The sequence below is a fragment of the Micromonospora endophytica genome (assembly GCF_003236305.1).
In the GTDB taxonomy this organism is placed as follows: Bacteria; Actinomycetota; Actinomycetes; order Mycobacteriales; family Micromonosporaceae; genus Micromonospora; species Micromonospora endophytica.
The window spans coordinates 1-50,600 of record NZ_POTX01000013.1; the positions used below are offsets into that span (position 1 = coordinate 1).

Genomic DNA, 50,600 nt, shown 5'->3' on the forward strand with positions numbered 1-50,600 from the left:
CGCCCCCTCCCCCGCCTCGTCGATCATGCACTTCCCGTCGGGAGAAATGCCTACATAGAGGGCATCCCGGCGACCAGAAGTGCAAGATCGACGGCGCGTGGCGTGGGGCGGGGTTTCGGTTTGTCATCGGCTATTGACGTGGTCGTAACAGGTGGCCTACCTTCCAGTCGAAGCGCTTAGTCGAAGCGTTTCGACTAACCGCTGACCGGCGAGGGAGGTGCCCGATGGCCACCATGCAGGACGTCGCGCGCCTCGCCCGGGTCTCGGTCAGCACGGTGTCGTACGTGCTCACCGGCGCGCGCCCGATCTCCCAGGCCACCCGGGACAAGGTCCTCGCCGCCATGGCCGAGCTGGAGTACCAACCGAACGCACTGGCGCGCGGGTTGGCCAGCCGGCGCAGCCGCATCCTCGGGCTGCTGCTACCGATGGACGAGCGCGGCCTCGGCGCCACCGAGACCGCCTTCGTCACCGGCGCGGCGGCCGCCGCCAGCACCGCCGGCTACCACCTGGTGCTCGCCCCGATCGGCGTCGGCGACCTCGACGAGCTGCGCCGGCTGGCCAGCCAGCGGATGCTCGACGGTGCGCTGCTGATGGAGGTGCAGCTGCACGACCCCCGGGTGGACGTGCTGCGGGAACTCGGCGTGCCGCTGGTGCTGATCGGCCGCACCGCCGACACCACCGGCCTGTCGTACGTGGACATCGACTTCGACCGCACCGTCTCCGAGGCCGTCGGCCACCTGGTCGGCCTCGGCCACCGCCGGATCGTGTACGTCAACCACTCCGCCGACACCATCGCCGAGGGGTACGGTCCGGCGAGACGCACCCGGGACGCGTTCACCGCCGCGATGGTCGGGCACGGCCTGGAACCGCTGATGATCCCGGCCGAGGACAGCGCGGCCGGCGGGCGGGCGGCGCTGGTCACCGCCCTGCGCCAGGCGCCTGACCTGACCGCGATCCTGGCGATGAACGAGAGTGCCGTCTTCGGTCTGCTCGGCGAGCTGGCCGGCCACGGCCGCAGCGTCCCCCACGACGTGTCGGTGGTGTCGATGGTCACCTCGCCGCACGTCGCCGAGTTGGCCACGCCGGCGCTGACCGCGATGAACTCGCCCGGCTCGGCGCTGGGCCGGCTCGCCATCGAGACGCTGCTTCGGCACGTCGACAGTGGCGACGGCGAGATCCACCAGCAACTGCTGCCGTGCGCGCTGGAGGTCCGCGGATCCAGCGGCCCACCGCGTGGTACGGCAGGTGAGATCACGCAGAACCAGGGGCCCGCGGTCCCTGACATGGAAGCAGCCCGTCGTCGCGCTGCCACGCGACGACGGGCTTGACGGAGTACCGGCTCGATACTCATCAAGGAGACTAGCAATGCGACGATTCCGCAGAGTAGCCGTGGTGGCCATGGTGGCCGCGCTCACGGCGACCGGCCTGGTCGCCTGCGGCGGCGACGGTGACGACGCTGGTGACGCCAACGTCCTCAAGCTCTGGCACTACGAGAGCGCGAACAGCGCGATGGGGATCGCCTGGGACCGGGCGATCGAGATCTTCAAGGAAGAGCACGAGGGCGTCGAGGTGCGCTTCGAGCGCAAGGCGTTCGAGCAGATCCAGCAGAACGCCGGCATGATCATCAACTCGTCCGAGGGCCCGGACATCATGGAGTACAACAAGGGCAACGCCACCTCCGGCCTGCTCTCCTCGCAGGGGCTGCTGGCCGACCTGACCGAGGAGGCGACCAAGCGCGGCTGGGACAAGGCGCTGAGCCCCAGCCTGCAGACCACCGCGCGGTACGACAACGGCGTGATGGGTTCCGGCAACTGGTACGGCGTGCCCAACTACGGCGAGTACGTCATGGTCTACTACAACAAGGAACTCTTCGCCGAGCACGGCGTCAAGGTCCCGACGACGATGGCCGAGTTCACCGCCGCGATGGACACCTTCGTCGCCAAGGGCGTCACCCCGCTGGGCATGTCCGGCGCCGAGTACCCGGCCGGCCAGCTCTTCTACCAGCTCGCCCTCTCCAAGGCCGACCGGGCCTTCGTGAACAACTACCAGCTCTACACCAACCCGGTGGACTTCAAGGCCGACCCGGTCAAGTACGGCGCGGAGACCTTCGCCGACTGGGTGGGCAAGGGCTACATCGCCAAGAACTCGGCCAGCCTGAAGGCCGAGGACATGGGCACCGCCTTCATGTCCGGCAAGGCGCCGATGATCGTCTCGGGTAGCTGGTGGTACGGCCGGTTCAAGAGCGAGATCAAGTTCGACTGGGACAGCTTCCTCTTCCCCGGCAACACCATGCACGCCGGCTCGTCGGGCAACCTCTGGGTGGTCCCGGAGACCAGCAAGGCCAAGAACCTGGCGTACGACTTCATCGACATCACCCTGCGTCCGGAGATCCAGGCGCTGATCGGCAACAACGGTGGTGTGCCGGTCTCCGGTGACCCGGCGTCGATCAGCGACGAGAAGGACCGCAGGCTGGTCGAGAACTTCAACAACATCAGCTCCCAGGACGGTCTGGCGTTCTACCCGGACTGGCCGGTGCCCGGCTACTACGACGTCCTGGTCTCCGGTTTCCAGAGCCTGATCAACCAGTCCAAGACGCCCGACCAGGTCCTCGACGCGATCGCCAAGCCCTACCAGGACGGCGTCGCGGAGATCAAGCGCGACTGAGCGGCGGCCGGGGGCGGGCGTCGGCCCGCGTGACCGGGTCACCGGTCCGCGCCCGCCCCCGGCGCGGAAGGACCACCCCATGGCTCTGCCCGACACCGCCGCCCCGCCCCGGGCGAGCACGTCATCCTCGACACCGACGGCCGAGCGGAAACGCCGGCCCGATCGTTCCCATGCCGCGTACTGGCTGTTCCTGCTGCCCGGCGCGGTGCTCTTCCTGCTGGTCATCGGCGGCCCGCTGGTCTACACCGGCTACCTGTCGCTGACCAAGTGGTCCGGGGTCGGCGACCCCACCTTCATCGGTCTGGACAACTACCGCAACCTGCTCACCGACGACGTCTTCTGGACCTCGTTCAAGAACACCATCGCGATGATCGTCGCGATGGTGGTGGTGCCCACCCTGGTCGGGCTGGTGCTCGCCGCGGTGCTCTTCGACACCATCGGCCGTAAGTTCCGGCCGCGCACCGCCGCCGCGCTACGGGCCGCCTTCTATCTGCCGCAGGTGCTCCCGGTCGTGGTGGCCGGCATCGTCTGGGGCTGGATCCTGCGCCCGGACGGCGCGCTCAACGGGTTGCTGGAGGCGGTCGGGCTGGGCGCGCTGAGCCACGACTGGCTCGGCGACCCGACCACCGCGCTGCCCGCGGTGATGGCGGTGATGATCTGGGTGCAGATCGGCTACCCCGTGGTCGTCTTCATGGCGGCGTTGGAGCGGGTCAACCCGGAGTTGTACGAGGCGGCCGAGATCGACGGCGCCGGCTGGTGGCAACGGTTCCGGGCGATCACCCTGGCGCAGATCCGGCCGGAGACCTTCGTGGTCGGCCTGACCTGCACCATCGCCGCGATGAAGGTGTTCGGGCCGATCTACGCGCTGACCCGCGGCGGACCGGAGAACGCCACGAACGTGCCGTCCTACTTCGCGTACTTCACCTTCTTCAAGCGACTGAACGTCGGCTACGGCTCGGCCATCTCGATGGTGCTGACGCTGATCATCGTGGTGGTGGCGGTGCTCTTCATCCGGGCGCAGAACCGCGCCGAACGACGGGACGGAGTGCTCTGATGGCCGTCACTCTCACCACCGGGCCCCGGGCCGCCGCGCGGGCGAGCGACAGGCATCGTCGCGGCGTCGGGCGCTGGATCGTGCTCGTCGTGGTCGGCGTCGCCGCGCTGGCGATGCTTGTGCCGTTCGCGTTCATGCTGCTCAACGCCTTCAAGTCGCCAGGTGACTACTCGACGAACGGGCCGCTGAGCTGGCCGACGGAGTTCTACACCACCGGGCTGCGGACGTACTGGGAACAGGTCGACTTCCCGGTCAAGCTGTGGAACTCGATAGTCATCTCCGGCTCGGTCGCGGTCCTCGCCGTGGTCGTGTCACTGCTCAGCGCGTACGCCCTCGGCATCGGCCGGGTCCGCGGCCGGCTCTGGATCATCGGCCTCTTCCTGCTGGCCAACATGCTGCCGCAGGAGGCCCTGATCTACCCGCTCTACCACTTCGCCAAGGAGGCCGGGCTCTACAACACCCGGCTGGCGGTGATCATCATCTTCACCGTCATCCAGGCCGCTTTCGGCACCTATCTGCTCGCCTCGGTGCTCGGCACGTTCCCCAGGACGCTGCTGGAGGCCGCCGCGCTCGACGGCGCCGGCAAGTGGCGGATCCTGTGGCGGGTGGTGTTGCCCAACATCCGGCCCACCATCTCGGTGCTGCTCGTCTTCTTCTTCATCTGGACCTGGAACGAGTTCCTCATCCCGCTGGTCATGCTCATCGACAACCAGACCCAGACCGTGCCGGTCGCGCTCGCATCGTTGCAGGGTGACCGGTTGATGGACGCCCCCACCACGAACGCCGGGGCGCTGCTCAGCCTCCTCCCGGCGATCCTGTTCTTCCTCGTTTTCCAGCGCACCCTCGCGCGCGGCATCACGGCAGGAGCCGACAAGTGAAGTTCACCGACGGATACTGGCAACTACGTCCCGGGGTCACCGTGCTACGCCCCGGCACTGTGGAGTCGGTCGAGCCGGACGAACGCGCCTTCACCGTCTTCGCCCCGATCGGGAAGATCACCGGACGCGGTGACACGCTCAACCGCCCGGTGGTCACCGTACGGTTCTTCACTCCCGCGCCCGGGGTGGTCGGGGTGACCGTCGGCCACCACACCGGCGGGCTGCCCAAACAGCCCCGCTTCGCGCTCGCCGAGCACCCCGAGCACCCGGTGCAGGTGGAGGTCACCGGGCTCAGCGCCCGGTTGACCACCGGCGAGCTGACCGTGCGGGTCGCGCTCACCGGCCCGTGGCGGGTCGACTTCCTGCGCGGCGACCGGCTGGTCACCGCCTCCACCGAACGCAGCATCGGTGTGGTCACCGACGCCGAGGGCGGCAAGTACGTGCACGACCGGCTGGCGCTCGGCGTCGGCGAATCCATCTACGGGCTGGGCGAACGCTTCGGGGCGTACGTCAAGAACGGCCAGACCGTCGACATCTGGAACGCCGACGGCGGCACGGCCAGCGAGCAGGCGTACAAGAACGTGCCGTTCTACCTCAGCAGCGCCGGCTACGGCGTCTTCGTCGACCACCCTGAGCACGTGTCGTTCGAGGTCGGCTCGGAGGTGGTGTCGCAGACCCAGTTCAGCGTGCCGGGGCAGTCGCTCACCTACTACCTGATCGACGGCCCCACCCCGAAGGACGTGCTGCGCCGCTACACCGCGCTGACCGGCCGCCCGGCCCGGGTGCCGGCCTGGTCGTACGGGCTGTGGCTGTCCACGTCGTTCACCACCTCGTACGACGAGAAGACGGTCACCGAGTTCATCGACGGGATGGCCGAGCGCGACCTGCCCCTGTCGGTGTTCCACTTCGACTGCTTCTGGATGCGCCAGTTCCACTGGGTCGACTTCATCTGGGACCCCGCCACCTTCCCCGAGCCCGAGGCGATGCTGCGCCGGCTGCACGAGCGGGGCCTGAAGGTGTGCGTCTGGATCAACCCGTACATCGCCCAGCGGTCGTACCTGTTCGAGGAGGGCCGCCAGGCCGGCTACCTGGTCCGCAACCCGGACGGCTCGATCTGGCAGTGGGACAAGTGGCAGGCCGGCATGGCGCTTGTCGACTTCACCAACCCGGAGGCGGCCCAGTGGTTCGCCGACAAGCTCAAGGCCCTGCTCGACATGGGGGTCGACTGCTTCAAGACCGACTTCGGCGAGCGCATCCCGACCGACGTGGTCTGGCACGACGGCTCCGACCCGCAACGGATGCACAACTACTACTCGTACCTCTACAACAAGACCGTGTTCGAGCTGCTGGCGGCGGAACGCGGTGCGGGCGAGGCGGTGGTCTTCGCCCGGTCGGCGACGGCCGGCGGGCAGCAGTTCCCGGTGCACTGGGGTGGCGACTGTGAGTCCACGTTCGTGGCGATGGCCGAGTCGCTGCGCGGCGGGCTGTCGCTGGCGGCGTCGGGCTTCGGGTACTGGAGCCACGACATCGGCGGCTTCGAAGGCACCCCGGACCCGGCGGTGTTCAAGCGGTGGATCGCCTTCGGGCTGCTCTCCTCGCACTCGCGGCTGCACGGCTCCGGCTCTTACCGGGTGCCGTGGGCGTACGACGACGAGGCGGTGGAGGTGCTGCGCCGGTTCACCCGGCTCAAGCTGAGCCTGATGCCGTACCTCGCGGCGGCGGCCGAGGAGGCACACCGCGAGGGGATACCGGTGATGCGCCCGATGATCGTGGAGTTCCCGGACGACCCGGCCGCCGCCCACCTGGACCGGCAGTACATGCTCGGTCCGGACCTGCTGGTCGCACCGGTGATGAGCGCCGACGGCCAGGTGACCTACTACGTGCCGGCCGGCACCTGGACCAACCTGATGACCGGCGCGCAGGTCAGCGGGCCGGGCTGGGTGACCGAGAAGCACGGCTTCGACACCGTGCCGGTGCTGGCCCGTCCCGGTGCCGTGATCCCGTTCGGCTCGGTCACCGACCGACCCGACTACCGGTGGGCCGACGGGGTCCAGCTGCGGCTGTACGCACCGGTGGCAGGGCAGCAGACCCAGGTCCGGATTCCGTCGCCCGACGGTGGCCCGGACACCGAGTTCCATGTGCGCTATCAGGACGGGACGGCCACCGCCGAGGTGGTGGCGGGCCACTCGTCCGGCTACGACTGTGCGGTCACGGAGGTGGCGAAGTGAGTGACGTGATTTTCCCCGAGGGATTCGTGTGGGGGTCGGCGACAGCGTCGTACCAGATCGAGGGCGCGGCCAAGGAGGACGGCCGCGGTCCGTCCATCTGGGACACCTACAGCCACACCCCGGGACGGACCTTGAACGGGGACACCGGCGACGTGGCGGCCGACCACTACCACCGCTGGGCCGACGACCTCGACCAGGTGGCCGCGCTCGGGCTCGACGCGTACCGGTTCTCGATCGCCTGGCCACGGGTGCAGCCCGGCGGTTCCGGCCCGGTCAACCAGGCCGGGGTGGACTTCTACTCCCGGCTGGTGGACCGGCTGCTCGAACTCGGCATCCGGCCGGTGGCCACGCTCTACCACTGGGACCTGCCGCAGGAACTGGAGGACGCCGGCGGCTGGCCGGCCCGGGACACCGCGTCGCGCTTCGTCGACTACACCGAGAAGATCGTCGGGGCGCTCGGCGACCGGGTGCACACCTGGACCACCTTCAACGAGCCGTGGTGCTCGGCGTACCTCGGCTACGCCTCCGGGGTGCACGCGCCGGGGCGCACCGAGCCGGCCGCCGCGCTGGCCGCCGTACACCATCTGAACCTGGCGCACGGCCTGGCCGGCCGGGTGATCCGGGAGCTGGCGCCCGCCGCGCAGCTCTCGGTCACGCTGAACCTGCACGTGATCCGCCCGGCCTCGGAGTCGGCGGCCGACGCCGACGCGGCACGCCGGATCGACGCGCTGGCCAACCGGGCGTTCCTCGGCCCGATGCTGGAGGGCGCGTACCCGGCGGACCTGCTCGCCGACACCGCCGGGGTCACCGACTGGTCGTTCGTGCGCGACGGCGACGAGCAGGTCGCGGCCGTGCCGCTCGACGTGCTCGGCGTCAACTACTACTCGACCACCCTGGTCCGCGCCTGGGACGGGGTGTCTCCCAAGTCGGACTCCGACGGGCACGGCCGCTCGGCGCACTCGGCCTGGGTGGGCTCCGAGCAGGTCGAGTTCCTGCCGCAGCCCGGCCCGCACACCGCGATGGGCTGGAACATCGAGCCGGCCGGCCTGACCGAGCTGCTGCTGCGGCTGCACCGCGAATACCCGAATCAGCCGATGATGATCACCGAGAACGGCGCCGCCTTCGCCGACGAGGTCTCCCCCGACGGCGCCATCCACGACGACCGCCGCATCGACTACCTCCGCCGCCACATCGCCGCCACACACGACGCGATGACCGCCGGCGCCGACGTGCGCGGCTACTTCGTCTGGTCCCTGCTGGACAACTTCGAGTGGGGCTACGGCTACGACCGCCGCTTCGGCATCATCCGCGTCGACTACGACACCCAGCAGCGCACCTGGAAAGACTCCGCCCACTGGTACCGCACCCTCACCACCACCAACCGCCTCCCCTGATACCTCGCCCCGCCCCCGTTGATCATGAGGTTAGCGGCAGTATTCGATCTTCAGACTGCCGCTAACCTCATGATCAACGGGGGCGGTGGCGGGTCAGGCGGGGACGCGTTGTTCGGGGACGGAGAGTCCGTAGAGGGCCATCAACTCGGGGGTGTCGACGCGGCTGCCGTCGGCGATCGAGTCGCAGGCAATGTCGACGATCTGGTCCTTGTGGGCCAGCAGGTAGGGGCGGGCGCCGACGTCGGCGCTGGCCAGGGTGGCGATGCCGGGCCAGTGCCGGCGACCGAAGAGCATCGGGTAGCCGCGTAGACCGTGGTAGGTCGCGCAGACCAGCACGTCAGGGAAGGGCAGCGCGGCCACCCGGCGGACCGCGGCGGCGGTCAGTCCCGGCATGTCGACAGGCACCACCACCACCGCCTCGACCCGGTCGTCGTCGATGCCGGCCAGGCCGGCTCGGATGGACGAGCCCACGCCGGTCCCCCAGGCCCGGTTGACCACCACCGTGGCACGGTCCAGGTCGGCGGTCTCGCGGACCTGGTCGGCCGCGGCACCGAGGACGACCACGATCTGCCCGCAGCCCGCCTCCACCAGCGTGTCGATCATCTGGTCCACCAGGGACTTGTCGCCCTGGCGCAGCAGGGCCTCCGGGCCGCCGATCCGGCGGCCACCACCCGCGGCGATGATCATTCCTGCGATCCGGTTCAGAGCCCGCGCTCCCTCCAGAGTGGGACCGGCAGGCACCGAGGCGCTGTCCGTCCCGTCCGACGCACACCGTGAGCAACGATCGCGGCCGACGGAGAGTGGCGGGCAAATCACATAAATTGGACAGCCGGGTGCAAGGAGGGGCCCCCTGCTAACGCCTGCGGTAGAGGAGGGGCCCCCTATTAACAGCCGACCCAGCCGCACCGACAGCACTACGCCACCCGGCCGGCCCAGCCGAGCCGTGGAGCTGTCCCGGCCGCGCCACCGGGACCTGGCTAGGCGTTCTGGCGGAGCTGTCGTCCCAGCCGAGGGAGGAAACGACCCACGCGGGAGGCGTACGCGTTCCACGCCTCGCCGTGCACGCGGGCCAGGTACGGCTCCTCCACCGCTCGGACCTGGAGTTGAAGCGCCGCGACCAGCGTGCCGGCCGCGACGAGGCTGACCGCGTTGGGCACCATGGCGGCGAGGCCGATGCTGGTGACCGCCATGGCGGTGAAGATCGGGTTGCGGGCGACCGCGAACGCGCCGTGGGTGACCAGGCTTGTGCGTTCTGCGGGGTCGACGCCGATCCGCCAGGAGGTGCCCATCTGCCGCTGCGCGGCGAGCACGGCGGCGACCCCGGCCAGGGCCAGGACAGTCCCGGCGAGCCGGACCCCGCCCCGGTCGAGGAGACCAACCGGGGCGAGCCCGGCCAGGCCGGCGACCGGGCCGGCGGCGTTGAGCAGCAGGGCCGCGACGAAGAGCAGCTTGGCCCACCAGCGCAGCGTGCCGGGTCGCCCGGCGTCCAGGCGCAGGCCGGTGTCGCCGGTGCGGCGCCACTGCGCGAAGCTGCGCCAGCCGAAGGCCGCCGCCAGGGCGGTGAGGTAGAGCGCGAGCGCGAAGCCGGCCATCATTGAGCCTCCAGTCGGGACGGGCAGCAGCCGCCGACACACTCATCGGTGGACGGCGGTGCGGGGACTACGGAACGGGATCCGGCGGGCGGGGCACCGACCGGGGAGCAGCAGGCGTGGCCGCGCCAGGCGTCGCGGCCCTCCCGCACGGCGACGGCGGCGATCACGAGGGCGACGGTCGGATCCGCCCACCACCAGCCGAACAGTGAGTTCAGCGCCAGGCCGACCAGCAGCACCGCGGAGAGGTAGGTGCAGAGCAGGGTCCGGGGAGAACGAAGAACGACACCGCAACGACTCGCAACGCGGCGCGTTCCCGGCGCTTGTGGTCGGTGCCGGCGAACTGCCACGCGATCGCGCCGGCGGAGGGCACCTCGACCACCGAGTCGAGACCGAACCCGATCAGGGCCGTGGACGAGGCAACCCTCCCCGCGCTGATCGCGACGACCACCTCGATCACGTTGTAGGTGATCGAGGCGGCGACGAACCAGCGAACCCGGCGGGTCAAGTACCGCCCGCCGTCCGGCGGACGGCACGGCAACGCTCGGGGCCCTTCGGATCGGGGTGACCATCAGCAGCAGGCATCGGTGTCGGCGGTCGGGCACGCGGCCGGGTCGACGGCCAGGACCAGGCCGAGCAGGTCTCCGAGGGCGTGCGCGAGGCGGGGATCGGCCAGTTCGTAACGGGAGCGGCGCCCCTCCGGCGCGGCCACGACCAGGCCGCAGCCGCGTAGGCAGGCCAGGTGGTTGGAGAGGTTCTGCCGGCTGGTGCCGAGCAGTTCCGCCAGCTCAGCGGGGTAGCCGGGCCCTTCGCGCAGGGCGAGCAGCAGCCTGGCCCGGACGGGGTCGGAGAGGGCGTGCCCGAAGCGGGCCAGGACGTCTCCGTTCGTCAGCGTATCCACATCCGCAACAGTACATCATCGAGTGAATACAGAGAATGCTGAATTGAGCGGCTGGTTACCGCGGCCAGCTCGTGTCGATGGCCCGCACCGTCGGGTCGAGCCCCGGCCGGTCCGGGACCGGGGCGGAAATTCGTGCACGGCGGCGCGCCGGTGCGGTCCGATTCGCTGCTCGGGCCGCACCGTCGTACGCGGGTGGGGGATGCGGCACCGGCGCCGGACCGGACGCCGGCCGCGGGACATTCAGTAGCTCGCATGACAGTGTGAGCGATTTTGCTGGCGGGCTGGCCGTCAATGTGCGGAGGAGCGGGCGGCGAGCCAGATACCGACGGCGATCGTGACGCCGGCGAGGACGATCCCGACGACCCGCAGCGGGTCGACCGCGAGGCTCTCCTGGAAGACGGTGACCCCGAGGACGACGCTGGCGACGGGGTCGGTGAGGGTGACCGCGGTGAGCGGCGCGGCCAGGCGGCCGTGCTGGAAGGCGGTCTGGTTCAGCAGCAACCCGACGGTGACGACCACCGCCAGGGCCGGGATCCGCCAGCTCAACAGGGTGTCCAGGCCCTGGAAGCGGCCGGTGACGTCCTTCACCAGCGCCGCCGCCAGGCTGTAGGCGAGGCCGCTGGAGATGCCGAGCGCCGCGCCTCGAGCGGCACCGGTCAACCGGTACGCGGCCAGGACACCTGCCACGATGAGCAGGACCAGGCAACTCGCCGGGCCGACCCAGGCACCCGGACGAGGGCTGGCGACACCGGCGTGGGCGTCAGCGAGGACGAGGAACGCGGTCAGGCCGACCACCCCGACCGCGCTGGCGAGCAGGTCCCGCGACGCGATCCGGCGGCGGATCATGGCGCCCTCGATCAGGACCGCCATGAACAGGCCGCTGGCCAGCAGGGGCTGTACGACCGCGAGGGGCCCGAGACGTAGCGCGGCGGCCTGGAGCGTCACCGCTGCGGAGTCGGGGATCCAGCCGGACAGCCACAGCCGGCTGCGCAGCAGCCGCAACAGCAGCCGCGGATCCGCCACCCCGTGCTCGGGCTGCTGCTTGGCGGCACGTTGGTGCAGGGCGGAGGCGAGTGCGAAACAGAACGCCGACGCGAGCGCGAGGGGAATCACGATGCGATCGGCTCATCCCGCCGGTGGCCGGGTGACCCGACCGGCCTGCCGGACGGCGTCGGAGACCACGACCGCCATGTCGGTCGCGGCCACAGCCAGGGCGGTCGCCGCGGCTCCCGCGGTGGTCAACGCGGTGAGTGTGGGGCGCAGGTGGGCGGCGGTGGTGACGTACGTGGTCAGTCCGGCGTCGGCAAGCACCTCGGCGTTGGCCCGGCCGTGCCCGGGAATGGGCCGGTACGTGACGGTCGGCAGACCGGCCGCCAGTGACTGCTGGCAGGTGAGCCCGCCGGCGTTCTCCACCACGACGTCGACCGCCCGCATGAGGGTGGGCATGTCGTCCACCCAGCCCAGGACGTGTCCGGGAAAGGCATGCAGCTGGCGACGCAGGTCGTCGTTGCGCCCGCAGACGATCACCGGTGTGACGCAGCCGGTGGCGAGCACCTCGGCGGCGGTGCGGGTGACGTCGCCGACGCCCCAGGAACCGGCGACGATCAGGGCCAGCCGTTCCCGCTGCGGCAGACCGAAGCAGGCACGGGCGGCGCGTTTGCCGTCGCCGGGCAGGTCGGTGAACCGGGCGGAGACCAACGGGCGCACCACCCGCACGTCGAACGCCCCGTTGGCGGCGGCCTGCCGCCGCGCCGCATCGTGGATGACGCAGTACGTGTCGACGCCCGGCGCCATCCAGGTCGGGTGGACCACAAAGTCGGTGACGTAGGTGATCACCGGCGTGTCCAGCAGGCCCCGGTGACGCAGCGGTCCGAGCACCTGGTTGGCGAAGGGAAAGGTCGTGACGACCAGGTTGGTGCCGCGCGGCAGCCGCGACAGCATCCGACGCGCCGCCAGCCGCAGCGCCGCCCTGATCACCCGGACCGTCAACGACGAGCGGTTGGTGATGGTGAACAGGGCGTCGTAACTCCAGGGCAGCCAGCGCAGCATCGCCCGGTAGCTCTCCCGGACCACGCGGTGCAGGGGGCGGGGCAGCGCCAGGAAGAAGTTGAGCCGCTCCACCACGATCCCGTACGCGGCAAGCCGCTCGGCCAGTTCGGCGGCGGCGGCATCGTGTCCGGCGCCGATGTCCGCGGACACGACCACCACCCGCAGCCGGCCCGGCTCACCAGGCCCCGCGACCGAACCACCCCGGTCAGCCCGCCTGCCTAGGGGTTCCGCCGGCGTGACCAGCGGCAGATCGCCACTGCCGTCATCGACAGCGGCACCGGGCGCGAGGGTGAGCCTTCGCGGCTGGTTCACCGGCCGGGGTTACCCGCCCTTGAGACGGCTATGCCCACCGCTTGTCCGGTCGCCATGGTTCAGCGCGGCCCGGTCGAGTGGTTGAGCGGCCCGGTCGAGTGGTTGAGCGGCCCGGTCGAGTGGTTAATAGGGGGCCCCTGCTATACACCAGGCGTTAGCAGGGGGCCCCTCCTTAAACCTGATGCGTGGCGAGTGGGCCGATGGTCAGGTTCTGGCGCTGCGCCCAGTCGAACAACCGTGGCAGCACCGCCAGGGCGCCACGCCAGGCACCGGGGGTGGACGCGGAGTCGGAGTCGTGCAGCAGCAGAGTCCCGCCACCGGCGAGATCGCGGCTGATCGTCTGCCAGATCTGCTCCGGTGAGCGCCGGGCATCCCAGTCGCGACCCCAGGCCGTCCAGAGTCGCGGGGTCAGGTGCAGCCGCCGGCAGGCCAGCAACGCGGCAGGTGTCAGCACCCCGTACGGCGGCCGGTACCAGGTCGGTGCTTCGCCCGTCACGTCCGCGATCCGGTCCCGGGCCCGGGCGATGTCGGCGTACGTGGCAGTGGGTGAGCGCCACAGCAGGTTGCGGTGCTCCCACCCGTGCACCGCGACCTCGTGCCCGGAGGCGACCAGTTCCCGGCCGAGCCCCGGGTCCTGGTCGAGCAGCGACCCGAGCACGAAGAAGGTGGCCCGTACCCGGGCCCGAGCCAGCAGGCGCAGGAACTGCGGGGTGGAGCCGGCGTCGGGGCCGTCGTCGAAGGTCAGCGCGATCCGGCTGCCCGGACCGATCCCCGCCAGGCGCGGCCAGAGCCGGCGGCGCAGCGGCCCGTGCGCGGTCACCAGCGGCGCGGCCTGCGCCGCCGCGCCCACCGCGGTGGCCGCGACGATGCCGAGCGCCAGTGGCCGCATGTCTGCCGTCTCACCTCTGTCGATCCGAGCGGTGCCGGCAGCCGGGATACCCGCTCGCGGCCGGATCAGGCCCGCCGTTGGGCTGGGTCGGATTCGGTGACCGGTCAGTCGGTGCGCCGGGTCACCCGTCGTAGTCGATGCCGGACCCCGCCGGCCGCCCGGTTGGTCAACCGCGAGAAGGCACTGTCGGGGCGTCGTTGCGCCTGCTCGGCAAGGGAATCGGCATGGGCCAGCATGCCGACGATCGTCTCGATGGCGGCCGCCAGCAACTGCCCCTCGTCGAGATCGTCGGGGCTGCCCGTCGGCCGCATTCCGGTGGGCCGCAGTTCCGCCAGGTCGCCGACGATCTGGCACGGGTAGTCCCGCAGTTCCTTGATCTGGTGCTCGGCCAGCTCCGTGACCCACTCGGCGCGGTCCAGGCCCACACCGAACTTCAGCGGGTCGGGCCGCCGCTTGAGCACCGCGTCGACCAGGTGCCGGTGGACCACCCGCCGGTACGGCGTACGCAGCGGGTAGCGGTCACCCAGTGCCCGGTTGACCCGCCGGAGCAGCTCGATCTCGGCGGCCCCGAGCGAGGCGTTCGAGGTGGGTTTCGCCGGCGCGCACAGCCCGGCCGGAATGCCCATGATGCCGGCGAAGCGGTGCCACAGCACGTCCGGGCGGGCCCCCGGGGGCGGGACCGTCACCAGGTGCCGCCGCTGCGCCGGCACCAGGTCACCCCAGCGGCGCAGCATCCGGGGTGCGGTGTGGTTGTCCCAGAACGCCTCGCACCTGCCGCTCTCCACAGCGGCCAGGAACTCCTCGAAGCGCCAGCCGCTGCGGGCCCGGATGCTCTGCTGCCAGAACGACGGGAAGGTACGCCACAGGTCACGTCCGGCCACGACGACGTGGACCTCGGCGGGCTGCAGGCTCGCCACCGCGCGGGCCGCCTGCGCGGCGGTGGCCGCGCCCAACCCCTCGTTGCTGATGATCACGTCGCCGGGCCAGGCCCGAGCCTGCTCGGCGAGCCGATCCCAGGTCCAGTACACCTCGGCGTCGCGCCAGCGGGCCTGACGCAGGTCGGCCATCGCCTGATCGTGCGCCACCGCGCTGCCGGGCAGCAGGATGCCTGCCGTACGCAGCGCGGCCTGGTTCGCCCAGAGCACGTTCTGCACGTACGTGCTGCCCGTCTTCGGCGCGCCGATGTGCAGGTAGACACGTACGGCCATGCCATTTCCCCCGAATCTTCACCTCGTCGACCAGGTTGGTCAGGTTGGCAGACGAAGGTGAACGTTCGGGGACGGCAAGGCTCTCGGGCCCCGACGGCAGGGGCCGGTAGCGGGTCGCGCCGGTCAGGCGGTGTGGTGGTCGAGCACCGGCGCCAGGTCGATGTCGGCCGGATCCCGCTGCCGCACCCGGGCGGCGGTCAGTCGGTCTCGGGCGGCGGTCAGGTGCTGACGGAACAGCACCGCGAGGACGTCCGCGTCGCCGGTACGGATGGCGTCGATCATCTCCTGGTGTTCCCGGTTGGCGGCGTGGCGACCGCCCAGCACCTCGATGTTCTCCTGCGAGTACGGCTGGGTGAGGGCGAGCAGGTTGACGCATACCCGCCGGGCGTGTGGGCGCGCCGCCAGGTCGTAGAGCTTGAGATGGAAGTCGTAGTTGAGTCGCAGCCAGGCCGCGGCGGTCTCGGCGACGACCATCTCGTCGGCGAGCCGGGACAGCTCGGCGATGTCGCGGCCCCGCGCCTCCTCGACGATCATGGCCGTCAGTGACGGCTCCAGAACGATCCGCAGGTCGTAGATGTCCTGGAGGTCTTCCAGGGTGAGTTGGCGGACCGAGGCCCGGCCGCCCGTGCTCATCTCGACCAGCCCCTCGCTGCCGAGGATCCGCAGCGCCTCCCGCACCGGGTTACGGCTGACCTTGAACCGCCGGGCCAGGTCTTCCTGCACCAGCAGGCTGCCGGGCGGAATGACCTTTTCCCGGATAGCTCGGCGCAACGTCTCGGCCATCTGCTCTGGGGTCGCCATGGTGCTCCGTCTCCTCCGATGCCCGCCGTCTCGGCCGAACTGTTTCCAGGACGTTACTTGACAGCGCGCGTTGTGATCCGCCTTACTGTACCCGCTGTCCTCGCTGTCCTCGCCGAGGACAATACGGTGAGTCACTTGTCGAGCGCCTACCTCGCGCCCAGATGGGATGTGAACGATCGTGGTCAGGAAGTCATCCCGGGCTGCCGGCAGCGGCGGGCAGCCGTCGTCCCGGAGCCGCACCACCACACTCGTCGCCCTGCTCAGCTGCGGAGCCCTCGCTCTCAGCGCCTGCGGCGGCAGCAGTCCCACGCCCTCGTCCTCCGCCGGTCCGGATGCCCGAGGAGGCACTCCCCAGGCCGGCGGCACGCTGACGGTGGCGTTGTCCTCCATTCCGCCCGTGATCGACCCGTACGCCACCACCCTCCAGGCGAACTGGCAGACCGCCCGCTCGGTGTGCGAGCCGCTGTTCGACATCTCGACCAGGTACGAGGTCAAGCCGGTCCTGGTGGACAGCTACCAGTACGACCAGAAGCTGACCTACGTGATGAAGCTCCGCTCCGGCGTGAAGTTCCACGACGGGAAGGACCTCACGGCGGCGGACGCGGTCGCCAGCATCCAGCGTTTCCTGCTCACCCCCGGCAACGGGGCGGTGCTCGGCACCAACCTCGAGTCGGTGAAGGAAACCGGCGACCTGGAACTGACTCTCACCCTCAAGCAGCCCAGCGCGATCGTGCCGACGCTGCTGACCACCGCGTACATCATGCCCGCCTCGGTGCAGCAGGACCGGCCGATCACCGAGCCCGCCAACGACCTGATCTGCACCGGCCCGTACAAGCTCGCGTCGTACCAGGCCGACCGGGAAATCCAGTTGGTCCGCTACGACGAGTACGCCGCCCTCGACGAGCCCGGCGACGGTGCCACCGGCAAGAAGGTCGCGTACGCCGACAAGATCGTGTTGACCCCGATGCCGGAGACCTCCGCGCAGGTGCAGGCGCTACAGACCGGCAGCATCGACATGACCTCGGCGCTGCCCCTGGACACCTACCAGACCCTGGCCAGTTCCTCGACTGCCGAACCGGTGCTGCTCAGCGCGCTCAGCGGTTCGACAGTGGTGTTCAACAAGGCCAAGGGCGCGATGTCCAACGTGAAGCTGCGCCAGGCGTTCCTCGCCGCCCTGGACCAGACCCAGATCATGGGCGCCGGCTTCGGCAACGCGGACTTCTACGACCTCGACGGCAGCATCATCCCGAAGGTCAACGCGACCTTCTACACCACCGCGGGCGCCGAGGCGTACAACAAGCCGGACACCGCGAAGGTGGCGCAGCTGATCAAGGAAGCCGGCTACGACGGCAAGCCGATCGTCTGGATGACCACCAAGGCCGACCCCACCTGGTACGGCCCGGTCGAGCCGGCGGTGCAGCTGCTCAAGACCGCCGGACTCAACATCGACCTGCAGGTCATGGACCAGGCGTCGCTGATCCAGCGGCGCACCGATCCGAGCCAGTTCGACCTCTTCTCCTCCGGCATCCCGACCTACGCCGACCCGCTGCTGCTGCCGTACCTGCAGGATGGGTTCCCCGGCGCCTGGACCAACCCGGAGAAGAACAGCCTGCTGTCCAGCCTGGCCACCGAGCCGGACAACGCCAAGCGGGTCCAACTCTGGGGGCAGCTACAGGCGCTGATCTACACCGACGTGCCGTTCCTCAAGTTCGGCACCACCCGCCCGCTGCTCGCCGTCTCCCCGCGTACCCATTTCGACAACGCCGACGCGCTGATGTACGGCTACTACAACGTCTGGCTCCAGGACTCCTGATCCGATGAGCCAGGATCTGACCACCGCACCGCAGGGTGCCGGACCGGAGCCGACCGTCGGTCTGCGCCGCTCCGGCGCCCTGCGCCAGGCACTGCGCCGGCCGGCGATCATCATCGCCGGGGGCCTGTTCATCGTGATCTGTGTCGCCGCGTCGCTCGGCCCGTTCTTCGCCGGCGACCCCAACGCCTTCAACGCCCTCGAACGGCTCCAGGCGCCCAGCCTCGCCCATCCCTTCGGCACCGACAACCTCGGTCGCGACATCGCGGTGCGGGTGTTGTTCGGCGGCCGGGCGTCGCTGCTCGTCGGCTTCGCGGTCGGCCTGGTAAGCGTCGCGGTCGGCTCGCTGATCGGCATCGCCGCGGCGATGTTCCGGCCGGTCGACCTGCTGCTCATGCGGGTGGTCGACGGGATCATGTCGTTCCCGATCATCGTGCTGGCCCTGTCGATGATGGCGATCCTGGGACCTGGCCTACAGACGGTGATCATCAGCCTCAGCATCGTGCTGGTGCCGTCGGTCGCCCGGGTGGTACGTGGCCGGGCGCTTGTGGTGTCCCAACTACCGATGATCGACGCGGCCCGGATGGTCGGCGCCAGCCGCTGGCGGATCATGCGGACCTACGTGCTCGCCCACTGCGTCACCCCGGTCCTGGTGCAGGCCGCCATCGTCTTCACCACCGCCGTGCTCATCGAGTCGGCGCTCAGCTTCATCGGCGCCGGCCTACCCCCCGACACCCCGAGTTGGGGCGCGAGCCTCGCCGAATCCCGCAACTACCTCCAGACCGCCTGGTGGATGTGGTTGTTCCCGGGGCTGGCGCTACTGGCGACCGTCCTGTCGGCGAACGTCGTCATCGACGGGGTACGCGACGTACTCGACCCCCGCAGCGCAAGGAGGTGACAGGTGCTGTCCTACATCGGTAAACGCCTGCTGACCCTGCTGCCGACCGTGCTCGTGCCGGTCATCGTGGTCTTCGTCATCATCCGCCTCGCGCCGGGCGACCCGGCCGCCCAGATCCTCGGCGACCAGGCCACCCCCGAACAGGTGGCCGACCTGCGCCGTCAGCTCGGTCTCGACGCCTCGCTGCTCGCCCAGTTCGGCGCCTTCCTCAAGCGGCTGGTCACGCTGGACCTCGGCGAAAGCCTCTTCCTGCACGCACCGGTCCGCGACCTCATCCCGGGCTACGCCGCCGTCACGCTGGAGATCGGCCTGCTGAGCCTGGTGCTCTCCATCGGTCTCGGCATGGCGGTGGGCATGCTCGCCGCGTTCCGCCGGGGCCACTGGGACGGCCGGATCGGCAGCGGCATCGGCATCGTCGGCATCTCCGTACCGCAGTTCTGGATCGGACTGCTGCTGGTCGTCCTGCTGGCCGTGCAGCTGCCGCTCTTCCCGGTCAGCGGCTACCGACCCTGGTCCGAAGGGGTCGGCCCACACCTGCAGTCCATCTTCCTGCCCGCGCTGACCCTGGCGCTGGCACAACTCGGCATCGTCAGCCGGTTGGTCAGCTCCAGCATCTCCGACGTGCTGAACGAGCCGTTCGTGACCACCGCCCGGTCACTGGGCGTACGGCCCAGGCGGATCCGCGTCAGGCACGTCATGCGGGTGGTCTCGGTGGAGATCCTCACCGTGGTGGGACTGCTGCTGGCGACCGTGCTCTCCGGCAGCGTGGTGGTGGAGAACATCTTCGGCATACCCGGCATGGGACGGCTGCTCTTCGACGCGGTGGGGCGGCGTGACTACGACGTCATCCAGGGCGTGGTGCTCTTCGTGGGCCTGTTCATCATCGTCGTGAACCTGGTGGTCGACCTGCTGTACGCAGTCGTCGATCCCCGGGTCAGATACGGGAAGGGGGCACCGTGAACAGCATCGGCACGCCACCGGGCAGCGCACCGCCGCCCGCGCTGCTGGAGGTCGGCGGCCTCGGTGTCGAGGTGGTGGGACCAGAACCCTTCTCCGCCGTGCGCAACGTGGACCTGACCCTCGCCCCGGGTGAGTCGCTCGCCCTGGTCGGCGAGTCGGGATCCGGCAAGACGGTGACGGCGTCGGCGATCGCCGGGCTGCTGCCGCCCGCCTTGACCGCCACCGGGTCGATCCGCTTCGACGGCAAGGAACTCATCGGCATGCCGGCGCACCAGCGCCGGGAGATCGCCGGCCGCCAGATCGGCTTCGTCTTCCAGGAACCGATGTCGGCACTGCACCCGATCCTCACCGTCGGCAAACAGATCTCCGAGGCGCTGGACGCGCACTTCGACCTCTCCCGCGCGCAACGGCGCGACCGGATCGCCGAACTGCTCGACCTGGTCGGGCTCGGTGGCGGGCGGGACATCGCCAGGTGTCGGATCGGCCAGCTCTCCGGCGGCATGCGGCAACGCGTGATGATCGCCATGGCGATCTCCTGCCGACCCCGGCTGTTGATCGCCGACGAGCCGACCACCGCGCTCGACGTCACCCTCCAGAAGCAGGTGATGGATCTGGTCACCGGGTTGCAGCGGCAACTCGGGTTGGCGCTGATCCTGATCACCCACGATCTGGCGGTGGTCAGTGAGACCTGCGAACGAGTGGCCGTGATGTATGCCGGTGAGATCGTCGAGACCGGCCCGACGAGAGCGATCCTCCGCAACCCTCGACACGAGTACACCCAGGCGTTGATCGAGGCGATCCCCCGGATCGGGGACACCCGCCGCCGGCTGCCGACGGTCGCTGCCACCGCCCCGAACCTGCGCGACGAGCGGGCCGTGCCGGCCGACCGGCGTACCGCCAGCGGGTTGGTGCGGGAAGCGCCCGAACACTGGGTACGACGCGACAGCGCAGGGAGCCGATGATGACACCGCTCGTCGAAGTGCAGGCGCTGAACCGGGTCTTCACGTCCGGCTCGATGTTCGCCAGGCGTCGGGTGTCCGCCGTCCAGGACGTCTCCTTCACCATCGCGGCAGGAGAGACGTACGGCCTGGTCGGCGAGTCCGGTAGCGGCAAGTCGACGGTCGCCCGTCTGATCTCCCGGCTGGACACCCCCACCTCGGGGAGCATCCGGCTCGACGGTCGGGACATCGCCGGGCTGCGGGGCCGGGAACTCACCCAACTTCGCCGCGACGTACAGATGGTGTTCCAGGACCCGTACAGCGCGCTCAACCCCCGGATGAGCGTCCAGGAACTGGTGTACGAGCCGTGGCGCATCCACGGCCTGCACTCCCCGGAGCAGCGGCGAACCCGGTTGATCCGGCTGCTGGACCAGGTCGGGCTGCCCCGCTCGGCGGCGCAGCGCAAACCTGTCGAGTTTTCCGGCGGACAGCGGCAACGCATCATGATCGCCCGTGCGCTGGCGCTGGAACCCCGGCTCCTGATCGCCGACGAGCCGGTGTCCGCGCTGGACGTGTCGGTGCAGGCCCAGGTGCTCAACGTGTTCAAGGATCTCCAGGAGCAACTCGGCCTCGCCTGCCTGTTCATCTCCCATGATCTGTCGGTGGTGGAGTTCGTCAGCGACCGGATCGGGGTGATGTACCTCGGCGAGCTGATCGAGGAGGGCCGACCGGCCGAGATATACCGGGCACCGAAGACCGAGTACACCCGCCGGCTGCTGACCGCCATCCCCCGCATCGAGGCGGGCCCATGACCACCGAAGCGCGACCATGCCGGATCGCCATGGCGTACGGCGACCTGATCGGCACCGAGGTCGACGGCATCCGGGTGTTCCACGGCGTCCCGTTCGCCGAGCCGCCCGTCGGTGAGCTGCGCTGGCGGGCACCACGCCGCCCGCGGCCCTGGTCCGGCCTCCGGGACGCCACCGTGCCCGCACCGGCACCGATCCAACCGGCCTCGCCGTACCTGCCGCGGCTGCGTACCGACGAGGACTGTCTCCACCTGTCGGTGTGGACGCCGGACGAGCCGGGACCGTGGCCGGTGGTGTGCTGGCTCTACGGCGGTGGCTTCGAGGGAGGCACGGCGGTCAGCCCGGTCACCGACCCCCCGCAGCTGGTACGCGAGCAGCGGGTGGTGGTGGTCGCACCCCACTACCGGGTGGGCGCACTCGGCTTCGCCGAACTCCGTCAGCACGGTGGACCGTACGCCGAGGCGAGCAACCTCGGGCTCCGCGACGTGGTGGCCGCGCTGTCCTGGGTGTCGGCCAACATCTCGGCGTTCGGTGGGCAGCCCGGTGCGGTCACCGTCGTCGGGCAGAGTGCCGGCGCGTTTCTCGCCGGTGCGTTGCCGGCGACGCCCTCGGCCGCCGGGTTGTTCCACCGGCTCGCGCTCTTCTCCGGCGGCGCCTCCCGACTGGTACCGCTCGACCGGGCCAGGCAGATCGGCGACGACTTCCTCGCCGCCCTCGGCGGTTCGTCGACCGACGCCGTGCTCGCCGCCCAGCAGACCGCGGTGGCCCGGGACATCGGTGCCCGCAACGGCCCACGGCCGCACAGCTTCGGCGTCGTGCTCGACGGCGAGCTGGTGAACATCCATCCGATGCGGGCGGCGACCGAGACGGCCTCGGTGCCGATGCTGGTGGCGACCACCACCGAGGAGGTCGCGGCGATGCGCGGCCCCGAGCAGTTCGCCGCCGCCGGGCTCCCCGGAGTGGTCGACGAGGTGGTCTCGTGGGGCGTCGAGCGGGACCGCGCCGAGGCAGTCGTTCGGCACTACGCCACCGGACGCTCCCCGGACCAGAGCCGGGAAGCGCTGCTCACCGACTACATCTACCGGCTGCCGGCACTGCGGCTGGCCGCCGGGCGAGCGGCCAGCGGAGCCCACACCTGGGTCTGCGCGTTCGGCCGCTCGCCGAGCCTCGGCCCGGTCGCCGGCCACGGCATGGAGACTCCGCTGCTGTTCGGCACCACCGAGGCGCCGCCCGTCGCCGACCTGTTCGGCTACCCGTCCTCGGCGGCCGGCCGACGCCGCGAACTCAGCCGCCGGATCCGGGAACACCTCGGGGCGTTCGTGCACCGAGGTGACCCGGGTTGGCCGGCGGTGACCACACCACGCCGGATCGGTGGCCTGCTGGTCGCCGACGACGACCTCAGCCATCAGTCGGATCTCGACGGCGGTACGCGCGAGATCTGGGAAGGAATCGAACGGCCGTGACCCATCAAGGCGTGGCCACGGCGGACCAGACGCCGGTGACGCATGATCGTTCGACGACGTACCGGATCGCGGTCGGCGCCGGTTTCGCCGGTGACCGTTACGAACCGGCCGAGGATCTGGCCCGGCGGGGAGACCTCGACGCCCTGGTCTTCGAGTGCCTGGCCGAGCGCACCATCGCCCTGGCCCAACAGGGCCTGCGGCGGGGCACCTCTGCCGGCTACGACCCGCGGATCCTGCGCCGGCTACGCGGCAGCCTGGTGCCGGTCATCGGATCGGGTGGTCTGATCGTCACCAACGCGGGCGCCGCCAACCCGCACGGTGCCGCCCTGGCCGTGCGGGACCTGGCCCGCGAACTCGGCCTGGCCGACCTTCCGGTCGCCGCGGTGACCGGCGACGACGTGCTCGACCGACTGGTGCTCGACGACTGCCAGGTGCTCGGCACCGACCTCACCCTGGACCGGTACCGGGGACGGATCGTCTCCGCCAACGCGTACACCGGTGCGGCCGGCATCGCCGACGCCATCCGGGCCGGTGCCCGGATCGTGCTCGCCGGGCGTACCGCCGACGCCGCCCTCTTTCTCGGTCCGCTGGCGGTGCGGTTCGGCTGGGATCTCGCCGCCGGCACCGATCCGGTGGCCAACGGGCTGCTCGTCGGGCACCTGTTGGAGTGCGCCGGCCAGCTCACCGGCGGCTACTTCGCCGACGGTCCACGCAAGACCGTGCCGGACCTCGCGCGCCTCGGCTTTCCCTACGCCGATGTCGAGGCTGACGGTAGCGCCGTCTACCGCAAGCTGCCGGGCACCGGCGGCCGGCTCGACACCCTCACGGTGGTCGAGCAGCTCCTCTACGAGATCGAGGACCCGCATCGCTACGTCACCCCCGACGGCGTACTGGACCTGTCCGGGGTGACCATCGACGAGGTCGGTGCCGACGAGATCACTGCCCACGGCGCGACGATCACCAGCCAGCCGGAGCAGCTCAAGGTCAGTGTGGGCATCGATGACGGCTTCCTCGCCTCCGCCGAGATCGTCTACGCCGGCACCGGCTGCCGGGCGCGCGCCGAACTGGCCGCACGGATCATCGCCGAACGATGGGCCGAGGTGCACCACCGACCGGCCGGCGAACTCACCTTCGACCTCGTCGGACTGAGCAGTGCCCGACCGTTCTGGCAGCCCGGCGACGGACCGGAACCGCTGGAGGTGCGGCTGCGCGCCTCCGCCCGGACCTGGTCCCGCGCGGACGCGGCGATCCTGGGCGAGGAGATGGAGGCGCTGTACACCAACGGGCCGGCCGGGGGTGGCGGCGTGACCGCACAGGTCCGGGAAACGGTAGGAGTGGTCTCCACCCTCATCCCCCGGTCCCTGGTGCAGACGAAGGTCGAGGTGCTGGCATGACCGTGGTGACCAGACGCCTGTGGGACATCGCCCACGCCCGCGCCGGTGACAAGGGTGACAGCTCCATCCTGCTGCTCCGCACCTACCCGGGCGAGGACTTCGGCACCCTGGTCGCGGTGCTGACCGTGGCGCGGGTCGCCGAACACTTCCAGGTGCCCGCCGACGCCGTGTCGATCACGCCGGTGCCCCGCCTGTCGGCGTTGACCCTCGTGGTGCGGGGTGGGTTGGCCGGCGGAGTGACCCGATCACCCCGAGTCGACCCGCACGGCAAGACCCTCTCCGGCCACCTGCTCGACCTGCGGGTGCCCTGGCCTGTCTCGGATCGACACCCCGACGTGGAGGCGTCATGACCCACCTGGACATCGACCGGCTGCTGGCCGAGTTGACCCTGCCCGAGAAGGCGGCGCTGCTCAGCGGCTCCGACTTCTGGCACACCACGCCGGTCGAACGGCTCGGCATACCGGCGGTCATGCTGACCGACGGGCCGCACGGACTACGCAAGGAGGCCGGCGACGGCGAGCAGCTGGGCCTGGCAAACAGCGTGCCGGCAACCTGCTTCCCCACTGCGGCGGCTCTGGCCTCGACCTGGAATCCCGAACTCCTCACCGGGATCGGTGCCGCGCTCGGCCGGGAATGCCGCACGGAGGGCGTGGCCGTGCTGCTCGGGCCGGGTGTCAACATGAAACGGTCGCCGCTGTGCGGCCGGAACTTCGAATACTTCGCCGAGGACCCGTTGCTCGCCGGTGAACTCGGTGCCGCCCTGGTCACCGGCGTCCAGTCCCAGGGCGTCGGCACGTCGGTGAAGCACTTCGCCGTCAACAACCAGGAGACCGACCGGATGACGGTCTCGGCGGAGGTCGACGAACGCAGCCTGCGGGAGATCTACCTGGCGGCGTTCGAGCGGATCGTCACGCAGGCCCGGCCGTGGACCGTGATGTGCTCGTACAACCGGATCAACGGGGTGTACGCCTCGGAGAACCGCTGGCTCCTGACCGAGGTGCTGCGGCGTGACTGGGGATTCGACGGGCTGGTGGTGTCGGACTGGGGAGCGGTCAACGAGCGGGACGCGGCAGTATCCGCCGGCCTCGACCTGGAGATGCCCTCGTCCCAGGGCATCGGCCCCCGCAAGATCGTCGAGGCGGTTCGTTCGGGCGTACTCGACGAGGCGGACGTCGACCTCGCCGTCGTCCGGGTGCTGCACCTGGTGAACCGGGCACTGCCCGGACTCTCCGACCGGCAGCCCTACGACCCGCAGGCGCATCACCGGTTGGCACACGAGGCGGCGGTGCAGAGCGCCGTGCTGCTGCGCAACGAGGGCGGCCTGCTGCCGCTGGCACCGACCGGCGGCCCGGTCGCGGTGATCGGCGAATTCGCCCGCACCCCGCGTTACCAGGGCGCCGGCAGCTCGCAGGTGAACCCGACCCGGCTCGACGACGCGTTGAGCGCGTTGCGGACCTCGTTCGGAGCCGGACGCGAGGTCACCTTCGCGCCCGGATACCGCATCGAGTCGGAACAGGTCGACGAGACACTCCTCGCCGAGGCGGTCGCGCAGGCACGCGCCGCGGCGGTCGCCGTGGTGTTCCTCGGACTGCCGCCGGCCGCCGAATCGGAAGGCTACGACCGGGACACCATGGCACTGCCGGCGCACCAGGTGACGCTGCTCGAACGGATCGCCGAGGTCAACGACAACACCGTGGTGGTGCTCGCCAACGGCGGCGCGGTCCTGGTGGACCCGTGGCAGCAGCGGGTGCGGGCGGTGCTGGAAGGGTGGCTGCTGGGCCAGGCGGGTGGCGGGGCGATCGCCGATCTGCTGCTGGGCCGGGCCAACCCGTCCGGCCGGCTGGCCGAGACCATACCGCTGAGGTACGCGGACAACCCCACCATCGGCGCCTTCCCCGGCGAGCACGGCACCGTGCGGTACGGCGAGGGCCTGCTGATCGGCTACCGCTGGTACGACGCGCGCGAACTGCCGGTCGCCTACCCGTTCGGGCACGGGCTCTCGTACACCACCTTCGGGTACGGCGAGGCGCGCGCCACCGTGCACGGTGCGGGACCGGACGTCCGGGTCGAGGTCGGGTGCGTCATCACCAACACCGGCGACCGGGCCGGACACGAGGTCGTCCAGGTCTACGTCTCGGACCCGCACGCCTCGGTGTACCGGCCGCGGCAGGAGCTGAAGGGCTTCGCCAAGGTGTGGCTGGAACCGGGTGCCAGCACCGAGGTGACAATGACACTGGATGCGCGAGCGCTGTCCTACTGGGACACCCGCCACGGCCGCTGGGTGGTCGAGGGCGGCGATTTCGACATCCGGATCGGTGCCTCGTCACGAGACATCCGCCGCATCGTGACGGTCTCGGTGACCGGTGAGGACCTCACCCTGCCCGTCAGCGCCGAGTCGCTGGCCGCGCAGTGGTTGGCCGATCCGCGCCTCGGTCCGCGGCTGTCGGCGGCGCTGGCTACCAGGACCGACCCGTCGGGCCTGGGTGCGCTCCTGGTCGGACCGGACGCCAACGCGATGATCCTGGCCATCCCGATGCGGCGGCTCGTCCGCTTTCCGGGCTTCCCGGTGACCGAGGAGGATCTGGCCCACTGGCTGGCCGAGACCGGGCCGTAGCGCAGCGCCGCCGACGACCGCCGCTCAAGCCGCGTCGGCGTAACACTCGACTGTCGACAAATCCAGCGGGAACCGCACCGCGGTGTCGCCGAAGAGCAGGCTGGTGGCCCGCCGGCCGGCCCGCTCGACCGCCTCGGCGACCCGGGTGGCCTGCCCGGCCGGGCAGTGCACGATCACCTCGTCGTGCTGAAAGAAGACCAGCTCGGCCTCGGTGCCGGCCAGCTCGCCCCGGAGCACCGCCAGCAGGGTCGAGGCCCACTCGGCGGCGGTGGCCTGGATGACGAAGTTGCGGGTGAACCGGCCCCGGGACCGGGCCGCCCGCGCCCGGGGCGAACCCGGATCGTCGGCCGACTCCGGGGCGGCGGCGTCGTCGTCGAACCCCGCCGTGCCCGGTGGGCAGGTCCGCCCCAGCCAGGACCGCACCAGGCCACCGGTCTCGCCGGTGCGCGCCGCCGCCTCGACATAACCGAACGCCGTCGGGTAGCTGCGCCGCAGCACCGCCAGGGCCGGCACCGCCGCGCCGCCGGTCTGCCCGTACATCGCGCCGAGCAGGGCGACCTTGGCCCGGGCCCGGTCACCACCGAAGGCGTCCCGAGCCAGGGCGGCGTAGAGGTCGCCGGTCGCGCCGGCCCGGGCCAGCCGGAGATCACCGGAGACGGCGGCGAGCACCCGCGGCTCCAACTGCCCGGCGTCGGCCACCACGAAGCGCCAACCCGGGTCGGCCACCGCCGCCCGGCGGATCACCTTCGGGATCTGCAACGCGCCGCCACCACGGGTGGCCCAGCGTCCCGACACCACCGCGGCGGGCACGTACTCCGGCCGGAAGCGGCCGTCGCGCACCCAGGCGTCCCGCCACGCCCACCCGTGCGCCGTCCAGATCCGGTAGAGCTCCTTGTATTCCAGGACCAGTGGCACCGCCGGGTGGTCCACGCCACGCAGCACCCAGGCGCGGGTGTTCGGCAGCCGCACGCCGGCCCGCGCGAACGCCTTCAGCAGCTCCGCCGGGCTGTCGGTGTGCAGCTGGCGCACCCCGAAGGCGTCGGCGATGCGCGCGGCAAGCTCGGCCAGCCGTCGGGGCGGCCCGCCGACCGGGGACGGCTCCCCCAGCAACTCGGTCAGCACGGCGTCGTGCACGTCGGCGCGCCAGGGCAGGCCGACCGCGCCCATCTCGGCCGCGATCAGCGCACCGGCCGACTCGGCGGCCACCAGCAGCCGGAACCGGCCCGGGTCGGCGGTTGCCGCGATGCGATCGAGCTGGTCGGCGTACACCCTGGTCAAGGCCGTGATGTCCGGACCCGGCGGGCCGGGCACGGCATCGAAGAGGGTGGCCTGCCCGGTGCCGGGCGGGGCGACGGCCCGGGGTGGCGGATCGGCGGGCACCGGCGCGCCGGTCAGCCGGGCCCACGCGGCGGCCAGCGACCGGGGTTCGCCGCCCCGGCCGGCGTGGCCGAGCAGCAACGCCTCGGTCAGCTCGACGTCGTGGCACCGCTCGACCCGGACCCCGGCGCGCAGCAGCGCGGGGCAGAGAGTGGCACCGGAGGCCCAGACCCAGCGCGGCTGCGCGGCGCGCTCCCGGGCGGCCACCGCGGCGGGCAGGTCGGTCACCGCCTCCGGTGGGCCGGCCGGGTCGCCGGCCGGGCCGAGGGCTTGCAGCACTCCCCCGCCCCGGTCGTCAGCAACCACCGCCACCAGCACGTACGCGATTCTGCCCGGCCCCTGTGACACCCCAGGGGGTAACCCGGGGTGAGGTTACTTGGAGACGCCGGCGGTGAGGCCGGACTGGACCTGGCGTTGGAAGACGATATAGACGATGAGCACCGGGAGCATCGCCATGGTGACGCCGGCGAACAGCCCGGACCAGTCGGAGCGGTAGCCCTGGTTGACCGAGAGTTCGATCAGGCCCTGGGAGATCACCTGGTTCTTCGGCTCGCCGGCCACCGACTGCATCAGCAGGGTCGGCAGGTACCACTGGTTCCACTGGCCGAGGACGTTGAAGATACCGATGCTGATCAGCCCCGGCTTGGCCATCGGCAGCATGACGCTGAAGAACAACCGGCTGTGCGACGCCCCGTCGACCAGGGCCGCCTCGGCGATCGCGGTCGGCAGGGTACGGAAGAACGAGTGCATGAAGAAGACGGTGAACGCCAGCGACCAGGCCACGTAGACCAGAATCAGCATGAGGTGACTGTTCGGGCCGAGGAAAGGCAGCGTCACGCCCATGTTGTAGACGCCCTTGAACAGCGGCACCGCGGCCAGGTAGATCGGCAGCGTCAACCCGGACAGGAACATGTAGTAGATCAGCCGGTTGCCGGGGAAGTCGTAGCGCGCCAGCACGTACGCGGCCATCGAGCCGAGCAGCATGGTGAGGAAGACGCTGCCGGTCAGCACCAGCACGGTGTTCAGGAAGAACGAACCGATCTGCCCCTCGGTCCAGGCTCGGGCGAAGTTGCCCCACTGCAACGTCTCCGGAAACAGCGACAGCGGATTGCGGATGACCTCCGCGTCGGTCTTGAGCGCCGACATCACCACCCACAGCAGCGGGTAGACCACCATGATCGCCCAGACGGCGAGGAAGAGGTGCGAGAAGCCGTTGAAGAACTTCGCCCCGGCGCGGCTGCCGCCGGCGGCGGCCCGCCGACCCGGCGTACGGTCCGACGGTGGGGCCTGGTCGGCCCCGGCCGGACCACCCGGGGTGTGGGTCACCGTGCTCATCGTCGGTGTCTCCTCAGTACTCGATGCGCTCACGACGGGTGATCCTCAGCTGCAACGCGGCCAGCAGGATCGTGAAGATCGCCAGGGCCACCGCGATCGCGCAGGCGTAGCCGAACTGGCCCTTCTGGAACGCGTTGAAGTTGATCACCGAGGCGAAGATCTCGCTGGCGTGGTTCGGGCCGCCCTGGCTCGGGGTCATGATGTAGACCAGGGCGAACATGTCAAGCGCGATGAAACCCAGGTACACCCAGGCCACCGAGACGGTGTCCCGCAGCAGCGGCAGGGTGAGCCGGAAGAAGGTGTGGAAGCGTCCGGCACCGTCCAGGAGGGCCGCCTCGTAGATCTCCTTCGGGATGGACTGCATGGCCGCCGAGAACAGCACCATGTAGAACCCGGCGCCGCTCCAGACCGCGATCAGCAGCAGCCACCACAGCACCGCCGGTACGCCGAGGAACGGCTCCGGGTCGTACACGAAGGTGATCGGGTCCTCCGGGTTCACCAACCCGATCTTCATCAGTACGCCGTTGATCAGGCCCTGGCCGTCGGCGCGGTAGATCTGCTGCCACATCACCGCGATGACGACCAGGGACAACACCTGCGGGAAGAAGAAGATCACCTTGTACAGGCTGGAGCCGAAGACGCCCCGGATGCCGGCCTTGTCCTCGCGTCCGCCCACGTTGAGCAGGAACGCGAGGAACAGGGCCAGCGCGATGGTGAACAGCGGCACGGTGACCAGGAAGAAGACGTTGTGCCAGAACGCCTTCCTGATCAGCTCGTCGGAGAAGAGCCGGAGGTAGTTCTCCAGCCCGACGAACTGCTGCCGGTCGGAGTAGCCGCCCCAGTCGGTCAGCGAGTATCCGGCCGCCTGGAGGAAGGGCCACACCACGTAGCAGAGGTACAGCCCGACCGGCAGCGCCAGGAAACCCGTGACGAACCGCGCAACACCGTGCCGCATTTGGCGCTCACTTCCTCGTTGGATCAGATCCGGGTGTCACGCGTCGCGGGTCTGCTTCTTGATCGACGAGTCCTTGGCGACCTTGTCCGCTGCGGCCTGCATCTTGTCGATGAACTGCGCGGCGGTGAGCCGGCCGGCCATCAGCTCCTGGGAGAGGTTCTGACTCTCCTTGTCCAGGTCGGCGTAGAAGTTCCAGTACTTGACCGAGACCAGGTCCTTCGGCGCGTTCTTCATCAGCTCGTTGGCGCTGGCCAGCGCCGAGTCCTGGACGTTGTCGCCGGAGCCCGCGGTCGAGGCGAGCGACTTGGTCAGCTCGGCGAACTTCGCCGAGCCGGCCTTGGAGAGCACCGCCCGCAGGAACTCCTTGGCCGCCGCCTTGTTCGGGGCCTTGCTCGGCACCACGATGCCCTCGCCGGCACCGGCGTAGACGTCGTTCGGCGCCTTGTCGGTGGCGCCCAGGCCCCAGTAGTCGGAGATCTTCATCTCGAAGCCGGGCGGGATGGTCTCCGCCATCTCGTTCTTGAGCCAGGTGCCGACCTGGATGAAGGCGGCCTTGCCGTCCAGCCACGCCTGCTGCGACTGGGTGTGGTCGAGCCGGCCGGGCAGCACCAGCTTGTCCTTGACCAGCTTCTCCCACTGCTCCAGCGCGGGCAGCACACCCTCGGCCCGCCAGGCGTTCTCCTTCAGGTTGTCGATGTCGATGACCGCCTGCTTGCCGGCCGACTTCCAGATGGTGGCCATCAGCGCCCAGCGCGGGTAGTAGCCGTGCACCGCGTCGTAGACGTACGGTGCCATGCCCTTGGCCTTGATCTTCGGGGCGAGGGCGAAGAACTCCTCGAAGGTCTTCGGCGGCGTCCAACCCTCCTTGCTGAACAGGGCCGCGTTGTACCAGTTGCCCCAGACCGTGTAGGCGATGTTCACCACGTAGAACTTGCCCTGGTAGGTGCCGTCGGCGACGGTGCCCGGCAGCAGGGTGTCCGCGACAGTGCCGCCACCCTCCCAGGCCGGGGCGGCGAGCAGGTCGTCCAGCGGCTCGATCGCGCCCTCGTTGACCAGGGTGCTGATGTCCATGATGTCGGCGCCCGAGTTCATCACCACGTCGCTGGGCGTGGTCGCCATCTTGGGCTGCTCTTCGGTCTTGATCTTCTGGGTGGAGCTCATGTTGACCGTGACGTTCGGGTGCTTGGCGTTGAAGATCGCCTTGTCCTCCTGCGCCCACTTGTCACCGAGCCCACCGTTGAAGATCACCACCTTCACGGCGCCGCTCTCCGGCACGCCGAAGGGGTTGTCGTTGCTCTTCTCCCCGGCGTTGTCGTTGTTCTGGCTCGGCGTGCTGCCGGCACAGGCGCTGAGCAGGCCGGCGGCCGGGGTCACCAGGAGACCCGCGGCCGCCGCACGGCGCAGCAGGGTCCGGCGGTCCAGTTCGGGGGTAGCAGACATCTCTGACTCTCCTTGTGGTTTCGGACTTCTCATGAGGTGGTCCCCCTCGCGGCCTTGTGCCCGTCGACGGCCTGGGCGGTACGCCGGAAGGCCGCGTGGGCACGGTCGTGGGTACGCTGCGCGACCGCGATGTAGAGCAGATCGAGCACCACCAGCTGCGGATGCCGGGCCGACAGCGCGTCCGGCCGGAACGTGGTGGCCTGGCTGGCGGTGAGCAGGACGATGTCGGCCAGCTCGGCCAGTGGCGAGCGACGGAAACCGGTCAACGCGATAGTCGTCGCGCCCCGGCTGCCGCCCTCGGCGAGCATCTCGATGACCTCGCGGGTCTGGCCGCTGTGCGAGATGCCCAGCGCGACATCACCCGGGCGCAGCAGCGCGGCGGCGGCGAGCCCGGAGTGCACGTCGTTCCACGCCCACGCGGCCACCCCGATGCGGTGCAGGCTGAACTGCATCTCCGCACCGACCAGCGCACTGCCGCTGGCGCCGAAGATGTTCACCCGGCTGGCCCCGGCGATGGCGACCGCGGCGCGTTCCACCTCGGCGAGGTCGAGCAGCGCGGCGGTGTCGTGCATGGCCCGGGTGTCGGCCGCGATGATCTGCTCCAGCACCCGTTCCAGCGGGTCGCTGGGCTGGATCTCCCGTCCGATGTCGACCGACCAGCCGGCCGAGCGGGTCCGGCCGGTCTCGGTGGCGATGCCCAGTCGCAGGTCGGCGTAGCCGTCGAAGCCCATCGCCCGGCAGAACCGGGTGACAGTCGCCGGTGAGGTGCCGCTGCGTTCGGCCAGCTCCACGATGGTGGCCCGGGCCGCTGCCTCCGGGTCGCTCAGCACGTGCTCGGCGACCCGGCGCAGCGCGCCGGTCAGCTCGTCGGCACCGGTGCGGACCCGGGCCAGTATCCCGTCGGAGGCGACACCGATCAGGCCCCGCCGGTCGACCCCCTCGGCGTCGGCCACCGCGGTGCCCGCGGAGGTTTCCGCCTCGTGATCAACCATGGGACACCTTTCGGAAAAGACTGTTAACTGTTAGTGGTAAAAGTTCTTACTGAAGCCACCTCCGTGTCAAGACTGTGGGCGAAGTTTTCAAACTGTTACCTGGCGCGTACTCCCCGAGAGGATCCGTCGCTTCTCGTCGATGGCCGCCGCGACCAGCACGAACACTCCGCCGGCCGCCGGGCGGTGCCCGTCGCGGCCCGACAGCACCGGCCGGACGCGCCGCCGCGCGCGGCCGGAGTCCGGACCGTCGCCGTCGGCACGACGCGGGCGCGCGGGCCGGGCACGGCCCGGCTCGCCGCGCGCGACCTGCCCGAGGTGACCGACCCGACGCCCAGCACACCCGCCTGATCGGAATCCGGAAACAGTCGCCTTACTGACACCCGCCGATTCCTTCTCGTCGTACGGCCACTGTCGAGACGACTACCGGGGGATTTCCGGGTGTGGCCGGTCGGTTAACGTTCAGGCGCGAGCTACGTGACGGTACGAGTCCAAGCTGGAGGCCTGGTGCCGGATATTCCGCTTACCGACGCACTGGCCGCGCTGATTCGGGATCTGCGACGTGCGACGTCTGGCAGCCCCGAAGACGGTGTGGAAGTGGAACTGAGCCTGGTGGCACGGGCCGATCGCCATGGCGTCACCTGGCAGCTGGCGACAACGGAGGACGTCGGGGCGGTCCGGGTCCGATTGACTGTGCATCCGTGGCGATGGCCCCCACCCGACATTCCCGTTCCCGATCTGCCCCCTGCGGTGAGAAATCCCCCACCCGCTGTCTCCTACGCACCGAAGCCGGGCTACGACGAGACGTCTGTCGGCCTCGATCCGAACCGCCTCGGCAGCGCTCACCTGCCACCGATCGTCCGTCCCAAGCCCGGCGTGGACATCGAGCGCGATGACGATTGACGGCACCGGCGGCGACCCCGGCACCGATGCACTGGAACGCGGTAACGACCGGATCCGTGACGCGGCGAAATGGTTGGTCGCCAGCGCCGCGGCGGTCGGCGCGGCGATGCTTGCCGGCAGCCAACTGTCGAGCATCGGCGAACTCCCGCTCGGCGTACCCGATTCCGTGGAGAATGCTCGGCTCTGGGTGGCGATGTGGGGTGCCGTCGCCGGGCTCAGCGCCGTGGTGTACGCCATCTGGACCGCCGTGCAGATACTGCTGCCGAAACTGGTGCTGATCAGCGATCTCGAACAGGCATGGACGCAGCGAAGGTCCGTACTGGATCCGGTGGTGGAGCATTTCCGACGCAATCCCAAATACCTGCAGGGATTCTCGACTCCGGGCGAAGTCGTCGCCGCCCGCGAGGAACTGATCGTCGCGCAGCGCGATCCGGCGACCGCTGACGACATCCGGGTGGAGCTGGCGGCCCGGATCGCCGATCTGGACGATCGGATCACCGCGATCGAGGACACCGCCACCCACGAGGCGCTGAAGGAGCAGTTCACGCGTGCGCTGCACCGGCTGATGCTGGCCACCGCCGTCGCCGCGGTCGGCATCGTGGCCTTCGCCTGGTCGGCCAACCCCCCGGCCCACCAGCCCACCGCGGATCTGCGCAACGCCCGCCTGGTCGACGCGTACCTGCGCGACGCCGACCTGCGCAACGCCAAACTGGACCACGCCGACCTCACCAACGCCGACCTGACCGGCGCGGACCTCTCCGGTGCCTCGATCAACGGTGTCGTCTGGCGCAACACCATCTGCCCCGACGGCACCAACAGCGACGCCAACCGCCACACCTGCGCCGGCCATCTGTCGTGACCGGGCTCGAACCGCACGTCCAACGGGTGGTGAAGGTCCACGGCACGTTGCTCGGATCCGGCTACGCCGTCGGCGTCGACCTGGTGCTGACCGCTGGTCATGTGGTCGGTCCACGCGGGGACGCGGCGTGGATCTCCCGTAGCGACAGCACCGCCGCACGCGAGCACCGGGCCACGGTGATCTGGCGGGGTGACGGCATCGACGCCGACGCCGCCCTGCTCCGACTGGACATTCCGCTCTGGACGGCGGAGGAGACCCGCACCCGCTACGGCGAGCTGCGCGGCCACCAGCCGGTGCCCTGCCTCACCGCCGGCTATCCGTGGGTCCGGGTGGGCCACGACGGGCTACGCCGCCTCGACGAGCTGCCCGGCCACGTGATGCCCAGTCTCGGCTTCGAGGACCACCGGTACGCGCTGGACTCCACCCGGATCGCCCCGAACCCACCCGGGCCGCTGCGGGATCCGACAGGCGAGCCGGTACGCGACGAGAACGGTGAGCCGGTGCCCGACGCCCACCCGCACAGCGGCTACTCGGGCGCGCCGCTGCTGACCTCCGGCGCGCGGCAGCTCCTGCTGGGCGTCGTGGTGGCGGTGCCGTCCCGGTACGGCCCCGGGCGGCTCGACGCGGTACGGATCACCCGGTTGCTCGCCGACCCCACCTTCGCCGGCCTGGTCGGCACCTCTCCCGACCAGATCGAACGGGAACCGGCGCAGCTGCTGCCGACCGGGATCGTCGCGCACGACGAGGCCCTGGCCGAGCTGGCGGACCATCTGCGCGCCGATCGGCTGCCCTACGTCCCGCCCGCCGACGCCGGCGCGGCGACCCATCCCGGACGCCTGCTGGACCGCCTGGACGAACTGGCCGGCCACTGCGGTCTGCTGCTGGTCGGCCAGGCCGGCATCGGCAAGACCCGCACCTGCCTGGAGGTCGCCAACTGCGCGGTCGACGCCGGCTGGCGGGTGCTGCACGTGCGTCCCGGCGAGCCGCTCGTCACCACCGAACAACTCATCGACGTGGTGAACGGCGCCACCGACCAACGCCTGCTGATCATCATCGACTACCTGAACCTCAGCGGCCTGGACTACCCCGCGATCCGGCACCGGCTGCTGCCCGCCGCCCGGGCGCGCGGGATCCGCCTCGCCATGCTGGGCTCGGCCCGACCCGGCTGGTTCCACCAGAAGGACAACACTCCACTCACCCAGGTCTTCCGGCCGGTCGAGCTACGGCCGGAGGACGAGCACCTGGACCGGATCCGGCATCAGGTGGTCACCACCCTGGCACCGCGGGCGCGGGCGATCCTCGGTGACGAGCGGTTGGCCCACCTGTGTGGTCGGCGTCCGGTCGTGGCGACCCTCATCGCCGCCGAGGCCGAGGCCCAGGCGGCCCGGGGCAAACTGTCGACGGCAACCGCCGACCTGCGACCGGAGTACCTGCTCGACTGGCTGGTCCGCCGGCTCGACGAGGACGACCTGCTGCACCAGGCCCAACGGTTGGACGACGAACGCGAGCCCGACCTCCGGTTGCAGATCTACGCCGCGATGGCCGCCGCCACCCCGCAGCCCCGTCCCGCCCTGGTCGCGTGCGGCGCCCGCGTCGCGGGTGGTGACGACGCACGGGCCGAGCACCTGATCGAGGTCCTGCTGACGATGGGCTGGATGATCGCGACCTCGGACGGGTTGGCGCCGGTGCACGACATCGTGGTCGACCAACTGCTGGAACACACGACCGTCCGGGCCGGGCTGAACACGGTCCGGACCGCTGTCGCCGACCGGATCCTCGGTGCCAGCCTGACCAGTGCCCGCACCATCGGCCGGTACGCCATGAATCTCGATCGGCTGCTGCGCGACCTGGCGCTGCAACAGCGCGACGGTCCACTCGCCGGGCACTGTGCGGCCTGGTTGAGTGCCCACGCGACGGCGGCCGGCGAGTTGCTCGCCGGCCCGCAGGACGTCGGCGCGTACGCCCTCGGCGCGGTGCTGGACAACTCACCCTGGGCGCAGGTGCTCTTCCAACACTGGCCGCAGCTCGGCGCGCCCTGGCTGAACGTGCACGGCACGTCCCTGGCCGCGCGGCACATCCTCTACAAGGGGCTGCGGACTGTCGCCTCCCCACAGGCGGCCCGGCTGATCGAGGTGGCGACCGCCTGGCTGACCCGGCACCAGACGGCTCTGGAGGCCAGTTTCGTCATCGCGACCCTGTTGGGACGGGCCGACCTGCCCCGCCGAGACGCCCGCCTCGTCATCGACGCCGCCCGACCCTGGCTCGGTCACCACGTGGAACTCACCGACGCCGGCTTCGTGCTGCGCCCGCTGCTGAACCGGACCGACCTCACCCCCGACGACGTACGCCACGCCATCGACACCACCCGACGCTGGCTCACCCGGTACGAGGAACTCACCGACGCCAAGTTCGTCCTGCATCCGCTGCTGAACCGGACCGACCTCACCCCCGACGACGTACGCCACGCCATCGACACCGCCCACCGCTGGCTGCACCACCACAACGAGCTCATCGACACCCAGTTCGTCCTGCGCCCGCTGCTGGACCGGACCGACCTCACCCCCGACGACGCCCGCCACGCCATCGACACCACCCGACGCTGGCTCACCCGGTACGGGGAACTCACCGACGCCAAGTTCGTCCTGCATCCGCTGCTGAACCGGACCGACCTCACCCCCGACGACGCCCGCCACGCCATCGACACCACCCGACGCTGGCTCAGTCACCACGAGAAACTCACCGACGCCGGCTTCGTCCTGCATCCGCTGCTGAACCGGACCGACCTCACCCCCGACGACGCCCGCCACGCCATCGACACCACCCGACGCTGGCTCAGTCACCACGAGAAACTCACCGAGGCCGGCTTCGTGCTGCGCCCGCTGCTGGGCCGCGCCGATCTCACGCCCGAGGAGACCGAGCACGGCATCGACACCGCCCTGAACTGGCTGTGCCGGCACGGCGACACCAACGAGGCGGGATACGTACTGCCCCGGCTGTTGGCGCTGCGCAAGATGACCGACCTGCCGGAGTGGCTACCCGCGGTCATCGACCGGTGGGCGGATCGGCACCGGTCGGAGCCGGACATCGTCTTCGTCACCAAGCATCTCTCCCGGCAGAACGCGCTGACGGAGGTCACCGCCGACGTGGTCCTGGACTGGGCCGCCGAGCATCCGCACGATCCCGACATCCCCTGGCGGATGAACGGCGTCGCCACCGCGATCGACCGGTTCCCGTTGTTGGCCGGTCGGCTGTTGCGGGCCGTCGAACGATTTCTCGACGGCATCGAGGGTGAGCAGGCGGACGTCAACAGGCACGGCGAGGTGGACGGCCTCGTCCAGTCACTCTGTCGGCCGAGGACGCTGCGTTGTGGGTTGGCCGGTGCCCGCGTCGACGACATCCTGCTCCGCTGGCTGGCCCACCCGGCCACGCTGAACCCCAGGTGTTCGAAAGGGACCCACTACCGCGACAAGGTGAGCCGGGCCTGCGCCCTGGTGCGCGCCGGCCGTCTCTCCCGCCAGGGCGCGATCGACGTGCTGGCCCGGCTGCACACCTGGATCCCCCACTGGCGGCTCACCGAAGCGCATTTCCCGCTGCGGGACGCGGCCCTGGAGGACGTGGCGACGCTGCTGGCGCAGCTGCGACAGCCGCCGGATCACGTCCCGCACCGGCCGGTCGCCGCGCCCGCCGGCCAAGCCGGTCCCGGCACCGTCCCGGCTGGCATACCCTCGGATCATGCGCCGCCTGGCCCGCCTCGCCGCCCGGACCCCGGCGGACCGTGAGCGCTACCTCGACCTGCTTCGGGCGTTGGCGATCGTGCTTGTCGTCCTCGGCCACTGGACGATCGCCAGCATCTATCACGACCAACACGGCCGGCCGGACGGCCACTCGGCGCTGCCGGCGATTCCCTGGGCCTACCCGCTGACCTGGTTGGTCCAGGTCATGCCGGTGTTCTTTCTGGTCGGCGGCTACGCCAACGCCGCCTCGCTCGCGGCGCACCGCGGCCGGGGCGGCGACTGGGCCGGTTGGCTGCTCGGCCGCAGCGCCCGGCTGCTGCGCCCGACCACCGTGCTGCTGGTGGTGCTGGTGGGCGGCGCGCTGCTGGCCCGGTTGGCCGGCACCGAGCCGAGCCAGGTCCGCCCCGTCGTCTGGTTCGCCACCATCCCGCTGTGGTTTCTCGCCGCGTACCTGGCCGTGGTGCCGTTGACCCCGCTGATGTACGCGCTGCACCGCCGCTTCGGGCTGGCGGTGCCGGCGGTCCTGGTGCTGCTCGTCGCCCTCGGTGATCTGGGTCGTGCGTTCGGTCCGGCCGAGTTGGCCCTGGCCAACTACCTGCTCGGCTGGCTCGCCGTCCACCAGGTCGGTTTCGCCTGGTACGACGCCCGCCGGGGCACCTGCCGACGCGCCCGCTGCCTGCCCATGTCGCGTCGGGCCGCCGGGGCGATGCTCGTCGGCGGGCTCGCCGTCGCGGTGCTGCTCACCGCCGTCGGGCCGTACCCGGTGAGCATGATCAACGGGCCGGGTGAGCGGATGGCGAACGCCGCTCCGCCCAGCGTCGCGCTGCTCGCCGTGGCCACCGCCCAGCTCGGGCTGATCCTGCTGCTGCGCGAACGGGCCGAACGTTGGCTGCACCGCAGCCGCCCCTGGCAGGTGGTGATCGGCGTCAACTCGGTGGTGCTCACCGTCTTCCTGTGGCACCTGAGCGCGGTGGTGCTGCTGGTGGGGGCGCTGGACGGGCTCGGTGTGCTGCCCACCCCGGCGGCCGGTTCGGCGGCCTGGTTCGCCTGGCGGCTGCCCTGGGTGCTGCTGCTGGCCGTGGTGCTCGCCGTCCTGGTCGCCGTCTTCGGCCCGATCGAGGCCCGTACCGGCCGGGCCGAAGACCGGGCACCCGGGTGGTCGGTCCAGGTCCGGGGCGTGCTCACCGTCGCCGGTTTCGCCGCCGTGGGGTACGCCTTGGCGGCCAACGCCACCACCGCGAAGACCGCACCCGAGCCGTTCGGGCTGCCCGCCTCGGCGCTGGTGGCGTACCTGGCCGGGGCGGGCGTGCTGCGGCTGCTCAGGTCTGGGTGGGGAAGCCGAGGTTGACCCCGCCGTGGCGGGGGTCGAGCCAGCGACTGGTGACCACCTTGCCCCGGGTGAAGAAGGCCACCCCGTCGGCGCCGTGCGCGTGCAGGTCGCCGAAGAGCGAGGACTTCCAGCCGCCGAAGGAGTAGTACGCCATCGGCACCGGGATCGGCACGTTGATGCCGACCATGCCCACCTCCACCTCGTGCTGGTAGCGCCGGGCCGCGCCACCGTCGTTGGTGAAGATCGCCGTGCCGTTGCCGTACGGGCTGGCGTTGACCAGGGCGACCGCCTCGTCGTACGAGCCGACCCGCAGCACCGACAGCACCGGGCCGAAGATCTCGTCGGTGTAGATCGACATCTCCGGGGTGACGTGGTCGAACAGGGTCGGGCCGAGCCAGAAGCCGTCCGGTTCGCCGTCCGGCTGCACCTCGCGACCGTCGACCACCGGCACCGCGCCGGCCGCCACGCCCGCCTCGACGTAGGACCGGACCCGGTCCGCGTGCGCGGCGGTGACCAGCGGACCCATGTCGCAGCCACGCCGCCCGTCGCCGGTCCGCAGCCCGGCCATCCGGCGCGCGATCCGGGCCACCAGGTCGTCGGCGACCGGCTCGACGGCGACCAGCGCGGAGATCGCCATGCACCGCTCCCCCGCCGAGCCGAACCCGGCGTTGACCGCCGCGTCGGCGGCCAGGTCCAGGTCGGCGTCGGGGAGCACCACCATGTGGTTCTTCGCTCCACCGAGCGCCTGCACCCGCTTGCCGGCGGCAGTGCCGCGCTGGTAGACGTGCCGGGCGACCGGGGTGGAGCCGACGAAGGACACCGCCTTGACCGTCGGGTGGTCCAGCAGCGCGTCGACCGCCTCGGCGTCGCCGTTGACCACGTTGAGCACCCCGTCGGGCAGGCCCGCCTCGGCGAACCACTCGGCCAGCAACAGCGCCGCGCTCGGGTCCTTCTCGCTCGGCTTGAGCACCACCGCGTTGCCGGCGGCCACCGCCACCGGCACGAACCACAGCGGCACCATCACCGGGAAGTTGAACGGGCTGATCACCGCCACCACGCCGAGCGGCTGCCGCAGACTGTACGAGTCGACCTCGGTGGAGACGTTCTCGCTGAAGCCGCCGCGCAACGCCGACGGGATGCCGCAGGCGTACTCGATGACCTCAAGCCCGCGCTGCACCTCGCCGGCGGCGTCGGCGAGCACCTTGCCGTGCTCGGCGGTGATCACCTCGGCGAGCCGGTCCCGGCGGGCGTGCACCAGCTCGCGGAAGGCGAAGAGCACGGCCGTGCGCTTCGCCAGCGACGCGTCGCGCCAGGCCCGCGCCGCCCGCTCGGCGGCCTCGACCGCGACCGCCACGTCCGCGGCGCAGGCCAGCTCCACCTGACCGGTACGCCGACCGGTGGCCGGGTCGAAGACGTCGCCGCGCCGCGCCGAGTCGCCGCCGACCCGCTTGCCGTCGATGAAGTGCCCGATGAGGTTCACGCCGCCACCTGCCCCACGCTGGTCCGGATCGCCTCGACGAGGATGGCCAGCCCTTCCCGGGCCTCCTCCTCGGTGAGCGTCAACGGCGGGCCCATCCGCACCACGTTGCCGTACAGGCCGCCCTTGCCGACCAGCAGGCCACCTTCCCGGCAGGCTTCGAAGACCGCGGTGGCCAGCGCCGGATCCGGTTCGTTGCCGCCGGGGCGGACGAACTCGACGCCCAGCATCAGCCCCTTGCCGCGTACCTCGGCCACCGACGGCAGCTCGCCCACGGCGGCGCGCAGCCCGTCGCCGAGGATCGCGCCGACCCGCGCCGCGTTGCCCTGGAGATCGTGGTCGAGCAGGTAGTCCAGGACCGCGTTGCCGGCCGCGGTGGAGATCGGGTTGCCACCGAAGGTGGAGAAGCTGATCGCCGGCACCGCCTCCAGCACCTCGGCCCGACCGACCACGCCGGCCAGGGCGAAGCCGTTGCCGATGCCCTTGGCGAAGGTGAGCAGGTCCGGGGTGACGCCGTGGGCCTGGTAGCCCCAGAAATGCTCGCCGGTGCGCCCCCAGCCGGTCTGCACCTCGTCGGAGATCAGCAGGATGCCGTGTTCGTCGAGGATCTTCTTCCAGGCCGCGAAGAGCCCGTCCGGGCCGTGCGTGAAACCGCCGACGCCCTGGATCGGCTCGGCGATCAGGCAGGCCACGTCACCGGCGGTCTGGGTGGCGAGCACCTCGCGCAGGTCTTCGGCCGCCGCGTCGAGCCGGTCGGCCGGGTCCAGCCGGGCCAGCAGGCCCCGCAGCCGGTCACCGGAGTGCAACCAGGCCACCTGGAGCGGGTTGAGCGCGCTCGCCGACCAGCCACGGTTGCCGGTCACGCCCATCGCCGCGTACGACCGGCCGTGGTAGCTGTTGCGTACGGCCAGGATCTGGTGTGAGCGGCGGTGGTTGGTGGCGACCAGCAGCGCCGCCTCGTTCGCCTCGGTGCCGGAGTTGGTGAAGAAGACCCGGGCGTCCGGGATGCCGGAGACCCGGGCGATCTTCTCGGCCAGCTCCACCTGCTGCCGGATCAGGTAGAGCGTGGAGCTGTGCACGATGCCGGTCGCCAGTTGCCGCTGCACGGCCTCCCGGATCTCCGGTACGTCGTAACCGATCATGTTGGTCAGCACGCCGCCGAAGAAGTCGAGGTAGCTGCGGCCGTGCGCGTCGGTGACCCGGCGCCCTTCGCCGGCGACGAGTTCGAGCGGTTCGGCATAGTAGAGCGGCATCCAGGAGGGGAGCACGGCCCGATGCCGGGCCAGCAGGTCGTCGGAGGTCACGGTCGCACCCTTCGGATCGCGGCGGTTACCGCACGCTTCCATCACCCTCGCGGCCCCGGCAAGTGCCAAAGTGTCGCGTGGTGATCCACGACCGTTGACAACACGTCAACGTTTTCCGTCGCCGTCCCAACCGTTGGGCACGCTTACCGTGGCCCCGATGCCGCACGTCTGCGAATTCCGAACCAGTAGGCGGGAAGGTGCAGCGCTGCGGCGACCACCCCGAAACCCAGCCAGCCGAGGCCGAGCGCGATCGCGCCAGAGGCGTCCTGGCCCAGGTGGACCCCGGTGAGGAATCCGACGAGCGCGAGGCTGTTGCGGGTGAAGTGCCGGCAGAAGGCCGGTAGGTCCCGGCCCACCTCGACCGCCACCAGCACGCCGGCGTACGGAAAGGTCACCACCAGCCCGCGCAGGAGCTGCCCGAGCAGCCCGGTCAGCGCCGCGCCACAGAGGATCAGCACCAGCCGGGCCGGGGCGGCCAGCAGGATCGGCCAGCGGAGCCGATGATGTGTCACCGCCACGATGCTGAAGAACATGGTGAGCCCGACCACGCCGACGAGTTGCGCGCCGTCGATGTGGTGGCCGGTGGCCAGCTGCGCCGCCGACATGGGCAACGGCAGGCTGGCGACGAAGGCCCGCCACCGGAGCGGACGGATCAGGCTCACCGCCCAGACCACCGCGGTCACCAGCAGTACGCCCTGGACGGTCATGGGCCCGACTCACGGGTCGAAGGTGGCCCGGGCGACGCAGGACCGAAACGTCTCGCCGGCCCGGGTCACGTCGGAGGCGTTCACCGAGAACCGGTTCTCGGTGATCTCGCCGTGTGCGCTCATGCCGGCCGTCCAGCACGCCTCACCATCCCAGCGGATCAGGTTGACGTGCAGGTCGGCCGGAACCGCCTCGGTCCTCAGCAGCCCCACCCGGACGCCGGCCCGACGCTGCCTGGCCACCAGTTCCGCCAACTCGTCGGAGAAATCGGAGTAGGTGAAGACGCGGGTGATCCGCACACCACGGGCCACCGCCGCCAGGTTCTCCGACCAGTACCGCCGACCGATGTCGCTGCCCCACCAGGCGAGTCGGGGCAGCACGTTGGTCAGCGCCTCCAACTCCCGGACGCAGTCCCGGGTCGCGCCGAGCATGTCCTGATAGTCGGTGCCGGGCCGGATGATGCGCCCCTGGCGTAACTGCCCGAGATCTTCCTGGAACCGCTCGAACCGGCGCTGGGTCTCCGCGGCGATCCGGGTATCTCGATGGCGCTCCACGGCCTCCCGGGCGGCGGTGGCGACTTCCGGCACCGCCCGTACCAGCCAGGGCGGGCCGACCAGCAACGTACGCAGGTGAAACCGGCGCTCGGCGCGGGCCAGCGAGTCCACCAGCAGCGAGATGGTGATGCCCATCAGACCGGCCAGCAGGGACTCCACACCGGAGGCGGCGCCGGTCAGGTCGAGCGTGACGGAGAGCGCGATCGACAACGCGATGCCGGTCAAGGCAACCGGATCGGTGTGCGCCATCAGTCGGGTGATGCCCACCGCGTACGGATATGGTGCGATCCGCTGCCGCCGCGCCGAACGGGACATCGATCACCTCCAGCATGCCGCTGCGACCAGCGTAGGACTCGCCGGCCACTGGCTGGCCGGCGACTTCCGGCACCCCCGGTGCCGACGGACGCCGACGGGAAGTGTCTGGTAGGCCGACCCGACCCGGTTCGCCAGCAGGGACCGTCAGTAGCCGCGGAAGTTGTCCTTGCGGATCTGCTTGCGGCTGATGCCGAGGTCCTTCAGCGCGGCGCTGGTCTCGGCGATGAACTTCGGCATTCCGGAGATGTAGTAGGTCGCGTTCGGGGCGTTCGTGGCAACCTGCTTGAGGTCGACGGCGAAGTCCTCGCGGTCCCGGTGGTAGCGGGCGTCGCTGGCGAGTTGCTCCGTCTCGGCCTTGAACGCGTGCCCGTCCCCGAGGTGCAGCAGCGTGCTGCGGACGCCGAGGCCCGCCGTGTCGATGTGGCGCAGCAGGGAGCGGAACGGGGTGATGCCCACCCCCTGGGCGAGGAAGACGACCTCGTCGCCGGCCCCGTCCAGGATGAACTTCATGATCGGACCGCGCATCGTGATGCGGTCGCCGGGTCGCAGCGCCGCCAGCGCCTTCTTGTACTTGCTGCCGGAGTCCAGCTTGGTGGCGATCACGACCTGTTCGTCGCCGGGCGCCGACGCCAGGGAGAACGGCCTGGTCCCCCCACCCTTGATGGTGAAGATGCCGTGCTGTCCGGCGATGTGCCGGAAGGGCTTGGTGGCGGTGAACGCGAAGACCGCGACGCCACCGTCCTCCTCCCAGCGGTCGGCGAACTCGAGCGGCGTGGACGACAGCAGACCCATGGCTTCTCCTGAGTTGAGGTGAGACTCCTTTCGTTAAAGCTAGCAGATAGTTTTGGTTCACCAACTATCCCGACAGACCGATGGTAAGTGAGATGGTAGTTTCGTACGGTGACCTCCGCCGCAACCCCGGATCCAGGCATCCCCCTGCCGGTGCTGCTCTCGCAGGCCGGCGAACGAGCACGCGAGTTCCTGCAACGCCAGCTCGCGTCGTCGCGACTGCGACCACGGCACGCGCACGTCCTGCTCTTCCTGGAGCGCACCGGCGCTGCCGGGCAGCAGGAGCTGCTGGAGCGGCTCAACGTCGACGCCAGCGCGCTGGTGGGCCTGCTCAACGACCTTGAGGGCGACGGCATGGTCGAGCGCCGTCGCGACCCCGCCGACCGCCGCCGGCACATCGTCACCCTCTCGGAGCACGGCAGGGCAGCGGTCGCGGAGGTCCACGCGTCGATCGACGAGATGAGCGACGCACTCTTCGGAGCCCTGAGCGACACCGACCGCGACCACCTGCATCGGATCTTGTCGGTCATGTCGTCCGGCGCCCCGGCCACGGCGACCGGCTGCCCGGGCCGGCTGTGCGGGCCACCCGACCCCGGCGGTTCGTGATGTGCACAACATGCAGTTGGTGAACCCTTTGCACTGAGTGCAAGATTGGCCCATGGCCAAGACCGAGGGTTTACGCGAGCGGCGACGCCGTCAGACGCACCGCGAGATCCACGAGACCGCGCTGCGGCTCGCCGGTGAGCGGGGCTTCGCCAAGGTGACAGTGGAGGAGATCAGCGCCGAAGCGGGCGTCTCCACCCGGACCTTCTTCAACTACTTCCCCAGCAAAGAAGCGGCGGTCATCGCGATGCCGCCGATGCCGCCCGACGAGGACGTCGCCGTCTTCGCCGCAGCCGGCCCCGCAGCACCCAGTGACGTGCTGCTGGATCTGATCGATCTGCTCCTGCGCGACATGGCCCGCCACCCACCCCGCCGCGATGCGCTGCACGGCATGTTCGCCCTGAGCCAGGACCATCCCGCGGTCCTCGCCGCCATGCTCGCCGGTTTCGAGACCTTCCAACGGCAGCTGGCCGCGACCGTCGCCGCACGCACCGGGGAGCAGCCGCAGGACGAGATGCCCCGCCTGATCGCCAGTCTCACGATGGCCGCCATCCGGACCAGCCTGGAGAACTTCACCTCCGGCAACGACGACAACCCAGTCCCGTACGTCGAACGCGCCGTGACCACACTGCGCGCCCTACTCGGCCGCTGAGCCGACCCAGGAGACCACGATGACCGACACCGCGACCCGGGAGCGTGACTCGTTCACCCTCCCGCCACACTTCGGTTTGATCTTCGCCGGCCTGATGGCCACCATGCTGCTCGCCTCGCTCGACCAGACCATCGTGTCGACCGCGCTGCCCACGGTCGTCGGCGAACTGAACGGCGTCAGCCACATGGCGTGGGTGACCACCGCGTACATCCTCGCCGCCACCATCGGCATGCCGCTGTACGGTCGCTTCGGCGACCTGATCGGGCGCAAGACCCTGTTCCTCAGCGGCATCGGCATCTTCCTCGTCGGCTCCCTGATCGCCGGCGCGGCCTCCAGCATGACCATGCTCATCATCGGCCGGGCAGTGCAGGGACTCGGTGGCGGTGGCCTGATGATCACCTCCCAGGCGATCATCGCCGACCTCGTCCCGCCCCGGCAGCGCGCCCGCTACATGGCTCCGATCGGCGCGGTCTTCGGGCTCTCCGCCGTGGTCGGCCCCCTGCTCGGCGGCTACTTCACCGACCACGCCGACTGGCGCTGGGCCTTCTGGATCAACCTGCCGGTCGGCATCGTCGCGCTGCTGGTCTGCGCGTTCGCGTTGCGCCTGCCACGCAAACGCAACAAGGTCTCCATCGACTACGCCGGCATCACCCTGATGGCCGCCTCGGTCAGCGCCACCGTCCTGGTCGCCGTCTGGGGTGGCACGGAGTACGCCTGGACCGATCCGCTGATCCTGAGCCTGGCCGCCGGCGCCGCGCTGGGCTGGGTGCTGTTCTTCCTCTCGCAGCGCCGGGCCGCCGAGCCGATCATCCCGCTGTGGCTGTTCCGCAGCCGGATCTTCAACCTGGCCACCCTGCTCAGCCTGATCACCGTCGGCGTCGGCATGTTCGCCGTCATCGGTTACCTGCCGACCTACCTGCAGATGGTCTACGGAGTGAGCGCCACCGAATCCGGCCTGCTGCTCATCCCGATGATCGTCGGCATGATGGGCACCGCCCTGCCCTCCGGGCAGTTGATCAGCCGGACCGGACGCTACAAGATCTACCCGATCATCGGCACGATCTTCCTGGGCGCGGCGGCCCTGCTGCTCTCCACCCTCAGCGTGGACACCTCGCTCTGGACGGTCGGCACCTACATCCTCCTGTTCGGCGCCGGCCTCGGCCTGATCATGCAGAACGTCGTCCTCGCCGTGCAGAACGACTTCCCCGCCGCCGCGGTCGGCACCGCCACCTCGTCGAACAACTTCTTCCGCGAGATCGGGGCCACCCTCGGCAGTGCCGCCGTCGGTGCGATCTTCACCAGCCGGCTCACCGACCAACTCGCCACCCGGTTCTCCGGCGACGCGGCCGGCGCGATCGGCAACACCGACTCGCTCACCCCGGCAGCCGTGCACGCGCTGCCGACCGCGGTGCAGGACGCCGTGATAGCCGCCTACCAGCACGCGTTGACGCCGGTCTTCGGTTACCTGGTGCCCCTGTTCGCCGCCGGTCTGGTGCTGGCGCTGCTGCTGCCCGAGAAGAAGCTGGCCAGCACCCACGCCGAGATGGGCGCCGACACCACCGCCGGCCCGGGCCACACCACACCACCCGCGGCCGCCGTGCCGGTCTGAGCGAGTGGTCAACCGTGCCCCCATCGCCGCCGGCGGTGGGGGCACGGGCCTGCGGTCAGGCGGGCGCGGTGGCCCGAACGGCCTCGGCGAAGACCTCGGAGCGGTGCTCGAAGTTGCGGAACCGGCCGTAGCTGGGGGCGGCCGGCGAGAGCAGGACCACGCCCCCGGCGGGAGTGAGCTGCCGAGCCAGCCGGACCGCCTCGGCCAGGTCCTCGACCAACTCGGTACGCACCTTCGGCAGCCCGTCCAGCGCCTCGACGATGCGCGGGCCACTGTCCGGAATGCCGATCACGGTGATCTCCCGCTCGGCCAGGTGCTCACGCAACGGGGTGTAGTCGACGCCCCGGTCGTTCCCGCCGACGATCACCGTCAACGGTCTTCCGTCGTACGCGTCGATGGCGTGCATGGCCGCGTACGGGCTGGTCGCCAGGGTGTCGTCGACGAAGGTCAGGCCGGACGGGTCGGCGATCTCGGTCAACCGGTGGGCCAGCCCCTGGAACTCGGCCACCGCCACGGCCAGGGTGTCCTTGCGGTCGACCAGGTCCACCCCGAGCGCGTCGAGCACCGCCAGGGCCACGCAGAGGTTGCCCTCGTTGTGCCGGCCGACGAGCGGCAGCACCGCCCGGGGGAAGAGCGGCCGGTCGACCAGGTGGAACCAGGGTGTGCCGTCCGGGCCGGCGGCGACGTTCACCGAGTCCGCGGTGCCGGCGTGCACCGCCGCCCGGTCACCCAGCTCGAACAGCAGCCGGGGATCAGCGCCGTTGACCACCACCGTGCGCGGCCCGTACGCCAGCAGGTTGAGTTTGTCCCGGTAGTACTCCCGCTCGCCGCCGTGCGCGTCCAGGTGCTCGGGGAAGAGCGCGGTGACCACGGCCACCCGGGGCGAGTCGGTCAGGTCGCTGCACTGGTAGCTGGAGAGCTCCAGCACGTACAGCTCGGCCTCCGGCAGGTCCAGCGTCGGCACCCCGATGTTGCCGCCGAAGACGTTCGGCCGGTCCACCGCGGCCAGCAGGTGGCTGATCAGGCTCGACGTGGTGCTCTTGCCCTTGCTGCCGGTCACCCCGACCGTACGATCGCCGTGATCGGCCATCCACAGCGCGGTGCCCTGGGTGACCGTGACACCGCGATGGCGCAGCTCCACCAGCCACGGATGGGTCTGTGGCACGCCCGGCGAGCGGACCACCACCTCGGCGGCGGCCAACCGGGCGAAGCCCTCCTCGCCGGTGACCAGCGGGGCGGCCTCCGCCAGCGGCCCCTCCCAGGGCAGGGTGAGGAAGTTCGCGCTGTCGTCCACGGCGACCAGGTCCGCCGGTCCGTGGGCGGCGATCGCGATCACCGCGGCCCGCCCCTCCCGGCCGGCCCCCCAGACGGCGACGGTACGTCCGCGCAGCTCAGACAGGCGCACAGCTTCTCCTCGGATCCGACGACGGCAGCACACGGGCATGGTCCGGCGGGCACCGGCCCCGCGCCCGCCCGGTTCACGGCGGAGCCGGGCACGGCCGGACGAACCAGGGCCTAGTATGGCGTGTGCCTAATACGCAGCTGGCGCGGATGGACGCCTTCACCTTCCCGTCCTACTCGATCGACCTCTCCACCGGGGAGGCGCTGTTCGACTACGCCCTCACCGGGCCCGACGGCGAGCAGCGGTTCACCGAGGTGATCACGTTGCCGGTGCCCGAGGAGTCACCGTCGGACGCGGCGGTGGCCGCGCTCGGCCGGGTGCTGGAGCTGCTGCACGTGGTGGCCGGGGTCAGCTACTACAAGGCCGCCGCGCCGGGACAGCTGGTGCTGCCGGCACCGCTCGGCCCGGCCGCCGTCGAGTTCGTCACCGCCGTCTACACCAAGGGCCTGGCCGAGTACGCGTACCGCAACCAGTTGCCGCACGTGCTCGAACTGGCCCCGGTGGTCCCGGACGGGCGGGTGCGGCCGGTCGCCGAGTACGACAACTCCGACCGGCGTCCGCTGTCGGCGGTCGGTGGCGGCAAGGACTCGATCGTCAGCCTGGAGGCGCTGCGCCGGGCCGGCCTCGACCCGGTGCCCTTCTCGGTCAACCCGAACCACGTGATCAACGCGGTGAACGCGGCCTCCGGCCTCACTCCCCTGGCCGCCCGGCGGCGACTCGACCCGGTGCTGTTCGAGCTGAACGCCGCCGGCGCCCGCAACGGGCACATCCCGGTCACCGCGATCAACTCGCTGATCGCGGTCGCCACCGCGGTGCTGCACGGGCTGGGACCGGTGGTGATGTCCAACGAGCGCTCGGCGTCGGACCCGAACCTGATCTGGAACGGTCACGAGATCAACCACCAGTGGTCCAAGGGCGTCGAAGCCGAGGGGCTGCTCCGCGCCGCCCTCGCCGAACACGCCGGGCTGACCGAACCGTACTTCTCCCTGCTGCGCCCGCTGTCGGAGCTGCACATCGCCCGGCTCTTCGCCACCATCGACCGCTACGACGACGTGGTGACCAGCTGCAACGCCGCGTTCAAGCTGCGTGACGCGAGCGAACGCTGGTGCCGGGACTGCCCGAAGTGCCGGTTCGTCTTCCTGGCCCTGGCCCCGTTCATGTCCCGCGAACGGATCACCCACATCTTCGGCGGCGACCTGCTCGCCGACGCCACCCAGATCCCCGGCTACCGGGAGTTGCTCGGCGTGGACGGACACAAGCCCTTCGAGTGCGTCGGCGAGGTCGAGGAGTCGGTGGTCGCGGCGATCAGGGCACGTGTCGCGGCCAACTGCAACGACTCCCCCGGCGCGGCACCGTCGAGCAACCGCTGGCAGGACTCGGCGAGCACGGCCAGCGCGGCCTGCCGCGCCGCCGGG

43 protein-coding genes and 1 pseudogene are annotated in these 50,600 nt (G+C 70.7%); 24 read left to right on the forward strand and 20 right to left on the reverse strand.

The features are described from left to right. Positions 1 to 224 precede the first annotated feature (224 nt). The 6 genes from C1I93_RS03445 to C1I93_RS03470 all read left to right on the forward strand — a co-directional run bounded on the left by C1I93_RS03445 (position 225) and on the right by C1I93_RS03470 (position 8,218). On the forward strand, positions 225 to 1,328 hold the full coding sequence (locus C1I93_RS03445; protein WP_223256631.1) for a LacI family DNA-binding transcriptional regulator: 1,104 nt from the start codon (positions 225 to 227) through the stop codon (positions 1,326 to 1,328). 37 nt (positions 1,329 to 1,365) lie between these two features. Further along, positions 1,366 to 2,664 (forward strand): ABC transporter substrate-binding protein, encoded by a 1,299-nt coding sequence (locus C1I93_RS03450; RefSeq protein ID WP_111241741.1) that lies wholly within the window; start codon positions 1,366 to 1,368, stop codon positions 2,662 to 2,664. Between the two features lie 79 nt (positions 2,665 to 2,743). Then, a complete protein-coding gene (locus C1I93_RS03455; RefSeq protein WP_111241742.1) occupies positions 2,744 to 3,718 on the forward strand; it encodes a carbohydrate ABC transporter permease in 975 nt (324 codons plus the stop codon). Further along, the gene (locus C1I93_RS03460) at positions 3,718 to 4,596 is read left to right on the forward strand and encodes a carbohydrate ABC transporter permease (RefSeq protein WP_111241743.1); all 879 of its coding nucleotides are present in this window, start codon (positions 3,718 to 3,720) and stop codon (positions 4,594 to 4,596) included. The genes C1I93_RS03455 and C1I93_RS03460 overlap by 1 nt, the downstream gene beginning before the upstream one ends. Next, entirely contained in the window at positions 4,593 to 6,824 is a 2,232-nt protein-coding gene (gene yicI / locus C1I93_RS03465) for an alpha-xylosidase (protein ID WP_111241744.1), read from the forward strand. Before C1I93_RS03460 ends, yicI begins: the two co-directional genes overlap by 4 nt. Next, positions 6,821 to 8,218 carry a GH1 family beta-glucosidase gene (locus tag C1I93_RS03470; RefSeq protein WP_111241745.1) on the forward strand — a complete coding sequence of 466 codons (1,398 nt, stop codon included), beginning with the start codon at positions 6,821 to 6,823 and terminating at the stop codon, positions 8,216 to 8,218. Before yicI ends, C1I93_RS03470 begins: the two co-directional genes overlap by 4 nt. A gap of 93 nt (positions 8,219 to 8,311) precedes the next feature. On the opposite strand, the gene C1I93_RS03475 is transcribed toward C1I93_RS03470, so the two are convergent. From C1I93_RS03475 to C1I93_RS03515, 9 genes and pseudogenes are all read right to left on the reverse strand, one after another. Continuing rightward, entirely contained in the window at positions 8,312 to 8,905 is a 594-nt protein-coding gene (locus C1I93_RS03475) for a nucleotidyltransferase family protein (RefSeq protein ID WP_111241746.1), read from the reverse strand. Between the two features lie 290 nt (positions 8,906 to 9,195). After that, positions 9,196 to 9,810 (reverse strand): methyltransferase family protein, encoded by a 615-nt coding sequence (locus tag C1I93_RS03480; RefSeq protein WP_111241747.1) that lies wholly within the window; start codon positions 9,808 to 9,810, stop codon positions 9,196 to 9,198. Further along, positions 9,810 to 10,379, reverse strand: a pseudogene (locus C1I93_RS03485) (hypothetical protein). The gene C1I93_RS03480 and the pseudogene C1I93_RS03485 overlap by 1 nt, the downstream one beginning before the upstream one ends. Beyond that, on the reverse strand, positions 10,379 to 10,708 hold the full coding sequence (locus tag C1I93_RS03490) for an ArsR/SmtB family transcription factor (protein ID WP_111241748.1): 330 nt from the start codon (positions 10,706 to 10,708) through the stop codon (positions 10,379 to 10,381). Before C1I93_RS03490 ends, C1I93_RS03485 begins: the two are co-directional and overlap by 1 nt. A gap of 288 nt (positions 10,709 to 10,996) precedes the next feature. Continuing rightward, on the reverse strand, positions 10,997 to 11,821 hold the full coding sequence (locus tag C1I93_RS03495) for a DMT family transporter (protein WP_111241749.1): 825 nt from the start codon (positions 11,819 to 11,821) through the stop codon (positions 10,997 to 10,999). Positions 11,822 to 11,833: 12 nt separating this feature from the next. After that, positions 11,834 to 13,000, reverse strand: a complete 1,167-nt coding sequence (locus tag C1I93_RS03500; protein ID WP_111241775.1) for an MGDG synthase family glycosyltransferase — start codon at positions 12,998 to 13,000, stop codon at positions 11,834 to 11,836. 241 nt (positions 13,001 to 13,241) lie between these two features. After that, positions 13,242 to 13,958, reverse strand: a complete 717-nt coding sequence (locus tag C1I93_RS03505) for a polysaccharide deacetylase family protein (RefSeq protein WP_111241750.1) — start codon at positions 13,956 to 13,958, stop codon at positions 13,242 to 13,244. A gap of 104 nt (positions 13,959 to 14,062) precedes the next feature. Beyond that, positions 14,063 to 15,166, reverse strand: a complete 1,104-nt coding sequence (locus C1I93_RS03510; protein ID WP_111241751.1) for a hypothetical protein — start codon at positions 15,164 to 15,166, stop codon at positions 14,063 to 14,065. A gap of 123 nt (positions 15,167 to 15,289) precedes the next feature. Next, on the reverse strand, positions 15,290 to 15,967 hold the full coding sequence (locus C1I93_RS03515; RefSeq protein ID WP_111241752.1) for a GntR family transcriptional regulator: 678 nt from the start codon (positions 15,965 to 15,967) through the stop codon (positions 15,290 to 15,292). Positions 15,968 to 16,145: 178 nt separating this feature from the next. Here C1I93_RS03515 and C1I93_RS03520 point away from each other — a divergent pair, with 178 nt between their 5' ends. The 9 genes from C1I93_RS03520 to C1I93_RS03560 are packed head-to-tail and all read left to right on the forward strand — an operon-like array spanning position 16,146 to position 26,853. Next, positions 16,146 to 17,780 (forward strand): ABC transporter substrate-binding protein, encoded by a 1,635-nt coding sequence (locus C1I93_RS03520; RefSeq protein WP_111241753.1) that lies wholly within the window; start codon positions 16,146 to 16,148, stop codon positions 17,778 to 17,780. A gap of 4 nt (positions 17,781 to 17,784) precedes the next feature. Further along, complete coding sequence (locus tag C1I93_RS03525; RefSeq protein WP_111241754.1) at positions 17,785 to 18,675, forward strand: ABC transporter permease; 891 nt, start codon at positions 17,785 to 17,787, stop codon at positions 18,673 to 18,675. Positions 18,676 to 18,678: 3 nt separating this feature from the next. After that, positions 18,679 to 19,635: an ABC transporter permease gene (locus C1I93_RS03530; protein ID WP_111241755.1), complete on the forward strand. Its 957-nt coding sequence runs from the start codon at positions 18,679 to 18,681 to the stop codon at positions 19,633 to 19,635. Continuing rightward, positions 19,632 to 20,597 carry an ABC transporter ATP-binding protein gene (locus C1I93_RS03535; RefSeq protein WP_212808338.1) on the forward strand — a complete coding sequence of 322 codons (966 nt, stop codon included), beginning with the start codon at positions 19,632 to 19,634 and terminating at the stop codon, positions 20,595 to 20,597. Before C1I93_RS03530 ends, C1I93_RS03535 begins: the two co-directional genes overlap by 4 nt. Beyond that, on the forward strand, positions 20,597 to 21,385 hold the full coding sequence (locus tag C1I93_RS03540) for an ATP-binding cassette domain-containing protein (RefSeq protein ID WP_111241756.1): 789 nt from the start codon (positions 20,597 to 20,599) through the stop codon (positions 21,383 to 21,385). The genes C1I93_RS03535 and C1I93_RS03540 overlap by 1 nt, the downstream gene beginning before the upstream one ends. Then, on the forward strand, positions 21,382 to 22,845 hold the full coding sequence (locus tag C1I93_RS03545) for a carboxylesterase family protein (RefSeq protein WP_111241757.1): 1,464 nt from the start codon (positions 21,382 to 21,384) through the stop codon (positions 22,843 to 22,845). The genes C1I93_RS03540 and C1I93_RS03545 overlap by 4 nt, the downstream gene beginning before the upstream one ends. Beyond that, entirely contained in the window at positions 22,842 to 24,239 is a 1,398-nt protein-coding gene (locus tag C1I93_RS03550; protein ID WP_212808337.1) for an acyclic terpene utilization AtuA family protein, read from the forward strand. Before C1I93_RS03545 ends, C1I93_RS03550 begins: the two co-directional genes overlap by 4 nt. After that, entirely contained in the window at positions 24,236 to 24,589 is a 354-nt protein-coding gene (locus C1I93_RS03555) for an AtuA-related protein (RefSeq protein WP_111241758.1), read from the forward strand. The genes C1I93_RS03550 and C1I93_RS03555 overlap by 4 nt, the downstream gene beginning before the upstream one ends. Next, a complete protein-coding gene (locus C1I93_RS03560; RefSeq protein ID WP_111241759.1) occupies positions 24,586 to 26,853 on the forward strand; it encodes a glycoside hydrolase family 3 C-terminal domain-containing protein in 2,268 nt (755 codons plus the stop codon). The genes C1I93_RS03555 and C1I93_RS03560 overlap by 4 nt, the downstream gene beginning before the upstream one ends. 24 nt (positions 26,854 to 26,877) lie before the next feature. Here C1I93_RS03560 and C1I93_RS03565 read toward each other — a convergent pair whose 3' ends face one another. Genes C1I93_RS03565 through C1I93_RS03585 form a run of 5 tightly spaced genes read right to left on the reverse strand, consistent with a single transcriptional unit; the run spans position 26,878 to position 32,952 of the window. Next, on the reverse strand, positions 26,878 to 28,578 hold the full coding sequence (locus tag C1I93_RS03565; RefSeq protein WP_111241760.1) for a bifunctional 3'-5' exonuclease/DNA polymerase: 1,701 nt from the start codon (positions 28,576 to 28,578) through the stop codon (positions 26,878 to 26,880). A gap of 24 nt (positions 28,579 to 28,602) precedes the next feature. Beyond that, positions 28,603 to 29,565: a carbohydrate ABC transporter permease gene (locus C1I93_RS03570; RefSeq protein WP_111241761.1), complete on the reverse strand. Its 963-nt coding sequence runs from the start codon at positions 29,563 to 29,565 to the stop codon at positions 28,603 to 28,605. Positions 29,566 to 29,578: 13 nt separating this feature from the next. Further along, entirely contained in the window at positions 29,579 to 30,520 is a 942-nt protein-coding gene (locus tag C1I93_RS03575) for a carbohydrate ABC transporter permease (protein ID WP_111241762.1), read from the reverse strand. Positions 30,521 to 30,556: 36 nt separating this feature from the next. Then, a complete protein-coding gene (ngcE, locus tag C1I93_RS03580; protein ID WP_111241763.1) occupies positions 30,557 to 31,960 on the reverse strand; it encodes an N-acetylglucosamine/diacetylchitobiose ABC transporter substrate-binding protein in 1,404 nt (467 codons plus the stop codon). Between the two features lie 29 nt (positions 31,961 to 31,989). Then, positions 31,990 to 32,952, reverse strand: coding sequence for a MurR/RpiR family transcriptional regulator (locus C1I93_RS03585; protein ID WP_111241764.1), 963 nt, complete (start codon positions 32,950 to 32,952; stop codon positions 31,990 to 31,992). Positions 32,953 to 33,015: 63 nt separating this feature from the next. On the opposite strand from C1I93_RS03585, the gene C1I93_RS31120 reads away from it, so the two are divergent. The 5 genes from C1I93_RS31120 (at position 33,016) to C1I93_RS03600 (ending at position 39,793) form a co-directional block, all read left to right on the forward strand. Further along, complete coding sequence (locus C1I93_RS31120; RefSeq protein WP_146603420.1) at positions 33,016 to 33,300, forward strand: hypothetical protein; 285 nt, start codon at positions 33,016 to 33,018, stop codon at positions 33,298 to 33,300. 156 nt (positions 33,301 to 33,456) lie between these two features. Further along, complete coding sequence (locus tag C1I93_RS31125) at positions 33,457 to 33,852, forward strand: hypothetical protein (protein ID WP_146603421.1); 396 nt, start codon at positions 33,457 to 33,459, stop codon at positions 33,850 to 33,852. After that, positions 33,842 to 34,711: a pentapeptide repeat-containing protein gene (locus C1I93_RS32235; RefSeq protein WP_223256632.1), complete on the forward strand. Its 870-nt coding sequence runs from the start codon at positions 33,842 to 33,844 to the stop codon at positions 34,709 to 34,711. Before C1I93_RS31125 ends, C1I93_RS32235 begins: the two co-directional genes overlap by 11 nt. Further along, entirely contained in the window at positions 34,708 to 38,490 is a 3,783-nt protein-coding gene (locus C1I93_RS03595) for a serine protease (RefSeq protein WP_111241765.1), read from the forward strand. Before C1I93_RS32235 ends, C1I93_RS03595 begins: the two co-directional genes overlap by 4 nt. After that, entirely contained in the window at positions 38,444 to 39,793 is a 1,350-nt protein-coding gene (locus C1I93_RS03600) for an acyltransferase family protein (protein WP_111241766.1), read from the forward strand. The genes C1I93_RS03595 and C1I93_RS03600 overlap by 47 nt, the downstream gene beginning before the upstream one ends. Here the strand turns inward: C1I93_RS03600 and C1I93_RS03605 are convergent. The 5 genes from C1I93_RS03605 to C1I93_RS03625 all read right to left on the reverse strand — a co-directional run bounded on the left by C1I93_RS03605 (position 39,765) and on the right by C1I93_RS03625 (position 44,922). Beyond that, positions 39,765 to 41,255 carry a CoA-acylating methylmalonate-semialdehyde dehydrogenase gene (locus tag C1I93_RS03605; RefSeq protein WP_111241767.1) on the reverse strand — a complete coding sequence of 497 codons (1,491 nt, stop codon included), beginning with the start codon at positions 41,253 to 41,255 and terminating at the stop codon, positions 39,765 to 39,767. The two genes, C1I93_RS03600 and C1I93_RS03605, sit on opposite strands and share 29 nt — an antisense overlap. Continuing rightward, on the reverse strand, positions 41,252 to 42,556 hold the full coding sequence (locus tag C1I93_RS03610) for an aspartate aminotransferase family protein (protein WP_111241779.1): 1,305 nt from the start codon (positions 42,554 to 42,556) through the stop codon (positions 41,252 to 41,254). The genes C1I93_RS03605 and C1I93_RS03610 overlap by 4 nt, the downstream gene beginning before the upstream one ends. A gap of 143 nt (positions 42,557 to 42,699) precedes the next feature. Then, the gene (locus tag C1I93_RS03615; protein ID WP_111241768.1) at positions 42,700 to 43,263 is read right to left on the reverse strand and encodes a hypothetical protein; all 564 of its coding nucleotides are present in this window, start codon (positions 43,261 to 43,263) and stop codon (positions 42,700 to 42,702) included. A 9-nt stretch (positions 43,264 to 43,272) separates the two neighbouring features. Further along, the gene (locus C1I93_RS03620; RefSeq protein WP_111241769.1) at positions 43,273 to 44,130 is read right to left on the reverse strand and encodes a hypothetical protein; all 858 of its coding nucleotides are present in this window, start codon (positions 44,128 to 44,130) and stop codon (positions 43,273 to 43,275) included. A gap of 144 nt (positions 44,131 to 44,274) precedes the next feature. After that, on the reverse strand, positions 44,275 to 44,922 hold the full coding sequence (locus tag C1I93_RS03625; protein ID WP_111241770.1) for a ferredoxin--NADP reductase: 648 nt from the start codon (positions 44,920 to 44,922) through the stop codon (positions 44,275 to 44,277). Between the two features lie 108 nt (positions 44,923 to 45,030). Here C1I93_RS03625 and C1I93_RS03630 point away from each other — a divergent pair, with 108 nt between their 5' ends. Genes C1I93_RS03630 through C1I93_RS03640 form a run of 3 tightly spaced genes read left to right on the forward strand, consistent with a single transcriptional unit; the run spans position 45,031 to position 47,783 of the window. Further along, positions 45,031 to 45,525 carry a MarR family winged helix-turn-helix transcriptional regulator gene (locus tag C1I93_RS03630; RefSeq protein ID WP_111241771.1) on the forward strand — a complete coding sequence of 165 codons (495 nt, stop codon included), beginning with the start codon at positions 45,031 to 45,033 and terminating at the stop codon, positions 45,523 to 45,525. A 52-nt stretch (positions 45,526 to 45,577) separates the two neighbouring features. After that, complete coding sequence (locus tag C1I93_RS03635) at positions 45,578 to 46,174, forward strand: TetR/AcrR family transcriptional regulator (protein ID WP_111241772.1); 597 nt, start codon at positions 45,578 to 45,580, stop codon at positions 46,172 to 46,174. 19 nt (positions 46,175 to 46,193) lie between these two features. Next, complete coding sequence (locus C1I93_RS03640; RefSeq protein ID WP_111241773.1) at positions 46,194 to 47,783, forward strand: MDR family MFS transporter; 1,590 nt, start codon at positions 46,194 to 46,196, stop codon at positions 47,781 to 47,783. A 55-nt stretch (positions 47,784 to 47,838) separates the two neighbouring features. Here C1I93_RS03640 and murD read toward each other — a convergent pair whose 3' ends face one another. Then, positions 47,839 to 49,188 (reverse strand): UDP-N-acetylmuramoyl-L-alanine--D-glutamate ligase, encoded by a 1,350-nt coding sequence (murD, locus tag C1I93_RS03645; RefSeq protein ID WP_111241774.1) that lies wholly within the window; start codon positions 49,186 to 49,188, stop codon positions 47,839 to 47,841. Positions 49,189 to 49,310: 122 nt separating this feature from the next. Between murD and C1I93_RS03650 the strand changes: the two genes are divergently transcribed. Continuing rightward, positions 49,311 to 50,600, forward strand: a 1,290-nt coding sequence (locus C1I93_RS03650; protein WP_258378254.1) for a MurL-like N-terminal domain-containing, incomplete at its 3' end; no start/stop codon positions are given.

Coding starts and splice junctions, on each gene's coding strand:
- C1I93_RS03455 (WP_111241742.1), top strand. CDS start 2,744: ATGGCTCTGCCCGACACCGCCGCCCCGCCCCGGGCGAGCACGTCATCC.
- C1I93_RS03450 (WP_111241741.1), top strand. CDS start 1,366: ATGCGACGATTCCGCAGAGTAGCCGTGGTGGCCATGGTGGCCGCGCTC.
- C1I93_RS03540 (WP_111241756.1), top strand. CDS start 20,597: ATGACACCGCTCGTCGAAGTGCAGGCGCTGAACCGGGTCTTCACGTCC.
- C1I93_RS03555 (WP_111241758.1), top strand. CDS start 24,236: ATGACCGTGGTGACCAGACGCCTGTGGGACATCGCCCACGCCCGCGCC.
- C1I93_RS03600 (WP_111241766.1), top strand. CDS start 38,444: ATGCGCCGCCTGGCCCGCCTCGCCGCCCGGACCCCGGCGGACCGTGAG.
- C1I93_RS03615 (WP_111241768.1), bottom strand. CDS start 43,263: ATGACCGTCCAGGGCGTACTGCTGGTGACCGCGGTGGTCTGGGCGGTG.
- ngcE (WP_111241763.1), bottom strand. CDS start 31,960: ATGTCTGCTACCCCCGAACTGGACCGCCGGACCCTGCTGCGCCGTGCG.
- C1I93_RS03575 (WP_111241762.1), bottom strand. CDS start 30,520: ATGCGGCACGGTGTTGCGCGGTTCGTCACGGGTTTCCTGGCGCTGCCG.
- C1I93_RS03445 (WP_223256631.1), top strand. CDS start 225: ATGGCCACCATGCAGGACGTCGCGCGCCTCGCCCGGGTCTCGGTCAGC.
- C1I93_RS03640 (WP_111241773.1), top strand. CDS start 46,194: ATGACCGACACCGCGACCCGGGAGCGTGACTCGTTCACCCTCCCGCCA.
- C1I93_RS03525 (WP_111241754.1), top strand. CDS start 17,785: ATGAGCCAGGATCTGACCACCGCACCGCAGGGTGCCGGACCGGAGCCG.
- C1I93_RS03460 (WP_111241743.1), top strand. CDS start 3,718: ATGGCCGTCACTCTCACCACCGGGCCCCGGGCCGCCGCGCGGGCGAGC.
- C1I93_RS03545 (WP_111241757.1), top strand. CDS start 21,382: ATGACCACCGAAGCGCGACCATGCCGGATCGCCATGGCGTACGGCGAC.
- C1I93_RS32235 (WP_223256632.1), top strand. CDS start 33,842: ATGACGATTGACGGCACCGGCGGCGACCCCGGCACCGATGCACTGGAA.
- C1I93_RS03625 (WP_111241770.1), bottom strand. CDS start 44,922: ATGGGTCTGCTGTCGTCCACGCCGCTCGAGTTCGCCGACCGCTGGGAG.
- C1I93_RS03585 (WP_111241764.1), bottom strand. CDS start 32,952: ATGGTTGATCACGAGGCGGAAACCTCCGCGGGCACCGCGGTGGCCGAC.
- C1I93_RS03620 (WP_111241769.1), bottom strand. CDS start 44,130: ATGTCCCGTTCGGCGCGGCGGCAGCGGATCGCACCATATCCGTACGCG.
- C1I93_RS03510 (WP_111241751.1), bottom strand. CDS start 15,166: ATGGCCGTACGTGTCTACCTGCACATCGGCGCGCCGAAGACGGGCAGC.
- C1I93_RS03515 (WP_111241752.1), bottom strand. CDS start 15,967: ATGGCGACCCCAGAGCAGATGGCCGAGACGTTGCGCCGAGCTATCCGG.
- C1I93_RS03505 (WP_111241750.1), bottom strand. CDS start 13,958: ATGCGGCCACTGGCGCTCGGCATCGTCGCGGCCACCGCGGTGGGCGCG.
- C1I93_RS03570 (WP_111241761.1), bottom strand. CDS start 29,565: ATGAGCACGGTGACCCACACCCCGGGTGGTCCGGCCGGGGCCGACCAG.
- C1I93_RS03560 (WP_111241759.1), top strand. CDS start 24,586: ATGACCCACCTGGACATCGACCGGCTGCTGGCCGAGTTGACCCTGCCC.
- C1I93_RS03475 (WP_111241746.1), bottom strand. CDS start 8,905: ATGATCATCGCCGCGGGTGGTGGCCGCCGGATCGGCGGCCCGGAGGCC.
- C1I93_RS03480 (WP_111241747.1), bottom strand. CDS start 9,810: ATGGCCGGCTTCGCGCTCGCGCTCTACCTCACCGCCCTGGCGGCGGCC.
- C1I93_RS03635 (WP_111241772.1), top strand. CDS start 45,578: ATGGCCAAGACCGAGGGTTTACGCGAGCGGCGACGCCGTCAGACGCAC.